Origin of the sequence: Neorhodopirellula pilleata, from assembly GCF_007859915.1 — a bacterium.
Classification (GTDB): Bacteria; Planctomycetota; Planctomycetia; order Pirellulales; family Pirellulaceae; genus Rhodopirellula; species Rhodopirellula pilleata.
Window position 1 is genome coordinate 1 of record NZ_SJPM01000010.1, and the last position, 57671, is coordinate 57671.

Consider the following 57671-nt stretch of genomic DNA (forward strand, 5'->3'; position numbering starts at 1 on the left):
CGGCAGCATCCGCACGCTTGGGGCGTCCCATGTCGCGTTTCCCTGGAAGGAGAAGGAAAGTTGAGGTGCGAGTCTAAGGGGAAATGCCTTCCGGGTCAACAAAAACGGTACCGGACACCTTTTCTTCGCCAAACGAGCAGGCAAACCTGAGTCGAGGACGCGACGAACTTGAGCAAGACCGAAGAACCTGGGACACAAGAGAACGCCGCGATCCAATCGTCGCCAACTCCATTCACACCACCGGGATGTTAATCGCGTGCGTCTTGCCGCTGGCGCTCGTCATGTTGTTGCTTTGGAACAATCGGAATGTGGAACATCGACTGGAGTTATCCGATGCGGTGCTCACCGAGTACCTGTTCGTCAACGATGCACCCAGACGAATGGAAGAAAAGGACTGTGACGTCCCGAAGCTCCCGGCACCAAAGTGACACCAGACATCTCGCTGTAAGACAAAAGATCACCCGAATCCCGACCGGATATAGCTCCGGTCGGGGTTTGGGCCTTTTGTTTATCTATCAGCCCAATGGTTGTGCGCTCGGTTTACGTCCCAACCGAACTCTAGCGAGTTCTATCGACTTATATCGGGATTGTGGTATAACATCGAATAAGTCGCTAATTCTCTAGGCAAAACGCATGGACCCATTGAAAAACCCCTATTCACCCGGCGCGGGAGCACCCCCGCCGGAGCTAGTGGGACGCGAACCTGTGATCGAGCAAGCTCGGATTCTGCTTGGTCGTGTTTGCCAGGGCCGGGCCGAAAAAAGCATGTTACTGACTGGATTGCGGGGGGTTGGTAAGACAGTTCTGCTTAACGAGATCGAACGCATCGCATTGGAGTTCGACTACAGCACAATCGTTGTCGAAGCACACGAAGGAAAGAGCCTCGGCGATCTGCTGGCGCCTCAATTTCGCAAGCTCCTGTTTGAGCTGGATCGCACAGCGAGAATGAATGCAGCGGTCAAACGGGGCCTCGCCGTGCTTCGGGCGTTCATCGGCTCGATCAAACTAACTTCCGGCGAGTACTCCATCGGACTGGACATCGAGCCTGAGAAGGGAACCGCCGACAGCGGTGACATGGAATTGGACTTACCCGACCTGTTCATTGTGATTGGCGAAGCCGCCAAGAACTGTGGGACTTCCATTGCGTTGTTGATCGACGAGCTTCAGTACTTCGATGAGAAGGAACTTGGTGCTTTGATCATGGCCATGCACAAGCTTCAACAAAAGCAACTTCCGTTCGTTTTGCTTGGCGCTGGCTTACCAATTTTGCCCCGTCTTGCTGGCGATTCCAAATCTTACGCAGAACGGCTGTTCAACTTCCCACAGATTGGTGCGCTCGATCGCGAAGACGCCGCGAAGGCATTGCAGCAACCCGCCGCCGATTCGGGTATCGCTTTCACGGAATCCGCCCTCGAAGAAGTCTTTCGTTTGACGCACGGCTATCCCTATTTCGTGCAAGAGTGGGGTTACCAATGCTGGAACTCAGCACAGACGTCCCCGATTGACACTGACATCGTTGAGACGGCTTCCGCAGTCGTCATGCCGCGATTGGATCAGAACTTTTTTCGAGTACGTTTCGATCGGCTCAAGCCGGGAGAGAAGAAGCTCCTTCGCGCGATGGCCGAACTTGGCGAGGGGCCATACCGAATGGGTGACGTTGCTGAAACGATGGAACTCAAAGTGACCAGTCTCGGACCACGACGAGCGAGTCTTATCAAAAAAGGAATGATTTACAGCCCCAACTACGGCGAGATCGCGTTTACGGTTCCCATGTTCGACGACTTCATGCGTCGCGCGATGCCGGACTTGGAGGGTTGAGTCGAACAGCAATGATACCTGAGGTAAACGAACTATTCGTGCTCACGAAATGCAATTTCTTCGCGACCAATCAAGTTTGGCCTCGTAAGACTCGCATGAACCCAGACGGCTGGCTCAAAAACTTTGACGCTGCCGATCGCCGCTTAGCGTGCCAACTGCTCAACAGTTTTCTTTACTACCCCACTGACATGATTGACCGCATGTTTGTCTCAGCGGTGCAGGGCTTGAGCCGAATCGTCACAAGCAAAACAACCTGTTTGGCCGATCGGCGGCGGCAGTGGGCGCGCTTTTTGGATTCTGCCGTGTTCACCTTCCCGACAGGTGAGCAGCCCTTCGCCGGAGACAGCGGGCATCTCTATGTGCGGCGAGCTCGGAACTTGATGTCGATCGACGAGGAGCAAATTGTTCCGCCCGAACAGGCGATCGAACAGTTGGTCAACGGCACAGCGAAACACGTCATCTTCGTAGATGACTTTGTTGGCACAGGCCAGCAGTTTTTCAAGACTTGGCACAGGAAGTATCAAAACGATCGTTCATTTCAGAGCGTCTCGAAAACCAACGAATTTACCGCCTACTACTGTCCGCTGTTTTGTACGAAGTTCGCAGTCGAGGACCAATTGCTTGATGTCACGGATCGTGTTCAGATCCAGCCGACGCATTGGCTGGATGAACGCCAAAGCCTGTTCTCAGCAGAGTCAATCTGGTGGCCGGAGACGATGAAGCCCGAGGTGCATGACTTCATTTTTCGATACAGTATGAGGATCGGTTTGCCTGATTCGGGCGGAACCCAGGTCCGCGACTGGCAGGGTTACAACCAACTTGGACTGACAATCGGATTTCCTGATTGTGTTCCGGACGCGACGATACCCCTGTTCGATACAACTATGAATGGTTGGCAACCGCTTTGGAGGCAGGGTGCATGACCGATGTCGATACCATCCGCCACGAATTGAGTCGTCTTTTTGCTTACAAAGCAGAATGGCTTAAAGGCAATCTTTTCGATTTATTCACTCGGCCAAAGTACCTCGCGAGGCTTTCGGATGATGTGCCTTGTGTTCTCGTTGGCGGGCGAGGAACAGGCAAGACTACCGTACTACGCGGTCTTTCCTATTCAGGTCAATTTGAACTGAGCGACAAATCGCCTGAAACTGTCAAAGACTGGAATCACTTTGGCATTTACCTAAGAATCAACACCAATCGCGTAACAGCCTTTGGTGGCCCGGAAGTTGCCGATGAACGCTGGCAGAAACTGTTTTCGCATTACATCAACCTCGTATTCTGCGATCTGCTGCTTGAGTTTCTTAGTTGGTATGAAAACCATGCCAAAACCGAACTCGTTGCCGATGCGGTTCAGGTCCGAAAATTCTGTGCAAGCCTCTGCGTCGAACCAGCATCGACGATCAGCGAATGTCGTGAGTCCGTGAACTTCGGCATCGTGAACTTTGAATCATACATTAACAACATTGACGACGAACCCCCGGTCAAGCTGTCGCTTTTGGGAGCGCCCGTCGACCTGCTTGTTGCAGCGATTAAAGGACTTCCTGGTTTTGTTGAACGTCGATTCAGCTTCTTGATCGACGAATACGAGAACCTCAATGAATCTCAGCAGCAAGTTGTCAATACGTTGATGAAGCACGCGAGTGATGCGTACACGTTTAAGATCGGCGTTCGCGAATTGGGTTGGCGATGCAAAACAACACTCAATCCCAATGAACAGCTTGTCAGCCCAGCTGACTATCGTTTGGTCAACATCACCGATGAACTGATACGCAACGATTTCGATCAATTTGCAGAAGAAGTCTGCAACGCGCGGCTTGCGATGCTTCGGAAGGATCATCCCGAAGTACCGAGTTCTATTGTGGAGATGTTCCCAACTCTTGGGCTACAGGAAGAGGCACTCAAACTTGGTGTCGCCTCACAAGTGAAAGGACTTGCATCGCTGTTAAAGAAGAACTCAGACGAGAACGAATTGTTCTTAGCTAAACTCGATCCACTTGAACAGTACTTCATCAAGTGCCGAGCTGAATCCTCAGGCAAGAGTCTTGATGACATCGTTGACGAAGCAAGGCAGGACAAAAATTGGCAGTCGAAGTATGACAACTATGCCTACTCGCTGCTGTTCAATCTGAAACAGGGAAAGCGAGGCATCCGGAAGTACTATTGTGGTTGGAAAACATTCTGCTTGCTTGCCAACGGCAATTTGCGATATCTGATTGAATTGGTGGACGCGAGCATTTCAGCTCACCTGATATTGGGAGCGAAGTTGTCAGCGTCGGTCTCTCCCGATACTCAAACGAAAGCCGCACAGGAAGTCGGCAAAAAGAACCTGGGTGAACTCGAAGGGCTTTCGATCCACGGTGCGAAACTCACGAAGCTTCTCTTGGGGCTTGGTCGTTTGTTCGGCATTATGGCGGGCGACGCCGTAGGTCATGCGCCGGAAGTCAACCAGTTTGAGATCGTTGGTGAATCGAGATCAAAGGAGCTTGACGACTTGCTCAATTACGGCGTGATGCACCTTGCTCTTGTCCGACTAACAGGAACAAAAATTTCGGGAATGGACACCAAGGATTACGATTACTCCGTGCATCCGATCTTTGCACCCTTTTTCGTTTTTGGGCATCGCAAAAAACGAAAGATGAAACTCTCGCCAGAAGAGTTTCTGGGTCTAATCGACGACACCTCCAGCTCATTGGAGAAGATACTCGCAAAGAGCCAACGTACGATCGACCAGCCACTTCCAGATCAGTTGACTCTTTTTGAGATTTACTTTGATGGAAATTCATAACGAGCCATTACCGTCGCTCGTCTACGAGGATCACGCTTCGTTTGAGCCTGAAGCCGACAGTCTTTACATCGGCTTCGAGGGCATCGAAGAACGAAGCGGTCATTTTCAAAATCTTGTTGCTTCCTCAAACTCAGTGAAGTTTCTTGAGGTGGTTCGGGAGGGAGAGACCGAATTTGAAACGAGATTGGTTGGAACTACGGGAACGACGACTCACCGTCTCAGGAGTCGCAAGCAACTCGCTGAACTCTGGACAGCCCATGAGTCAGCTTCCGTTTATTTGGATATCACGGGCCTGCGGCATCACGTCTGGATTCCGCTGCTGCGTTCTGCCCTTAGCCTGTCAAATCCGGTTCATGTCATTTACGTTGAACCCGAACAATACCGCCACAGTTTGACTCCCACCGAGAGTCAAATTTTTGACTTGAGTGAGCGCATCGAGGGCATCGCACCAATTCCCGGCTTCGCATCGCTGCGTCGAACAACGGATGAATTTATATTCCTTCCGCTACTTGGATTTGAAGGAACACGATTGGCTTACCTGCTCGAACAAGTGCAACCACTCAACGACAAAATTGTCCCGATCGTAGGCGTTCCGGGCTATTTACCCGAGCATCCGTTCAACAGTTTTCTGGGTAACCGTATCGCACTTCAGGAAACCGATGCGTGGCAGCGAGTGCGTTATGCAGACGCGAACTGCCCGTTTTCGTTGTTCTACTTGTTGGAACAGATCGAAAGGGAATTTCGACCTGAACATAGTAAAATTGCCGTGATCGGAACGAAGCCACATGCACTGGGCGGCGCACTGTTTGTACTGGGAGACCCGACTCGGCGGGAATTGATCTACGATCACCCGGTTCGCAAGACTGAACGGACCAGTGGAGTCGGACGATTGCTTCAATACGAAGTCAGCGAGTTTATGCGATGAGCAACGACTCGTTTTACACGCCTGACGAAATCGCCGCTTCGATGCTGGGGAAATGCACGCTCGATTCACCCGCCAGAATCGTCGATTTTGCGGCTGGGGATGGTGCTTTGCTGAGACGAGCAGTCGCTCAGTGGCCGACGGCAACCGTCTTCGCTACTGACATCAACCCTAAGGCAGTTCGGTCACTCCAGGCAGAATTTCCGTCTTGGAATATATCGAAGTGCGACTTTATGTCGGCGTCTTCGCGAGCGAAGGCGCAGGCCATTGAATCCCTTGCCGGACGCGGTGACGTAGTACTGTTGAACCCGCCTTTTTCGTACAGAGGTGCCGCTACTTTTCCCGTCAACGCATGGCAAGAAACATTCCATTGCAGCAAAGCGATGGCGTTTGTTTTGCTGTCTCTTGAGCATCTCACTGCGGGCGGGCAATTGATTGCGATCTTGCCGGAGAGTTCGCTTTTTGGCGACAAAGACGCAAGGGCTTGGGAAGCTGTTAAGCAACGATTTACCGTGACCCGTGGTGCGACGGCGGGCCGTGGAGTTTTCAGCGGCTGTGCAGCACGATGCACAATCGTGCGTCTTACCCAACGAAAGCGAAAGCAAGCTGCAAAGCTGGTGGTTGATCAACCAAACTTTACCCTAGAGGTCACGCTGGTGCGAGGTTCGGTTCCTCTCTACTTGGATACCGGCAGTGATCGCACCTTGGTCCATTCGACAGACTTACAGCAATCGTCAGTCATTTTGAATGGCCATGTCGCTTCGTCCGAGCGACCATCCGTTTGCGGACCTAGTGTGATGATTCATCGCGTAGGAATGCCGAGTATTGAAAAAGTAGCTCTGTACCTGCGTCGCAAGCGAGTCACGCTATCGGATTGCGTCATCGGCTTGCAATGCAATTCGTCAGGCGATGCCATTGCTCTACACAAATTGATCAAGGCCCACGAGACTGAGTACAAACAACTGTACGCTGGCACTTGCGCTCCGTACACCACGGTGCAGCGAGTCGTTGAGTTCCTCAATGGTATCGGTTGTCAAACGACTGTCCGGACTAAGAATAGAACACGTCCAGCAGTCGTTGACAAACGAGCAGGCAAACCTGAGTCGAGGACGCGACGAACTTGAGCAAGACCGACGAACGTGGGACACAAGAGAACGCCGCGATCCAATTGTCGCCAACTCCATTCACGCTACCGGAATGTTAATCGCGTGCGTCTTGCCGCTGGCGCTCGTCATGTTGTTGCTTTGGAACAATCGGAATGTGGAACATCGACTGGAGTTATCCGATGCGGCGCTCACTGAGTACCTGTTCGTCAACGATGCACCCAGACGAATGGAAGAAAAGGACTGTGACGTCCCGAAGCTCCCGGCACCAAAGTGACACCAGGCAGCTCGCTGTAAGACAAAAGATCGCCCAAATCCCGACCGGATATAGTTCTGGTCGGGGTTTGGGCTTTTTGTTTATCTATCAGCGGCTAACCCCGCAGCACCTGAATCGAAGTCGACGGCAACTCCCTAGTCGTATAGGCCCACCTCGTGAACAGTAATTTCCAAGTCGGTATTTGTTCGGTAGAGCACCCGCTACCGAATGACGCGATTGACTTTGTGTCACGTGAAGTTGTCTCAACACGGACTGCCATGCTAGGCGACCGGTGCGTCCGGATTCCGCCACCAGGCATCCTCGCGATATGCGGCGGGGATGTCGTCAGTGATCGCGAAGTCTATGCCCAACGAGTTGAGAGTGTCGTACCACAGATCACGTTTGGATTCCGGAAGTCGTTTGCCGCACCATGGACAGAATTGCATGCCGAGTGACGACGTACCACCATCGCGGATTGGCATGCCAAATTCGTCAATGTGCGGATAGTAGATCACGACGACGTCGGGGCAATCACGTAAGTTCGAGTGCTGGTCGCACTCGTAGCCGAGTTGGCGACCCATCGTGTCGCAGCAGATTCTATCGGGATTAACCAATTCGGTAGGTCGTCTAACGTAAGGTTTTACGACACCGCCCTGAATAAAGCGAGCGACGTTTAATTTACAAGAAATATACCAATGTGAGACCGCGTTGCCAAGCATGGAAAGTGTGTCGAAGGGCTAGCGCAAAAACAATCTTGGGCGACGCTACGCGCGGCTTTTGGCACAGTCGAGGAAGTCGCCGATCTGGTAGGAGTCAAACGTACGGGCACCGTATTCATGCACATCGAATCCGGCAACGTTGAAACGCAGTGTTGAATTGTTGGCAAGGACGACGACAACGAGTGTGTCGATACGCTCCGGGGTGAACTTGGCGTACGTCACGGACGAAATGTCACCGTAGTCGCAGGATTGCCAATCATCGCCCACGGCAATGTGGAACCGAGTGCCGGTGAAGACAAGAGCGTCAGTCAGGGAATTTGCAATATTCTCGTAGACGCCAAGGACGTTTTCGTGCTCACGCAGAGGAACGGGGGCGAGCGAGTACGGCAGATCAACAGACGTGACCAGTGGAAGACCGCGAGGCTTAAAGCGAACCAAACAGCCGAGCTTGCGCTCTGCGAATGATGTGATATCAGCGAGCACTGGGTCGCCCAACAGAAGGTTTTTACGGCACCGCCCTAAACGAAGCAAGCGATGTCTGAACTACGTGAAATTGTACCAAGGCTGTGGGCCATAGCCAAAGAGCCAAGGTGTGCCGAAGGCTTAGCGTAAAAACCATGTTGTGGGACGCGGTACATGACCAAGAAGGTGTCCATTTGAGAAGTCATGCAGGCCGACCGCGCATCATTCGATGATCTTGCCACACCAGAGAATTTCAGCGAATACTTTCCAGCTTGGCTCAGGAACAGGCTCGCCGTCCGGCACCGAGCCGAAGAACTCGCATGCGGCCTCAAGAAACGCAGGGATGTCACCGTTGGCCCAACCGTGCGCGCCGTCGAGCATGTAGCGTTGGGGATTGTCGGCCTCGATCTTGGCAGCCGCCTCACGTTCGGCGGCGAGCGCCATCACGAATGCAACGAACGTTTCGTGGTCGTGAACGGCTTCGAGGAGTTGAAACGTGTCAGGCAATTTCGGCTAGCGTCCGACAACGGAAGGTTTTTGCGACACCGCCCTGAACGAAGCGAGCGAGTCTGAACTACGAGGGATTGTACTAACGCCAGCGATCATTGCCAAACAAGCGAAGGTGTGCCGAGGGCCTAGCGTAAAAACAACGTTGTGCGACCGGCTACTCAAGGTCAGGGAAGGCATCACGACCGATCAGCAAGCGAATTGTCCGACCGCGTCCCGGTTCGCGCGAGATGAACCCGCGATCACAGAGAGTCACCACCATGTTGTGAACGGTAGGCGGTGTCGTGCCAAAGTACCGCTGCATGTCCGACTCAGCAGGTGGTAGCCCATTGAGTTTCGTGTAGTAGTAGATAAACGCGAGATATTGCCCCTGTAGGGCAGTTGGTTTGTTTGAAGCGTCCATCTCGTATGATTGAGTCGGCCAACGGAAGATTTTTAAGACACCGCCCCCAAAGAAGGAGTGGAGTTTGATCTATGGTAAATTGTACCAAGGTCAGCCTGCGTTGACAAAGATGGAAGGTGTGCCGAAGGCCCCAGCGTAAAAACCATGTTGCACGACCGGCAACTACGACGGAGGACGATGCACCGTTCCGGACTGCCAGTCGAACACCGTAATGCCGTGTTTGTGCGCGATCTCGGTCACCACTGGAAGCACCCTCTCGACAGCGGAAAACATGAAGCCGATTACAGCCTCGCGTTCACCGAAGTTGTTGATTAGGGGCCCGTCACTCCACACGCCGTCGTCAACGAGGTCGTCTGGCAGATCGCAAATGCAGGGAAAAATCGCGGTCAGCTCGGCGTGCACAGCCACGAAAGTTGGGTGCGGTTTCGCGTCGAGCGGGCTTGCGTCAGCGAGGGCGTTGAACTGCTCAAACGCGACCGCGTCATCTGCGGGTGGCGATTCAAGCAAAAGGCCAATTGTGTAACTCATACGGTAGGTCGTGCAACGGAAGGTTTTTACGTCACCGCCGTGAAGGAAGCGGTTGACTCTTTGTTACGAAAGATTGTACCAATGCGATCGCCCGTTGCCAAAGAGCGAAGGTGATCCCGAAGGGACTAGCGTAAAAACCATGTTAGGCGACGTCGGCATGTTGCTTTAAGTACAGCCTGGAGGTCGCCCAATGTCCTGAAGTTTCCGGGTTGGTCTGGGAGTCTTCAAGCAGCCATTTGACAGTTGGTAAGAACGAGCAATCGTGAGACTCCCGCTCTGACTCATCCATTGCGAAATACAAGACAGTCAAACTGCGTGCTGCTTGCATGCGGACGTTCCCATCTGTATCAGATAGGGCTTCAGCCAGGATGCCTGCGATTTGATCGAAGGGGCGATTGATTGAGCCGAGAACACAAAGCAACCTAACGCGAAAATCCCCAGATGCGTTTTCCAAACGATTCAAAAGATGGGGCAATGAAGATTTGCCAATGCGTCTCAACGCAATCATTGCGTAATCAACTAAAACGACATCGCCATGCTCAAGCAGCGAAATGATCTCGGATGTTGCAGGGCTGCACTCCGAACCCAAATCCGCGATTCGTCGCTTTGCTTTAATGCGTGTGATTGAGTCTTCAGATCGAAGCAACTCAAGTGTTTGCCACACATCTGACATTGTTGGTCACCTAACGGAAGGTTTTTACGACACCGCCCTAAACGAAGCGAGCGACGCCTGAAATATAAGAAATTGTACCAATGCCATGGCCCGTTGCAAAAGAGCCAAGGTGTGCCGAAGGCCTAGCGTAAAAACCATGTTATGTGCCCCGGTGCGCTACGGGAAAGTTCCAACCTGCGGGAAGATCAGCCCCGCACAGATCACAGACGAACCAACCATCCTTGACGACGTTGCGTTCGTTACAGTCCGGACACAGGCGAAACACAACACGTGTCGTGAAATCATCGGGTCGGCCAACAGGAATTGCGTCCAGCGCGGCGGCCACAGTCGGCCACGATTCGGGTTCAGGGCAGAATCCGGTGGATTGGTTGGAGATTTCGGAAACGTCTCCATCAGAGAAGAACGTGATTTCGCCAGCGGAGAGAACCGGCCCGCCACCAGCGCACGCGACGTGCTCCGAGCGGCGTGGGGCAACCAACAGTGTGCAGTCAACGTCAACGGTAAACGTTGCGATCAAAGAACCGTCCGGTTCCAAGTCGGACGACCGAGAGGCGAGCCAAGCCAAGAGGTCCGCGACGCAACGAATTGGTGCCCCAGCGGGCGACGAAGCGAACGCAGTGTCACGGATTTCGGTTGGCCCAACGTATTGGTATTGCCGTGGAGCCATTCGACTAGGGGCACATAACGGAAGGTTTTTACGACACCGCCCTGAACGAAGCGGGTAACTTTGAGTTACGAGAGATTGTACCAACGCGAACGCCCATTGCCAAAGAGCGAATGTGTTCGCGAAGCGACTAGCGTAAAAACCATGTTGCACGACCGCTGAACTACAAGACCGTGCTGATATCACAATTGTCGCATCCGTGATCGCGGATGACGGCGAGGGCTGCCGTAGATGCAACGAGGACGTTCTTAGCAGAGATGCCAAAATCGTCAAGGCATGGGGAACCTGTGACGTGCAGCCAGCGAAATGTAGGCAACACACAATCGGGATAAAGCTCTGCGAATTGCTCAGAGGTTTGAACCAGAACGTTACGCAAATCAAAGCCAGACAGATGCGTTGACGAGAGAGCATTGGCAAGCGCGTCGGTGACGAGGTAGCACGGGAAAGACTCAACGATGGCGTCACCGAGCCAGCCATCGAAAATATAGTGGAGCACAGAGACAACCGGAGGATGGACCGTCGTGTCAGCGACGGTGTTGTCGCCCCATCCGCCCGCAACCTCAGGTTCGAGTTCGTAAAAGGGTGACATCATGAAAGACTTAGGCCGTGCAACGGAAGGTTTTTACGACACCGCCCTGAACGAAGCGGTGGAGTCTGGATCACGAAAGATTGTACCAATGCCAGCACTGGTTGCCAAACAAGCGAAGGTGTGCCGAAGACCTAGCGAAAAAACCATGTTGTGCGACACTGAAGTGCGTTCAGGCGTTGCGTCGTGGGGCGAAGAAAAGGTGTCCGGTACCGTTTTTGTTGACCCGGAAGGCATTTCCCCTTAGACTCGCACCTCAACTTTCCTTCTCCTTCCAGGGAAACGCGACATGGGACGCCCCAAGCGTGCGGATGCTGCCGGACATTGCTATCACATGCTCAATCGGGCGAACCTCCGTGCCACTATCTTCGAAAAGGACGCGGACTACGAAGCATTCGAGAAGATTCTCGACGAGGCTTTAGAACGCCTTGACCTGGAACTCTTTTCGTATTGCTTAATGCCGAATCACTATCACCTTCTGGTCCGCCCAGGTGTTGATGGCGAGATGGGGCGATTTGGTCACTACATAGGACTGACTCACACGCAGCGGTACCATGCCCACTACAAGACGACGGGAATGGGGCATGTGTATCAGGGGCGATTCAAGTCGTTTCCCGTCCAAAGTGATGAGCACTTCTTGACCGTTGCACGCTATGTCGAACGGAATGCTTACGCTGCCGAACTGTGTCATCGACCCGAAGACTGGAAGTTTGGCAGCTTGTATCACTGGCATCAAAAGACGAAGGCGTTCTCGCAGCGAGTGTCGTCATGGCCGATTCGCCGCACTCCGAATTGGATTCAACTGGTTGCAACGGATTTCAGTGAGCAAGAGCGAAAGCAGCTCGATTGGAGTGTCAAACGGGGAGTCCCCTTTGGGAGTGAGACATGGGTGGAGCACATCACCAGAACATTCGACCTTGAGTCAACCATGCGACCCCGTGGGCGTCCAAAGAAAAAACCGGTCGAGAACTGAAAGGCCAAGCTGTAAACGGTACCGGACACCTTTTCTTCCCCCTCGCCTAACGACGGGACCGCTCGACGGCAAGATTGGAATGAGTTTTGCGCTGCAGTGGCGTTACAGCTTTAGATCATTGTTCAGCCAAAAAAAGAATAAAAAAAATAGTATTGCAGCTCGGAAACGATGAGATCGGTTATGCCTCTTTGGTGATTGGCCTGAGGTGCTTCGCACGGTAGATACTACACGCGAGCCTTGGCCACTGTGCGGCCAAGTCCGAGGAGTTATCAGTCAACGCGGTCTACGGTCGTGACGGATAATTACCAAAAATTTCACGTGGGGTAACTAACCCGGCCATTCTGTGCGACTGGCGTTTAACCATCTCGTTAAGTTGGTCTATATTGACGTCATGGTGCGAGCGGTGAATCGCAAAAAAACCGTTATCAGGTTTTCGACCATTTAGCCAGCTTGCTCGACCGGTCCAAACGCCTAACACATTGTCAATCGGATTTTCTTGACAGATTGCAGAGAAAGCGTATGTGTCTTCGTCAACTGGGAGCACGGCAAAATTCGATCCATGCCAAGACATTTGAATCACCTTCTTCTTTCTCGTGATCGAACCGATTACTTCATATTCCTGTGGCTCCTCGTCGGGTGGTGTGAAACGATGTGTTGCCCGAAATGATCCGCATGGCGAAATGGAACACTCAGTAAGTGCACCAGCAACCCATACATATTTATCTTTTCCGATTTTTGCCACATGCGTAGTTTTAAAGAAGTGATCCTGAAAAACCTTCCAGCCATCTTGTAGGTTCTCTACCGACAGTTCAGTAATTCGGTCACTAAAAGCTTGAAAAAGACCGTCGACTAAGGATTGGTGTTGATCAGTACGTTGACGATTAGGTGGTGAACGTAACACTCCTAGATTAAGCGATTCGTGCTGGTCGCCTTCCAGGCGGAGGGTCGCATAGCGGGTGCGCTGTTCGGGGGAAAATATCTGCGGATAAGCACAGCAAACAACATTGCTGCCAGCATCAACAACGGATAACGCCTCCATCCACTGATCATATTCCCAAACCATCTTCGCCGCATTAATCAATTCGGCGGATGCCCGCAATCGTGGTGAGCGAGTACCGCCTGGTGTGACGAGTACCTTGCCGCGTACAAGCTCCACTGGTGATTCTCGTTTGCTGTAGAAGTCACTTGAATGGCTTCGTGGAGCTATCAAATGCATGCTCATCGTCTTCACATGCAGTTCAGAATTATTTCGTTCTTTAATATCCCTTTTTGAGAATGATGTGATAACAAGATCGAATAAGCCCTTGTCACCATCTCGTCTCAGGTCCTGCGCCTGTCCAACTCGGATTTCGATTTCAAATTGGGGTAAATCAGATACTAACGGTTGAAAAGTCGAATTTAAATTCGACCGAAATCTTCGTATTACTTCTGGAACAAACCATGGTGCAAGAGCACGCCCACAGCCAATTCGAATTACAGGAGTATCGTTCGTGCCCCTGATTCGCAAGAAGTCTGCAATTAATACTTCGACGTTGCGAATTATTTCATCGTCGCTTGCGTTGCCTTCTATCGACTCCAACGAAGGCTTGCTGCTGTTTGCTTTTAATTTTATCAACGACAACCCAAAAAAAGTTTGCACTCGACGAAGCTTCGTCCTTAGTGCGCGACCGTCACGCTTTCCCGTTAGCTCTTCTGCTATGTCAGGTAAGCTACCGCTGAGTTCTGAGGACTGAAGGTAGCGGTACGTCGCTAACCAACAGATTAACGCAGAAAGGTCATCAGTGAAGTAACTCTTGCTTTTAGGTTGATCAGCTTCGGCTTTGGAATCTCGTGCGGCGATCGCTTGGTTGAATATCGATCGGTGAATGTGTTTCAATTCGCTAAAGTTCATGGCAGAAAAAGACCACGGAAAAGTGTAAGCGCCCACCGGCACGATAACGAAAAAGCGGCGATAGATGAACAAGAAGTAACCGCTGGCGAGCTTACGATACAACCTAAATGGGGGGAAGCCGAAAACTTGGCAACGCGGAAAAATTTTTTTTGCAGATTGGTACCCCGTATGTGCACTTTTCCGCGAATTGAGCTCTTCGTAGTCCATAAACCTGCACTTCCCTAAAGCAATTCTGTCGATTTCGCATTCTTGTGATCAAAAACCGAGGTTTGTGCCGGTTTTTACGACTTTTCCAATTTGCAGATTTGGTTTGACGAGCGAATTTTTAGGTGATTAACTGGTTCATGGGTTGGCTTTAAGAGGGCGGGGTAGTCCCGTCTCGAAAGCTACTTGAAACACCTTACCTGGAGCAAAGTGATGGACGAACCTGGGATTTTTCTTCGCGCTGAGAAGGGCGACCCGAATGAGAAACTATTTCATCTACCTCATCAGGGTAAAACCGCCGGAGATCGGTTTTCTCCGCTCGATCGAAGTCACAACAAGTCGATGCCAGTTAGAGTTTCGGGCTGGCAATCTGAACTAATCGAGGCCGTAGCAAGCCTGGACATCGCTCGAGTTAGGACGGCATTAGCAAACGGTGCCGACCCCGACACGAGTCGTAATAATTCCGCGTCTGCAGCCGTAGTCGCTCTGATGATGGAACTGGATTACATCGCCGAGGGCTTCATGGCCGAGGCAACAAAATCTCGCGAAATCATCTCGCTACTTTGGGCGCCAAAACAAATAAAGGAGGGCAGTTCGATAACAGATCAAAAACAAAAGAAGAGACTCGCTTAGCTTGGCAGGCACACGAGTCTCTTCAGTGTTAGGCAACGATTTCTACGCCGCCCCATCCAACGTAGCTTGGGGCGGTGCATTACACAACATCCATTTTGTGAGGTCCCCCCATGTTCAAAAAAATTAGTCCAGCCATTGTTGACCGATTGAGTCGCTTGCGACCACTATTGGCTAATAATCTCAGCAAGTCTGCGTTAAAGGCGGCAGTTTCCGAAATCTTTGCTAAGGCTCTCGGAAAAGGAATTGTCGTAGTTTTGTTTTTTTGCTTGGCCCTCGTCAGCATCCCGTCGGGTAACGTGATCGAACCGGCCTATGCCAAAAAACCTTGGTTCACGGAGAATAACGAGGCTACCCTTACAATTAACAAGGAAGGGCACTTCGTGATCGAGTGCACAGGCGTACACAGTGGTGTCGGCGATCAGACCCTATCGAGCATCATTATCAAACCGACTGTTCGCGATGCAATCGAATCCTGGGCGATCGTCGGGGATGCCTACTCAGTCCAGCACGGTCGGCGAATCGGATCAGCTTTGATTCGATTTGCCCCCAACGGTTCGGTTCGAGTCGAAATCATGTCGGATATCTCTTCCGAATTCAAATCTGACTTGGTTTTCCGATCGGATTGGGGTTCGGTTTCAATTGGCGAGCAAATATTTGCTGGAGAACAGATTAATAAGGAGTTGACCACAGTCAATTCAGACCAAAAGGCCAACTCCATATTAAGAGATGATTCTGAAGCACTCGATCGACCCTTCTATCGTTAATTATGGTGGAAGACGAAGCTCCTTACAGCAGTCTTGTGAGTGTGTCGGGGTCGCATTGGCGTTGGTCAATGCGACCTCTTTTCGCAATTTCGTGGATATGCTTCGCATGGGCGCAGCTTCACGCTTCGGGTTTCGCAACTAGTTGCTTCTTGCTCCAATTCATTCTGGAAGTCATCGCTGCGGTTTGACACTGGGTTCGGGATTGACGTAAGGCTGAATTCCGAATCCCTTGGCACGCCGCAAGCCAAACGTCGCCACTAGCCGTTCTCCTACAACACTTGCTCGGCCTGAGTCGCATTGCGATTTACGCCGCAAGACTTGTCGCCGGCAAAACGTCGAAAGTTCTCCCGCTTCGACCAAATGAGTTTGATCATCTTTGAAGACGCTTACGAGGCTATCGTCTCGCCGGACGTCGTTGACGCTGTTCAAGGCACGCTAGCGGCGCGAAGCGAAACCACCGACGTGGCGACGCGGATACGTACATGCTTAGCGGACTAATGCAATCCGTTCATTGCGGGAACCGAACGCACGGAGTCCACGGAGAAGAACGCGGCTGACTGAGACGCCGGTCTTCTATAAGTGTCGAAACGCTCCGTTGGGGTTGAGATCGACAACGGTGTGTCTTCGAAGATCGTGAACTGATCGTCGACGCCTGAAGCGAGCGCCGTGTCGCAGGTCAGCCGGAACCATGAGCCGCTGTCTGCGTCGTTATTGACAAGCCGCATGACGAGTGTCAGATCGTTAAGGCCCGCGAGCTGGGAAATGTCCAACTGCACGGTTCCCGCGTAGGTTTCAGCTCGCGAATCGGGCGGCATCGTGGTTTCGGAATCGGATTCGAATGTGGTCGATATCCCTTGCCGACTACCGACTGATTCGGTGAGATTGAAATAGCTGTCCCGTTGCAGATCGATCGTCGGCACGACGCTGAATCCGTCTGCACCGAGCAGAGCGACTTCGAAGGCGTCGTTAATTTGTTGCTGGGCCGTCGTATCAAAATGGACCTCGAACGAGAATGAAAGCGTCGACGGGTTGGCGGGGATCGTGACCGGTTGGGAGATCTCGATCAACAGGGAATCGCCCTCACTGGCGACCAGCTCATTGGTTCCGAGAGACACTTCACCGCGGCCGGTCGGCGACCCTCCGAACTCGTTGGTCGCCCACTGAGAAAGCGATTCTTCATTGCAACAGCAAACCGTGATTGAATTCGGTTCATCGAGCAAGTGATCGGGTGTGGATTCGAAGTCAACTTCGACGGCTGACGTTTGCATCAACAACGGTCCGATGAAATCACTCGGTCCCGTCCCAGGCGGGGCATGGCTGATGTCGACCGAGTCGTGGTCTACCTCATTTTCGGGATGGTCTTGGTTAACCGCCGATTGCGCCGGAGGAACGGTCGGCTCGCTTGAGTTCGAATCCGTCGAGGCATTTGGGGTGGATGCGGGTTCGTTGCCCGGCGCGGATGCTGAGTCCGTGCTAGAAGTTGAATTGTCCGGAGGGAGTGACTCGGAGTTGTTAGGCAAACCACCTTCGCGTTGCGTCGTGGGCGAACTCCCCATCACGGTGCCTTGGGCATCGGCGACGTCGGTCACGGTGAGTAGTTGTCCCCCGTGGCCGACCGGATCACCGATTGGGGTCGGCATGATGAAAGGCAACTCGTCTTTATCCGCTGTTGCCGGATCGGTTTGAGGCTCGGCATCCAAGTCGGCGTAGACGTCCGATTGGGAAACGGCACTCGTCAATGGATTGAAATGAGGATGCTTCCCCGGTGGTGGATCGGACGACTGGTCATTGAACGATGACGGGCCCGGGTCACTTTCATCTGGATTGACCTGCGTGTTGGGCGGATCGTTTTGGCCGGTCGTCGACTCCGTCGAAGTTGTTTCGGCAGCCTGATTACTTTGAGGCCCCTCGGCCGTGTCGAGGGAGGCTGCTTGGATCGGCTCGATGGCGTGTGGCAGCGATCGGTTTGGCAGCCGATCGATGGCGAACTTGACCAGATCACGTACAGGGCTCGGGGTTTGGTGTGCGGACGTTGCCAGGAGCGTCAGGCCGCTGGCTTCGGCTAGCGCGCCGGGATGATCGCGTCGCTCGAGGGTTTCGATCAGGAATTCGCGTCGTTGGTTTTTCTCCAACTGACGTCGGGCGATCGTTTTCCTCGCTCGGCGACGTGAAACCTTTCCCGTCGAAGGTGGCGTTTGCATCGTGATGGCTCTTGAAAAGAAAGGGACACCGAACGTTTTTTCTGATACACGTTCCGCAATCCGTCGCCGTCATTGCGACACCCACCTCGATCGGTAATGGCTGTCTAGTCCGCCGCAAAATCGCTTCAATCCGCCTGAAGCGAACACAGACCCTAACTGGGTGGTGTACGCTTGTCAAATTTCTATTGAGAGGGACGCTGATTGCGGGTTGACTGTGGTCGCGATGCTTGTGTGCGATTCGTGCACGAGCACGAGCACGAGTACGATTGAACCATCAATGATGCGATTTCGTGTTTTGGGCCGGCTTGGTTGGATCGATTGTTGACATGGACGGTCGGGCAATGCCTCGATGACATGCGATCCACCGGCGTTCCGCCGTCGCGTCAAGCTGGTTTTGGATCACGGTAATGAGTGTTGTGGGAGTTGGCTGAGGCAGGCAAACGCGGTCTATTGGATCGGCGTCCGGTGTTTTCGGTGAAGTGTCCGTATCGCGAGATCAATCTGTGTCGGTCTCGCGCGTCCCAAGTCCAATCTTGCAGGCTGCCGTGTGAAGAACATCAACGATCGCCAGTATGGGTTCTTTTCGAACGAGCCACTGTTTGATTGGATCGCGCAGCGGCGGATCGGGTTGGCCGATGGACGTGCTTTTGACCGAACGCCGCCGCGTGTCGATGCGTCCGGCTTGGTGCGTCAGGGGCGGTTGTCCGGCATGTTATGGGGCGTGGCGGTCGGTGATGCTCTCGGCCACAGCACCGAATGGAAACACGATCCCGCCTCCCGAAATCGCGATCACGGCACGATCGTTGATCATTTAACCGATGGCACGACGCGAGCAGGAAGGGTCTCCGATGACACGCAGTTCACGTTTTGGATGTTGCGTCGGTTGCTCGATGACGGGGCCTTTCAGTTCGACCACTTGATTGGTGATTGGGTGCAGCGTCGCGGCAGCATTGTCGGCGCGGGGCGGAACACGGTCGCGGCGCTCGATCGACATCAGCGGCGGTTGGCGGGCGAGCCGCTCGATTATATCGATTGCTTGGGCGACCTGGCGACGGAGGGACGTGGCAACGGCGCGTTGATGCGATTCGCGCCGATCGTTCTGCCGCATCTTGCCAACCCCTCGTCGCAATTGTACGTCGATGCGGTGATGGCGGCGTTGATCACGCATGGCAATCCGTTTGCCCTGTCATCGATCGTGGCGATGACGGATCTGTTGTGGCAAATGTTGTTGTGTGAAAAAGGTGAACCACCGACGGGCGAGTTTTACTTCAATCGTTACATCGAGATGGCGGCCGATTTGGAGGTCGCCTGCATTCCGTCACCGTACGGCAATGAACCCGTGCCACGTTGGTATCAAAATTTCCATGGCAACTTGAGTGACTTCATCGACGGTCCGGTCCGGCGAGCGTTTCGCAAAGGAGTCTCGTTTCGCGATGCTTGTTCGCTCGACGGATTCGGTTCACGGGCCGATGTTTTGCAAACAGTGCCCGCAGTGTTGTACTTGATGGCGTGTCATGCCGACAGCTTTGAGTCAACCATCATCGCAGCGGTCAATGACACCAAAGACAACGACACGATCGCAGCGATCGCGGGCGCGCTGGTGGGAGCCTGTCACGGTCGCTCCGCGATCCGGCGGCGATGGATCGACGGCATCACCAGCACGAGCATTTTTCCGCCGGAACCGGATGGTGCTAGCATCGAGTCGATGGTCGCCGCAGCCGAAGGATTTGTAATCGGTGCGGTTTCGTAGGCATTGTGGGAACAATAAGTGGTGGCGACTTTCAGTCGCCAAGTCTAGAAACGGCGACTGAAAGTCGCCGCCACTTGCAGAACGCGCCACCTGTTGATCTCGCAATGCGATGCGGGCGTAAAAAAAATTTTTGCCGCGTGACCAAACGTGTCCGAGGGCACGATATATTTCCGGCATGACCTCACACATCCCTCATCCACGTTTTTCGGGCAATCGGCCTTCGGCGACCGGATCGCTGTTGGTTGTGCGGCAATTGCTCGACCAAGCCGACGGTTCGTTTTTGGACGAACTTTGCCGGATCGAGGACGCGGACAAGCTCGGAAGCTTCGCTCGCGAGTTCTTGGACGATCGTCGTTCGCATGTTCGCGCCGGACTATTGGCGTACATCGACGTGGCCATGAGCCAGTATCGACATGAAGCCTTGGTGAAGCGATTGTTCAAATTGGCCGAAGCCGCCTCGGATGATGAGGTGATGGCGCGGTTCATGGTGGCGCTGGATCGGTCGGTGCGGCGTGAAGTTCGCACGCGTCGATCGTGGGACTGGGTTGCTCGCGAAGCGACCGAAGAGACCTATATCGACAAACGTGATCAATCCATGCCGCGCTCCGATCGCGAGGCGTCCGCAAAGGCTCGCAATCGCCGTGCGGTTAAGCAATCCCAGTGGCAACTCTTCAGTGCGAAAACTCGCGATTATCTGCGTCGACGTGCATGGCGATACTTCCGCACGCTCGCGAAAATCGATGCGACGCGTTATCGCACCGCGATGTCGGAGGCGTTAGTCCAATACACCGACGATGACACGGCCGACGGTTTGGCGTTGATCGATAACTGGTCGTTGATGCACGTGCTGTTCCACGGCTGCGACCAGATCGTCGCCGAGGCTCGCGGCTGGACACTTGCGGAGAACGGTTCGCTCGAGAAACTTTTGCCTGCTCCCTACCTGATCGACATTTGGAAATCGGATGCGGAGGCATTGTTGGACTTGGTCGGCACCGCCCGTGCCAGGGCGGTGCGGATGTGGTCGATGCAAATGTTGCAATCACATCACCAGGACGCGTTGGCTCAGTTGCCGTTAAAGCGCATCTTGGCATGGATACGCTGCGACGATGATGAGATCGCTTCGCTCGCCGCCGATTCGTTGAATCAACACGGCAGCGTAACGGTGTTCTCGGCGGAGCAGTGGATCGAAATTTTGGATCACGCCAATGCTTCGGTATTGGTAGGCGTTTGTGAAACGGCACGGCAAAAGGCGAATGTGTCGACCTGGACGACCGAGGAATGTCTCGCGGTGGCGATGCGCCGGCCGGATCCGATCGCTGCGCTGGCGATCGGTTTCTTGGCGGACCGCACGGTCGAGTCAGCGGCCCAAGCCGAACAATGGTTGTCGTTGGGCGACTCGGAATGCGTTGGACGACGTGGCGAACTCGTTGGTTTGGCGTTGCGGAAGGTTGCCGCGAGCGAGCATTTCGAACCGGTGATGCTCACCTTGATTGTTGATAGCACCGATGAAACGGTTCGCGCCGCCGGGCTGGCCTTTTTGACACAAGATGAGCGAACTGAAAATAACGTGACGCTGTGGCAGCGGTTATTGGAAAGTCCGCACGATGATGTGCAATTGACGATGACCGGGTTACTGCAAAAACAATCGCTTTCGTGGACCGAGTCCAAACATGTCAACGCCGCATCGTTGGATTCAATCACCTTAACTCGGTTATGGGCCACCGTATTATTGAACACACGGCGGGGCGGCAAAATCAAATTGCAGTTGATCGAACAAATCGGTCGTTTGATAACGAAACATCCCGATCGCAGCGACGTGTTGTTGCCGCTGTTGAAAACATCGCTGCGTTCGGTGCGGGCGACGGAGTTTCGTTGTGCGTTGACCACAGTCGTCGGATTGATGGACCAATCCGATGAGATTACCTCGTACTTCACCGCTGAAGTTCCTGAGCTCCTTATTTCATCCCCTTTCTCCATCAGTTAGGATCTTGCCACTGGATTCTATTCACTTCACTGTTTGCTTTGCCGATCGTTCGTGAAGCCCAACCGAGACCTGTTTGCTGCGGCGTTCCGCCGTGGTGCGAGTTTGCTTGGACATGCTTCCCCAAGGACGTTGTTCGTTTCGCCGATGACGGTATCTGTCCGGTGAACTGAGGCAACGTGGTTTCACCAGACAGATACCGTCATCGGCTTGGTGAACGCCCTTGGTCGATCCTTCGAAGTCGGTTGCGGTTTCGCGACGACCGGCATAGCAAGCAGTGAAGAATACCTTTGAGTCCGGTAGCGTGATCTTGATGTTACCACCCGAGCATTCGGATGTTTCTATCGACCGCTTATCGACGGCCCAGCGACGTGCGAAGAACGCCTGGCGGGTTGGCCATCGCACTTTCACCCAACTTGCGTCGCGACCGTGTCTCGTTCGACGGACGTTTGAAAGATCCGTTGGCGTTTCGCGAAGCCGTGAGTGCTTTGCACGATGTCGTGGTTTCGGATTTACGATACGTGCCCGCCGATAAATCAGCTTACGAGGCATACCAACGACAAATCATCGCTCGCGAGTCAACGTTGCGGGCTGGAGTGGCCGCCGAGAAACGTGCGGAGCTGCACGGCGAATCGAAAGACCCGTTGCCTGAGGGCTTGCTCGACGATTTTCACCAAGCCCGTGGCATGTATTGGTCGGCCCGCCAGCAATACTCCAATCATTTGATGCGTCACGATCCGCAGTTGTGGCGACGATTGGTGCCCTGCGATCCCGTCATCACGGTTGCCGAAGATGCGTTGCTGTTTGAATGTTTCAGCATGGACGAAAGTTCGTACGGTTGTCTGAGCGTGGCCTCGGATCGGTTCGACGACCAGCGGGACGTGGCCTTGGGCACGACCAATGTGGATTACAGTTGGAGCTTGTACGATCATTTTCAAAAGCTTCGCAGTTACCGAAGCACGCGTTTTAATCTGGATCCGAGTGGTTTTGAAGTCGCAACGTCGGATTCATCGCAATCGATCGGAGGCGATCAACATCGCGAAGAAAAGATCGACTTGCCCGATTCTTGGTTGCGAGGTTTCATGCAGTTGCAATCGGCGATGTCGATGCCGATGCGGCGGGTGCGTTTAGGTCGCAGTGCGATCTACAACTTGCTCGCCTTCTTAACCCGCCATCGCGCCAAACGCAGCCCGCGAGCGATCCGGTTTGAACTCGAACCGGGACGCGAACCGAACTTGGTGCTCGAACCGTGGCAGCGATCCATTGCCGGTGACGGTGGTGTTTACGAAGGTCGGGTCGCCCAGTCGATTCGTGTCTGGGGTCGGGATCGGTTGCACGTGCTACGGCGATTGCTACCGCTGATTGATTCCGTTGATGTGCATCTGATCGATTCGGGTCTGCCGAGTTTTTGGGTGGCGCGGATGGGCGGCATGCAGATGGTGCTAGGCTTATCAGGCTGGACGACGAACGACTGGTCGGCTGGTTCGGCTTTGACGCAGTTAATGCCGCCGGTGCATCTGCACGAGAACGAGTTATTGCAGATCGCGTCGGCGTTTCGCTCCTCACCGATCATGGGACTGGATCAGATTGCTCAAGCCGTGCCGATGTCGAAGCCCAAGATCGCAGTGGGACTCAATACGCTAGCGCATCTGGGGCAAGTGATTCATGATCTGCCGCAGCAAGCCTATCGTTGGCGTCAGGTGATGCCTGAACCGGTGACCCAAGCTCAACTTGGCAACGATGATCCCGAAACCGCCGCGGCGAGAGCGTTGATGACGCAAGGGCACGTGGAAGTCGATGGTGATCGGACGCTCGACAATGGCTTGCGATTGATCACCGGGGCCGCACAACGACGAGATCTGGAGTTGTTGATTGATGGCGATGGCCGGGTCTTGAAAGCCAAATGCACTTGCTCGCATCATTTCAAAAACGGATTACGAAAAGGTCCCTGTCGTCATTTGCAGGCGTTACGAAACGTCGCAACATCTTCTTCGGCAACGCCCGATTCGCTCGATCATTGGTATCAACAGTACTGGAATTGAAACCGTCATGGATAACAACGCTCGACAAATCGTGACCACGATCACTCGCCGCCGGGCTGCCGCCGGGGAGTCGTTCACGGCGTTTGACATCACGACGGAGGCTCGTGGCCAAGGTGCGTTTGTACCGCACGGCGAGGCCCGCGATTTAGTGCAGGCGTTGTTCCAAGGCGGTGAAATGGGCGCGGCTTATCGGCGGACCGTCATCGATCTGGGAGGCGGCGCGCGTCCGTTCGTGTACCACCGGTTTGACGTCGATGCACGAACGTATCAAACGCCAAGCGGCAGCCGACCGATAGTACCGACACCGACTCCCGCGGCACCGGTTCCCAACGCACCGACTGCGGATACCAGCTCATCATCACCGCCGACGAATCAAGGCGGCCTCATCCGCCGCGTGATGAACTTCTTGGGCGGGTCTGCCAGATCGGATGTGGCGGCGAACAACCCATCCGCATCGACCTTTGGCGGTGCCGCCGCGCCACCGAGTCGTCGCAAGACACTCAACCTCGATGCGTCCGCGTTCTTGCCGATCACGCGTGATGAGATGATGCGTGAAAGCCGAACTTCGTTGTTCTGGTCGGGTGCTTGGTTTGGAAGGCTCGATCTGATCCCACCGACGACGGATCGTCGCACGCTGTTGATCGATCGTGGGATGATGTCGGCGGGTTTGTTGTCGGCCGAACAATTGGCCGAGATTCACCGCATCGGTGAGCTGTATTCCAAGTACGCCAAAGACCTGCAGGTCATCCAACACGCCGGGCAAGTCGCCGGCCAGGCGGCCGTGGACGCCGATCGCAAGGCACGTGCGGAGGCTCGCCAAAAGAAGAAAGCCGAAGCACAAGAAAAGCGGGAAAAACGCCGCGCCGAGATCGAGCACCGCAAACGAAACGACATCGTGTTTTTGGGGCGGCGTGTCTCGGGCGGTTTGGCCGATCGAGAGAGCGACGTTGGGAAACTGCGTTCGCTGGAACTGCCCGTGCTTAGCACGCCAGCGGAGTTAGCCGCTGCGATGGATCTGGCGATCTCCGATCTGCGCTGGCTCGCGTACCATGCTGACGTGGCGACTCGCTCGCACTATGTCTCGTTTGATATTCAAAAGAAATCTGGCGGACTGCGACGTTTGTCGGCACCCCACAAGCGGCTCAAAGCGGCCCAGTCTTGGATACTTGAGAACGTCCTCGGCAGCGCCGTCGTGCATGATGCCGCTCACGGGTTCGTACCCGGACGATCGACCATCACGGGTGCGAAGGAACACATCGGCCAAGCAATCGTGTTGAATGCCGATCTCGAAAATTTCTTTCCGTCGATCCACTGGACGCGAGTGCGGAAGGTGTTTCAAACGCTGGGGTACAGTCCCGCCGTTGCAACGATCTTGGCACTCGTTTGTACGGAGTGTCCACGACGTGAAGTGCAGTTCAACGGTCAAGCGATGTATGTCGCCACCGGCCCGCGTGGATTGCCGCAGGGAGCCTGCACGTCACCGATGCTATCCAACATGGTGGCGTTGCGACTGGATCGTCGACTCGCCGGTTTGGCGAACAAGTTTGAAATGAAGTACACACGGTACGCCGATGACTTGACATTGTCCGGCGGCGATGAACTGGGTAGGCGATTGGGATACGTGATGGCGAGACTCCGCCACATTGCGGTCGATGAAGGGTTCGCCATCAACGAATCAAAGACACGAGTCCAACGTCGGCATCAAGCCCAGAGCGTGACGGGATTGATCGTTAATGATCGCGTGAGTGTGTCGCGGAGCGAGCTTCGCCGTCTGCGAGCGATCTTACATTCGGCGAAATCACAAGGGCTGGAGTCGCAAAACCGTGACGACCATCCCGACTACCGTGGCTACCTGACAGGGCTATTGGCCTACGTCGCGGCAACCCGACCGGCGCTAGCGGCGGAAATGAAACGCGAACTGGATTCGATCCGAAACTAAGCACGGTTGCATAAGTTTTTTGGCAAAAGTCGTTTAACGGCAAGCCGTAGGCGTCCGTGTTTTATTGAGTCGCCGACGCCTGCGGCTTGCCGTTAAACGAAGAAACTTCTGCATCAGTGCTTAACTAAATTCTTTTAGACAGGAGAAAACCGATTATGGGCGCAAAGCTCGCCAAGGACACGTTCCCCAATTCCGCGGCCGCTGATGAGTTCGAATGCTTCGGGCCGCCCGCGACCGTCGATGGAGATTTTGAAACCGTCAAAATTGCAGACCTCGGATGTTTCACTCAAGATGGCAAGGACACCAATAAGTATTACCACGGTGCGATCGTTCGTCACAAGAAGTCTCAGCAGTGGTATGCGTACTTCGAATGGGGGCGAACGGGTGCCGCCCGTCCGAGTTTTCAGTTTGTGCAGTGCGCCGACGAGTCCGACGCCCAGCGGACGTTTGCCTCGCAACTGCATTCCAAGAATGATCGGCGCGGGCAATGGGTGACTGTCGCGGGCATTCGAACCCTGCAAGCTCGAACAGGCAACGACTGTTATTTAGTTCGGCCCATGGCCACACGCAGCACGGGACTGCCCGACGCTCGCAGCATCAAAATGAACGACGGTGCCAAACCGAAGCCGGTACCCGCCAAGGTCATGGGCAAGACGCCGAAGAAGAAAGCCGGCAAGATCGACGAACCGACGCGAAAGCTACTGCATGATTTGTCGGTGGCCACGATCGCTTACACGCGAGGCAGCATGGCCGATGAAAGTTTGCCCACGCAAGCGGCGATCGACGAGGCTCGTACGATTCTCAGCGAAGCACAAAAACGTCTAACGAAGATTGGTGACGATGCTAAGAAACAAGCTCGCGATAAAGAGTTGACCGCGATGACCAACCTCATGTACGGTCGCATCCCCAAACGCAAAGCCTTACGCGCGAAACCAGAAGAATGGATGCTAACTAAAGACAACATTTTGGCTTGGCAGAATGACCTTGATGCTTTTGAAAGTGCTCTCGATGCGGTCGAAATGGATGACGTCGCCGATGTTGATCCGTTGGCCGAGTTGAATTTGGAGATGTCGTACATCGACCCGAAAACAGCACTGGGCAAAAAACTTTACGCGTGGTGGCCTGCCGCAACCGCCAATCGGCACAGCTACATCGGTGACCTGCAAATCCGAAATATCTGGCGGGTGAACCGCAAAGCCGATGCGGGCAAGATCGACAAAGTGCAAGCGAAGGTGACCAAGAGCAAAACGAAAATCACCGAGCAAGCATTGCATCAACCGGCCACCCGGTTTGATCTGACGCCCGCCCAGCGTAAAGTCTACACGGCCTCCAACACGGCGTTGTTGTTCCACGGAACCCGGAGCGTGAACGTGCGAGGGATCATGAAAGAGTCATTGCGGATGCCGAAAGAACTTGTCGGCGTCGTGATCACCGGTGCGATGTTTGGCCCCGGGTTGTATTTCGCCGACGATTGGAAAAAATCAGCGGGTTACACGAGTCTGCATAACAGTTACTGGAGTCGCGGCAGCGGCGGTGTGGCCAAGCGAGGCGCGTTCATGTTTGCGATGGACGTTTGCTTGGGTGTGCCCCATGTGGCGGAGTGTGCTCATGGATTCACGGCGCCGCCCAAAGGAAGGCACTGCGTATTCGGCAAAGCGGGCGAGAGCGGTGTGCAAAACAACGAATACATTATTTTTGACCCGGCCCAACAAGCCATGCGTTACTTACTCGAGTTTGAAGTTTGATCGAAGTCATCCAGGGTGATATCACCCGACTGAGCGTTGATGCGATCGTCAACGCGGCCAATGAACTGATGTTGGGCGGTGGTGGCGTTGATGGAGCGATCCATCGTGCCGCCGGTACCGAATTACTCGACGCTTGCCGCCAAGTTCCCGAAGTCAGGCCAGGCGTGCGTTGCCCCACGGGTACATGTCGAATCACACCTGCGTTCGACTTGCCGAGCCGGTTTGTGATTCACACGGTCGGTCCGATTTGGCACGGCGGCGGTCGTGGCGAAGCTGAATTGTTAGCATCGTGTTACCGCAACAGTTTGTGCTTGGCTGCGTCGCACGGTTTCGCATCGCTCGCATTCCCGGCAATCAGTTGCGGGATCTACGGCTACCCCAACGATCAAGCGGCGGAGATCGCCACACGCACGATTCGCAGTGTACTGTCACCTCAAATGTCGTTGCAACGAATTGTCTTGGTGGCGTTTGAAGCGCCGATGGTTGTGGTGTTGCAACGGGCTGTTTCATCGCAGCCCGATGCGCCGTCTTGAACGTTACGGTTTGTTCGAGAGTTTTTGATCGAAAGTTTCTTTCGTCATCGCCAGGCAGGCGACGTAGTCACCGCCGACGTGGATCAACAAAAAATTGACGAGTACAACGCGATGTTGGAGAAAGAGGCCAAAGAACGCGAGGAATGGAAGTAAGCATTAGCATCGCGGGATCATCAACTGACGCACTAATAAAGTGGCATAGGCTTCCAGCCTTTTTATACCCCACATCTTTTTTGACCCCCACGAGCTCGTCTCGTGGGTGAATAAGGTTCGCAAGCTAGACAACAACGCCCTCCCAACCTTCCGATTTTCACTTGTGCTCGCCGCTTCAAGCGGCGAGCACAAGTGAAAATCGGAAGGTTGGGCGAATCGCGGCTCGTGTCTAGCTTGCCAACCTCGGCTTCCTGCCAGACGAGCGGGCAGGGGAGCAATCCATGAGCACTTGTGGGGTATAAAAAGGCTGGAAGCCTATGCCATTTATTGTTCACGCGATGCTAAGCGATTAACTTTCAGAATCGCTGACGGCCGCAGAGGCACGCCCCCCCGTACGGATTGACGAAAGCGAAATCACCTTCGTGCCTGAGCTTGACGGTCGTGTTGAGGTGAGCGGGGAGTTGGTCGCGATATTCGTGACCGAACGGATCATTCACGATTGAGCCTGCGTGGGGTAGCTGGGTTTGATACCACTACTTCTGACCGAACCAATGCGAGATAGACCCGGCAATGATTCATGGCACAACGGGCCATCTCGGCGATAAGTACCACCGCACAGGCGAATCAGCAACACGCGTAGGCGAGTCTCTGCGTGACTCGCGGGATTCAACGTCTCGGAGAGACGCTGCTACGTGCGTTTTGCCCGGTAACTTATTTTGCGAGCTTAGATGAAGTGGCGATGGACGTGGGCCATCATTCGCTTCGGTCACGTCTTCTGCGCATGTCGGTTTCGGTTGAAAACCGCTAGACCCGCTCGTCATGACGACCGTCTCTACGGTCGCGATTGGACGTAATTGGACGCGAAACAGGACGTTTCAATTTTTTCTAGCGTCCTGGATACGTGCTTTTCGGGGGGAACTAAACTTATGTCCAATCCTCATTGACCCAAATTCCGATTGGAACATTCGAATCATGATTTTTCGCCGCGCCGCCAAGCTTCCGGGGTCTTCCAGCGGATCGTTTCAGCGCCGCGCCAACATGACCTACGCGAGTCGTCTTTCGATGTCCATTTCCAGCGCCGGCGGATATGTTCGACGACGAGCTTGGCTTTGGCCGATTCTCGGTTTTGGATTGCTGCTGATCATCGGCCTGCTGATTCACTCTTCAATCGAATCGACGATGAAGGCCAGTCTTGCGTCGCAGTTGCAGACGTTGCTCAATGTGGAATCCGACATGTTGAAAACGTGGCTGCAGGCACAGGAAAACAACGTCGAGTCGATCGCGAACAACGTCGAGGTCCGCGCTCTGGCGAATCAAATCCTTTCTGACGAACCGCCGCCGGAGGGCGCTGTTGTATCGATCGAAACATTGAGCGAGAACTTGGCCAAACAACTAGCGCCGTCGATGAGCTCGCACGACTACATCGGTTTTTTGTTAGCAGACCGTGATCAGAACGTTCTTGCGTCGAGCGAACCGGAACTGGTGGGGATGGAACAACCACCTGAATTCTCCAGTTGGATGGTCAAGTGTCTTGAAGGAACGCCGACGGTATCCAAGCCTTTTCTGAGTGTTGCTGCGCTTCGGGATCAACAGCGACGAGTCCACACCGAAGTGCCGACCATGTTTGTTGCTGCGCCGGTACGTGACTCCGACTTTCAGATTGTAGGCGTCTTGGCGCTGCGATTGCGGCCCGAACGCGAGTTCACTCGGATTCTTCAATTAGGACGAATCGGTGAATCGGGAGAGACGTATGCGTTTGATCGTGACGGTGTGATGTTGTCCAACAGTCGATTCGACCATGATTTGATTTTATTGGGCCTGCTTCCCGATCACGAGGGCGTTCATTCCATGTTGAAGTTATTGGTTCGCGATCCGCAGTCCAATCTGTTGAAAGGTGGAAGAGCGAACGTGCGTCGAAGTGAGTTGCCGCTGACAAGGATGGCTGAGGATGCAATAGCGGGAAACACGAATGTCGATGTGGAAGGTTACAACGACTATCGCGGGGTTCCAGTGGTTGGTGCGTGGACGTGGTTGCGGAATTATGACTTTGGGATCGCGACGGAGTCCGATGTCGAAGAGGCATTTCGACCATTGAATATTCTCAAGAGGGCATTTTGGGGATTGATGGCTTTATTGGCTTTGTGCTCATTGGGTCTATTGGCGTTTTCAATTGTCGTTGCTCGCTTGCAGCGGCAGGCTCGCGAGGCGGCGGTGGAAGCGAAACAGTTGGGCCAATATAAACTTGAACGCAAGATCGGTCAGGGCGCGATGGGAACGGTGTATAAGGGGCAACATGCGATGTTGCGCCGGCCGACCGCCATCAAACTGCTCGATACAGATAATGTGAATGAGACGACCATCACTCGATTTGAACGGGAAGTTCAGATCACCAGCCTTCTCAATCACCCCAATACAATCGCAGTTTATGATTTCGGCCGTACGCCAGAGGATGTCTTCTACTACGCGATGGAGTATCTTGAAGGGGTCAACTTGCAGACCTTAGTAGATGACTTTGGGCCGCAGCCCGCATCGCGTGTCATCCATATTTTGCGTCAAGCTTGTGGTTCGCTTTTTGAGGCTCATAGTAAAGGGTTGGTGCATCGTGATATTAAACCCGCCAATGTGATGCTCAACCGTCGCGGTGGCTTGTCCGATTTTGTGAAAGTGTTGGACTTCGGGCTTGTGAAAGCACTTGATGATGACAAGGCTGGCGAGAATCGGATGGCGGGAACCCCGCTGTACCTGTCGCCAGAAGCAATACAGATGCCAGGATCGGTAGATGCGTGCAGCGATTTGTACGCACTTGGCGGAATCGGCTATTTCATGTTGACGGGGTCGCCGGTGTTCAATGCCGAAACGCTCGTTGCTCTATGTCAAAAGCATATCACTGAAACACCGATTCCACCCAGCCGGATCGTTGCGGGCGTGCCTGAGGACCTTGAAAATGTGATCTTGTCCTGTTTGGAAAAGGAGCGGTCGCGACGGCCGCAGACAGCTCGAGATCTGCTTCAAAAGCTTCAGGCGTGCGCAGACGCCGGTCGATGGACCGATGAGGATGCCGATAGGTGGTGGAATCGACACGAGCGTGGCGTGCTGCCAAATCATTCGTTGCAGAAGAAAACGTCCGCATCCAACTCGACGCATACTATGGCGACAAGTCCGGTTGGTTCAACCGATACGCTCGGGGCAACGATGGACCCATCGTAGGCGCAGGATTCATTGGATGATGAACATACCTGTCAATATCGACAGTTTGCTCGGCGGGTCGGTTATCATGGAGGTCCCGTTTTCCCACCTCCCCTCTCGCCTTTGACCCAAACGGAAGGCCATCATGAGTATGCCAAACAACCCTACACTCATTTCGAACGAAGGCAACGATCGCCGTCGCTTTCTCAAGACCGCCGGAGCGGTCACCGCGACGGCCGCAGTCGGCCAAGCGGCCGTCGCCCCGGTACACGCCGGGGAGGACAACACGATTCGGCTTGCCCTGATCGGTTGCGGCAATCGCGGCAGCGGTGCGGTGCTCAACGCGTTCAACACCGCCGACCAGGGACCGATCGAGTTGTACGCGATCGCGGACTTGGATCCCAAACGGATCGAGTTGGCCGAGAGTGCTCTGGCGAGGAAATCGCCTGAACAGGTGAACGTACCTCAGGAACGCCGGTTTGTCGGCTTCCAGGCCTACAAAGACGCCATCGATATTTTGCGTCCCGGTGACATCGCGATGTGTACCACCCGCGCGTACATCCGGCCGATTCATGTCGAGTACGCGGTGAGCAAGGGCATCCATGTGTTCATGGAGAAACCTTTCGCGTGTGATCCGATGGGACTGCATCGCATGCGGGCGGCCGGTGAGGCGGCGGCGAAAACAGGTTCCAAGATCGCCGCCGGATTGCAGTGTCGTCACTCTCCGGCTCGGGCGGCATTGATCGAACAGATCCGTGAAGGTGCCCTGGGTGAACTGTCATACGTTCGTGCCAATCGCTTGGGCGGACGTCGCTGGATGGGATCGATGGGCGAGAAGTCCAATGTCATCGCCGAACAACTTATGTTTGGGCGGACGAGTTTGTTGTGGATCGGTTCAGGTCATATGGTCGACAACCTGATCCATCAGATCGACGAGTGCTGTTGGTTGATGGATGACTGGCCGGTCGAATGCCACGCAATGGGCGGTCGCGAAGTCGGCAGCACCGACCATGGTCAAGACCTCGACACGTACTCGATGGAATACACGTTTGCGGACGGCCGCAAAGCGTTCTGTGGTTTCCGGCGGGCCAAAGAAGGGCATGTCGATTTCGCCACGTATGTTCATGGCAGCAAGAAGGCCGCCCAGTTCAGCGGCAACATTCACAAGGCGATCGTCCACATGTACAAGGACTTGCGGATCGACAACGACCGTATCGATTGGTCACCAGAACCGGACGCAAAGAACCCATGGGATTATGAATGGGACCATTTCATTCATGCGATTCGCAACGACTTGCCATACAACGAGTGCGAGCGAGCGGTGATGGCGGACTATTGTGCGTTGATGGGACGCGCCGCGGCACACTCCAACACGATCGTGACGATGGGGGACATCGTGAGTTCGAAGTTCCAGTTTTGTGACTATCTCGACGAGCTCAATGAAGACAGCGTCCCGCCACCGCTCGCCACCGCAGACGAAGAAGGCTATTTCCCGGCACCCCACGCGGGCAAGTGGTCGGAAGTGTAGAGGTTCCGCTTGGAGCCTATCCGAAAAGGGGTCTGACCCTTTCGAGGCGAGTCAATTTTCGTTGCTTTTCTGGTTTCGCCGGAGAGGGTCAGACCCCTTTTCGGATAGGCACTTAGCGTCGCTTGCGAACTCGAAGCCGAACGCCGGTCGACGGTCCCATCGTGATGTTTCGCCGGACGGGCACAACTTCTCGTTGATCGAGTAGCTCGAGTTCGTGTGAATGGAGAATCGTTCCGAGCACGACGGCCAGCTCATAAGTTGCAAATGCCGCTCCGACACAGCGGCGATTGCCGCCGCCAAAGGGATAGTACTCCGACGGCGTGTAGGTCCGGTCTAGAAAACGTTGAGGATTGAATTCGTTCGGGGACTCATAAATGTCGGCATCGTAGTGTGTTAAGCAACTCGCGGCCGCCACACCGTGACCGACCGGGATGTCGTAGCCACCGAGTTCGAAGGGTTCTCGAACGATTCGTAAGACTTCGGTCACGATCGGATTCAATCGTAGAGTTTCCTGAACAATCGCCTTGAGTAACGGCATCGCCGCGTAGGTCTCCGCTTGCTGGTCACTCGCATCAAGCTCTTCCCTTAAGCGATTAAGCCAAACCGGGTGGCGGAGCAAGTGATAGAAGGCCCATGCGATGGAAACGGCGGTTGTTTCGTGCCCGGCAAACATCAACGTTCCGATCGAATCGGCGAGATCTTCGAAATCGGGGGCCGGAGCATCGTCCGTCGATCTGGCAAGGATCGACAGAAGGTCGTCGCGATGGTTGATCTGGTCGCCGCGACGGTTCAGTTCCGCTCGGAGTTTCTCTCGAAGTTGCTCTTGAGCACTTCTCAACCGATCGAGTGGACTGAGCCCCCAAAAGCCAAATTGTGTTTTGGGTGAAAAGAACAGGATCGGCCATGATCGCGAGAGGACTTTTCTCGTTAGGTGGCGAAACTCCGATAGCAACGGAGCGGTGTCGGCGCCGAGGATCGTTTTCAGAATCACATTGAGCGAGATGTCCGTTCCGATTTGCAAGCCGGTGAAGTTCGCCCCCGATTCATAATGAGCGATCGCGTTTTGCGCCGTTTCCTGCATCTCGTTCCCGTAGGTACGCATGCAACTGCCGTGCAGCGGTGGAGCGATGCGTTTTCGCTCGGCTCGGTGCCTCGTTCCTTCCATCAGCAACAGCGAACCGGCACCGAGCAAGGGAATCAACGCGTCTCTGGCAAAGACGCTAAACGTGTCCGGCGAAGCCCGGAAAATCTGTTCGACGAAGACTGGTTTGCCGGTCACGACGACCGGGCCATTCATCGCCCTCATCAAAAAAGGATCGCCGTAGCGAGAAACGGACTTTTCGAAAAAGCCTCTAGGGTCTCGAATAATCCCCCAAGTCGAACGGACCACTCCATCGGGACCTGGGGGCAGTGGCGTCATGAAAATCTCTCGAAAAATCTTCGTTTGTGAACGGACCTTTCGATCGACGATAATGACTCCGTGGACTTTCGTCCATCACGAATCTTTCGAGTCGGCCAGCGGCGTTTTCTGTTCGGTGATTACTTCGCACTTCTCCGCCATCTCCGCATTGAGATCTTTGTACGAAGCCCATTCTTCGGGCAAGTTGTCTTCGTGGAAGATCGCTTCGACAGGACATTCCGGAACGCATGCTTCGCAGTCGATGCATTCCTCCGGCTGGATGTACAGCATCTGTTCGCCTTCATAGAAGCACTCGACCGGGCAAACGACGACACAGTCGGTGTACTTGCAACCCGAGCACGGCTCGGCGACCACATGAGTCATTTCTATTCTCCTTTAAAGGATGTCTTCGGAAAGTTCATGACCAGAAAGTAAAATGGATTCAAGACGCCGCCGCACGGCCGGCAATTCGACCCCTTGAACGACATCATTGGCGAAGGCAAAGATCAAAATCTTGCGGGCCAAATCGCTGGGAATGCCTCGTGAACGCAGATAGTTCATCGCGACATCATCCAATTCACCAATGGTTGCACCGTGTGTGCATCGTACGTCGTCGGCGTAGATTTCGAGTTGTGGTTTGGTGTTCACGACCGCGTCGTCAGACAACAGCAATGCTTGGTTGCTTTGTTTCGCATCGGTCTTCTGTGCGTCTTGATGGACGAAGATTTTGCCGTTGAAAACACCCTTGGCACGGTCGTTCAAGATGCCTTTGTAGAGTTCGTAACTGTTGCAATGAGGCTTGGCGTGGTCGATCCGCGTCCGACAATCCATCAATTGTTCGCCCGTGGGCATGTACAGTCCGTTGAGGGTCGTTTCAATCTGCTCGCCATCGAGCATGCAGTTCACCTCATTGCGAGCGAGCGCGGCTCCGAACGAAAAATAGTGTGAACGGAAACGACTGCTGGACCGTTGATCGACCGCCGTTAGCGAGATGTGCAGCGCACCGAGCTGTTCGTGCTGGAGCTTGTGGTGATCCAGCTCCGCACCCTCGCCGAGTGTGATCTGCGTGATCGCGTTGGTGAAGTAGGATTCACCGTGTCCAAGGTAACTCTCGATCACGTGCGTCTTGCTGTGGTTGCCCACCCGAACCAGGTTGCGTGGGTGCGAGACGGTTTGACTTTCTCCGGTGGACAAGAACACCAAATGAACGGGACGCTCCAACGTGACTCCTTCGGGGATCTCGATTAGCGCGCCGTCATGAATGAAAGCCGTGTTCAGGGCGGCGAAGGCGGCATCGCTAAAGTCGAACTGGTTTTCGAGTGCGGGACGCAGGTCGTCGGGGCGTTCGGCCAGAGCGCCCGAGAGACTCTCGATGACAACCTGTTCCGGCAAATCATGCAGCCGTGACCATTGTCCGGAATATCGCCCGTCAATGAAAACCAATCGGTGAAACTGGTCGTCGAGTGTCGCTTGTTCGACGAGAGCCCTGATCTCGTCTTGCGTCGTTCCGATCGGTGAATCGGTCACGGCGGGCATGACGTACGGACGCTTGGCCAGCGGTGCGACGTTGGTGAACCGCCAATCTTCGAGCCGGCGGTCGGGTATCCCCAAACGTGTGTATTCGTCAAAGCCGCGTTGACGCAAATCGGCGAGCCACGCCGGCGAATCTTGACGCTGGAACGCGACGTGTTGCTCGTGGTAGGTTTCGTGTTCGGTGGCGATCATGATTGAATTGATAAGGAAGTTGAAAGTTATTGGAAAGCGAGCAGAGGGATTTGCGATCCGATGCGAAAGTGAGAGAAATGCCCCCAGTCCCTCACTTCCGCAACGGATCACGGATGCTCTGCGGTTGAGTCGCTTCAGGTTGCCGCGAGTTCTTGCAGAAAGCTGTAACCCTTCTCTTCCAATTCCAACGCCAGTGATTTATCGCCCGACCGAACGATCTTGCCACCGGCCAGCACGTGAACTTTGTCCGGCACGATGTAATCGAGCAATCGCTGATAGTGCGTCACGACGATCGTTGCTCGCTCAGGACTTCGTAACGCGTTGACGCCGTCGGCGACAATTTTGAGTGCGTCGATGTCCAATCCGGAATCGGTTTCATCGAGTACCGCGAGCTTGGGTTGCAACATCGCCATTTGCAAAATTTCATTGCGTTTCTTTTCGCCGCCCGAAAAGCCTTCGTTGACCGAGCGGTCCATCATGCTCTTGTCCATCCCGAGGCGGCTCAAGTTTTCCTTGAGCAAATCGAGAAACTCGGTTCGCTTGATCGGCGGTTGTTCGTGATATTTGCGGATCGAATTCATGGCCGTGCGGAGGAAGTACTTGTTGCTGACGCCCGCAATTTCGACCGGATACTGGTATGCCAAGAAGACGCCTTCGGCGGCCCGTTCTTCGATCTCCATCTCCAACAGGTCTTTGCCGTTGTAGAGAATTTGGCCTTCGGTGACTTCGTAGTCCTCGCGACCGGCGATCACGTGGGCGAGAGTGCTCTTGCCGGACCCGTTGGGGCCCATGATCGCGTGGACTTCTCCCGCAGCGATTTGCAAGTCGATGCCCCGGAGAATTTCCGTTTCCGTTTCGGTCGTTCGGGCGTGAAGATTCTTGATTTCTAACATGTTGATTTCGGTGTTGAATGAATGGCCTATATTCAAAGGGGTCTGACCCTTTGGAGGCGAGTCGATTTTGGTTGCGTTTTAAACTTAGCCGGAGAGGGTCAGACCCCTTTTCGGATAGGCTCTTCAATGTGGGATTGGGCGACGACTATCCGACGCTACCTTCGAGGCTGACGCTCAGTAGTTTTCTTGCTTCCAAAGCGAACTCCATCGGCAAAACGTCGTAAACCTCTTTGCAAAAACCGTTGACGATCAAATTGACCGCGTCTTCGGTCGAAAGGCCGCGTTGGCGAAGGTAGTAGATTTGATCTTCGCCCACCTTCGACGTGGAAGCTTCGTGTTCGACTTTGGCGGTCGTGTTTCGCACCTCGATGTAAGGGAACGTGTGGGCGCCGCAACGATCCCCGATCAACAGCGAGTCGCACTGCGAGAAGTTGCGTGCGTTCATGGCACCTTTCATCATCTTCACTTCACCGCGGTAGCTGTTCTGTCCGACGCCAGCGGAGATGCCTTTGGAGATGATCGTGCTTTTTGTGTTTTTGCCGATGTGAATCATTTTGGTGCCCGTGTCGGCTTGCTGATGATTGGCGGTGACGGCGACCGAGTAAAACTCGCCGACCGAGTTGTCACCTTGCAAAATCACGCTGGGGTACTTCCACGTGATCGCCGAACCCGTCTCGACCTGGGTCCAAGAAATCTTCGAGTTTTCCCCACGGCAGGCACCACGTTTGGTCACAAAGTTATAGATGCCGCCCTTGCCTTCGGCATCGCCGGGATACCAGTTCTGAACCGTCGAATATTTGATTTCCGCGTCGTCCATCGCAACCAGTTCCACGACGGCGGCGTGCAATTGATGCTCGTCACGTTTGGGTGCCGTGCAGCCCTCAAGGTAACTCACGTAAGCCCCCTCTTCGGCGACGATCAACGTTCGCTCGAACTGGCCGGTGTTTTGAGCGTTGATTCGAAAGTAAGTCGACAACTCCATCGGGCAACGAACACCCTTGGGGATGTAGCAAAACGATCCGTCGCTGAATACCGCCGAGTTGAGTGACGCGTAAAAGTTGTCCGCGTAGGGTACGACCGAACCGAGGTACTTTTTTACCAATTCCGGATGATCGTGAACCGCCTCGGAGAACGGGCGAAAGATCACGCCGTGCTTTTCAAGCGTCTCGCGATAAGTCGTGGCGATCGACACACTGTCGAACACCGCGTCGACCGCGACATTGGCGAGCATTTTTTGCTCGTGCAACGGAATGCCCAGTTTCTCGTACGTTTCCAGCAGTACCGGATCGACTTCATCGAGGCTGTTGAGTTGCGGCTTTTTCTTGGGTGCCGAATAGTAGACCGACGCCTGATAATCAATCGGCGGGTACTTCACGTTGTGCCAATCAGGTTCCTCGAGCGTCAGCCAGTGTCGATACGCTTTGAGACGCCACTCGAGCAACCACTCCGGTTCGTTCTTTTTGCTCGAGATCAACCTCACGACCTCTTCGCTCAGGCCGGCGGGAATCGCGTCCGCTTCGATATCCGTCACGAACCCGTGTTCGTACTCTCGGCGGGCGAACTCTTGGAGCAGTGCATTTTCAGAAGTCATGAATCAACGGCCGTGGTGTCTATATTGGCAAAAAAAGGTGGGAGCAGAGATGACGGGCGGTCCGCCCCGATGCAAATGGAATGCACAACGTGTGCCATTTGCCATCGATGCTTCGCACATGGATGCTTAAACACCCTAACACAAAAGACTTAAGCACGATACCGCGGGCTCAGCTGCCACTCCGAAAATGACGGTATTTCGTTATTGAGGATGGTCCTGGCCGCTGCGTCTTGATAAGCTAACTGTCATCCGAAACGGGAAATAGCGTTGTTTCAGGTGATTTATTCCGATCTCTGTCGGCCTGGCAACGAAATGCAGTCAAATGACGGAATATCGTTGAATCTTTCTGAAGACACCCCTGATCGATATGAGCGTTTGGTCGAGCGGATGCTCGAACAGATCAACATGGGGCAAGGTCTCGACGAACTTCTCGACTCGGTCTACGACCAACTCCAAGGGGTCGTTCCGTACAACCGCATCGCCGTCGCGCTGCTCGAGCAACCACTGAATCTGTTGCGTTTGATTTCGTGTCGATCCGACGGCGAGGTCGCCTTAAAGGTCGGGTACGCGGCGCGAATCGCCGGCTCGACCCTCGCACCGTTGCTGGAGACCGGGCAGCCGAGAATCATCGATGACTTACGACAATACTTGCTCGAGAAACCGCATTCGGCATCGACCGCTTTGATCGAACGGGAGGGGATGCGTTCGAGTCTAACGCTTCCGCTGTTAGCCGGCGGTACGCCGATCGGCGTGATCTTTTTCTCAAGCCGTTCGACGAATACCTACACCCGATCGCACGCGGCGTTGCTGAGACGGTTGGCCGGTCATATCGCGATCAGTTTAGAACGCAGCCGACTCGTCGACGAACTGCAACGTACCAATCAAGCATTGGCCGAAGCGAACGCGGTCAAAGACAAATTCCTGGAAACGCTTCAACAAGAAGTCGACAAACAGACCCAACAGCTCCGACAATCCGAAAGCCGATATCGCTCACTCGTGGAGCTGGGGCACATCGTCAACTCGAGCCTCGACCGGCGTGAAGTCTTCGAGCAAGCCGCCGAGCAGATCCATAAGCTGCTCGATTGTGACCACGTCAGCTTGATGCTCGGCTACGACGAGGAAAGGTCGCCTCACGGATTCGCGATCCGGTTTGATCGGTGCGATCGTGAATGGGTCGAAATGCCAATGGATTCATCATCCGATTCCGCCTTCGTTGCCGTTCGCCAAAGCGGGAAACCGATCGTCTTTGGCAACTTGAATCAGTCGCAACGATTCCCTGAACACCGACGATTGCTCGACGCGGGGTATGCTTCGGTCGTTCATTTGCCGTTGATGTCGCGAGATCAATACGTGGGCCTACTGAACATCGCCACGCGTCACGGCGAACGCTTGGATCAATGGGATTGGCAATTGCTCGAACAGTTCGCAGCTCAGCTCTCGATCGCATTGGACAACGCCGCAGCCTATGGCGAGATTGACCGATTGAAGGAAGAGCTGCAACAACAAAACGTCTACTTGCGAGACGAACTTCACACCGAGCATGACTTCGGAAACATCATCGGTGAAAGTCGCGCGATGCGCCAACTGCGAGTCGCGATCGAGCAAGTCGCACTCACCGATGCGACGGTGTTGATCCTGGGCGAGACCGGGACAGGCAAAGAGCTCATCGCCCGCGCGATCCACGACGCCAGCGCCCGACGGAAGAACCTGTTGGTGAAGGTTAACTGCGCATCGCTCGCGCCCAACTTAATCGCCAGCGAGTTGTTCGGCCATGAGAAGGGGGCTTTCACCGGCGCGACCCAACGTCGCCTCGGACGATTCGAGTTATCGCATCACGGTAGCATCTTCCTCGATGAAATATCGGAAGTCCCGGCCGAGACGCAGGTGATGCTATTACGAGTCTTGCAGGAACGCCTGATCGACCGCGTCGGCGGAAGCGAGCCGATCGAGATCGACACACGAATCATTGCCGCCACCAATCGTGATCTCAAGAGCTACTCCGAAGCCGGGAATTTTCGCGAGGACCTGTTTTATCGATTACACGTTTTCCCGATCCAAGTGCCGCCACTGCGGGAACGCCGAGAGGACATCCCTGCCCTGATGAATCACTTCATCGCCCGGTTTTCGGTCCGCATGAACAAAACCATCACCCGCGTCGACCGGCGATCGATGGACGGACTGATGCAATATGATTGGCCCGGCAACGTCCGTGAACTGGAAAACATCATCGAGCGATCGATGATCGTCAGCCACGGGGATACGCTTGCGATCGACGTTTCTTGGCTGGCGGGTGAGCCCGGTCAAGATGCTGACATCCCAGATGGACTCAGCACGAGTCACCAACTGCAACGCTCGTTCGCGGATGTGGAGCGTCAGGCCATTCTTGATGCGCTGAAGCGTTGTCACGGAAAAGTCTACGGACCTGATGGAGCGGCGGCGGCATTGCAACTCAAGCCGACAACGCTTTACAGCAAAATGAGCAAGCATCGCATCCAAGGCCGCCGACAACACCAAACATATTAGGAGCGGATCCGAAAGCAAGGGTCGAGAAAGCAGAGATGGTTGTTGTCTTCTCGATCACGCTGGGTGAGCGACGATCAATTGGTCTGGGCTTTGCCTCGCATCTCAATGTGAACCGAAAAAGCAGACAAACGATAGCAGCCCAAGTGCGAACGTTTACGCCGACGTGATCGCAGATCAATTCTCTAAAAGGGCGATTGGAGATCGCCACCGCTTGTCAGGTTTGGCATAGCCATTGCTTACCAGGGGGATTCTGATTTTAACACCAACTGGGTGTTAAGCAGGACAGACGTAATGCGGACTGACATCGGTCCCCACCATCCCCATTGAGGTAGACGAAATGAACAAACGATTTTTAGCCCCCTGTTTTGCGACTCTCATGATCGGTTCCACTGTTGTTGCCCAAGGAATTCCGGGCAACCCGGTGCAGCGAGTCGGCGGAGCAGTGCAAAGCGGTGTCAGGAACGTAACGCAAGGTACTCTTCAAACAGTCCAACAGGCATCGCAAGGAACCATGAGGGGTGTGCGACAGTTTGCCAATCCGCAATCAGGCGTCTACCAAGGCGGGACCCATCGAGGTGGTGTTTTGCACCAAGGCCAGCAATATCACAGCCAGCCTCAGTATCACGGTCATCAGCAATCGCATGGACAATGGCAATCTTTTACGTTCTGCACCGCGATCCTAGTGGACGTGAATTCATTTACTTGAACGGTCAGCAAATTTATTTCGACGAGCAGTCGCAAGCGAGTAATGATCAATCGCCAGCTAACACTGATCAGTCGCCGAATAATACCGACCAGTCGCGAAATACCGACCAATCGCAAAACACGAATGATCGGGCAGGCGGAAACGCCGATCAAGCAGAAAACACAAATCGTTACGAAGCGGGATACGGCAACCAGGATACGGAGATGCCCGCTCCACCGGCACCGGCGCCGTCGCAAGCACAAGCGGATCGCCAAGCCCCTTCATCGGATGCCCAGTCGGACCTCAGTCAAAACAGCAGCGAGAACTCCACCGCAGCCACGAACAACGATTCGCAAGCTAGTGAAGATTCGCAAACTAGTGACAATGATCGGGCGGCCAAGGCGACTTCTGACGCCGTGGATAACTAAGCTAAGTATCGCGAGAACATTAACGGCCGCATTTTAAAAGTTGCATAAGCTTCCAGCCTGTGTTTTTGTTTCCACAGGCTGGAAGCCTTTTTATACTCACAAGTCCTCATGTATTGCTCCCCTGCCAGCTCGTCTGGCAGGAAGCCGAGGTTAGCAAGCTAGACACGAGCCGCAATTTCCCCAACCTTCCGATTTTCACTTGTGCTCGCCGCTTGAAGCGGCGAGCACAAGTGAAAATCGGAAGGTTGGGAGGGCGTCGTTGTCTAGCTTGCGAACCTTATTCACCCACGAGACGAGCTCGTGGGGGTCAAAAAAGATGTAGGGTATAAAAAGGCTGGAAGCCTATGCCACTTATTGATTGCGCGATGTTAAGAAGGTTTAAGCAGATCAACAAGCAAACGCGTGTTCGAGATAGCTCTGGCTGAGAGTTGTACTGCAAGCGCAAGATTCACGACAGCCGCCGACACAAGATGATGGAAACGACGGGTACTGTTCGCCTTGGTTTTACTATTCGCCTTGGTTTTACTGGCTATCGCGGATGGCCGCCGCTCGGGAGGCGGCACTATCGGCTTCCATTTGCTCATATTCGGCTGGGCTAATCGTCGGGGCCGGTTGGACGCTATTAGAACCCGCATCACTGCAGCCCAACAACAACGCGCATCCGATCAAGCCGACGAACCAAAACTTATGATTACGATTCACAGGGGGCGTTTCCATTAATCAAGGAAAGAAATAACTTATATTTCGTCGATCGAACGAGGTTCTTTCGCGGCATTGCTGCCCAGCGCACCCCACAAACCGTAAGGACTCTCGGCACACGCCGGTGGCCCACCGTTGACGCCGACGGGACGTGAGCTGAGATTGCCGGAATCAATGCTATCAGTAACAAAGCGGACCGCGCCATCTCCCATCAGCACATGCGCGCCGCCTTGATGACGGCTGGCGACGGCGAAGATTCCTCCGGGACCGTTCGCATCGCCGTTGCCGCGAACGAAGTTAGGTCCGTTGGGAGGGAACGTGATCGTCACTGCGGACATCATCGGCTCGCCCTGGGCCCAAGTGCTACCTCGCCAACGATTGCCAGAAGCCGAAGTCTCAACGGCGAGCTCAACAGCAGGCGATGGACGGTAGAATCGGGGGCGTTGTGGGTCGGCACCAAAGTCCCAGCATTCGACTTTAGGATCGTCTCGCACCGTATTGTTGGTTTGGTTTCGAACCAGCACATCACCGACCAGTTCGCGTTGTCCGGCACTGCGCACGAGTTCACCCATCGCAACCGTGTTGCTCAATCCATCGAGTACATCACGAAACGCGGTGGTATGCAAATCTTTGAAGAAGCCGCGGTGCTGTCCAATGTTGGCTGGAGTTCCGGTCGAGACTGGCTCTCCTGCAGCCGGTGCGTTACGCGTGTTATTACAGTTCCAGAACGAATCTCCCAGACTGACCCCATAGTTGGTTACCGCGTTTGGGATCACCGCCGAGGGAGCCAAATCCGAGGGGCACAACAGCGTGGGGATTTGCGTTCGCCAAGGAATGTAGTTGAGGTTATAAGGAACCGGACCCATCGCAGCGTATTGCACATTGGGTGACACGGTGGTGTCATCGCTGGCGTTGAAGGTCAATTGCAATAGCTTGGCACCAATCAAGATGGTCCCGGCCGAAACTCTTGGTAAGTTTCGTCGCCGCGACCCTTATTTTTGATCAAGTAACCCGTTTGACGAAAAGCACTAGCCCGGCATTCCGTGTCGAGCTGCAAAGCGTCGTGTTACGAGATCCCGTGTTATGAAAGCCCTTCGAAAGCGGCTGCCAGAAGCTCGGCTTGCTCGAGTTTGTGGGCCGCCATACTACCGGTACTCGGGCTGGCCGATTCGGCTCGCGTGGCTTTGCTGAACTTGAAACGTTCGGCGAGTTGATCACCGAACTTCAATTTCATGTACGGCCATGCACCCATGTTCGCCGGCTCGTCTTGGACCCAGCGGATCTCGGTGCGGTCGGCGAGACCATCGAGAGCGCCCATGAGTTCTTCGAGCGCCAGCGGATACAACTGCTCGACGCGGAGGATCGGCACGTTTTCGATCTCCAGTTCACGACGTTGTTGCAGCAAGTCATAGTAGATCTTGCCGGTACACAACAACACTCGTTTGGCATTCTCGAGCGGTACTTTTCGGTCCGGAAGGATCTTCTGAAAACTTCCACCGGCGACAATCTCCAACGGACTGGTGACCTCGGGATGACGCAGCAAACTCTTGGGCGTCAGTGCGATGAGCGGCTTACGCCATTTGCGGATCACTTGACGGCGTAACAAATGAAAGAACTGCGCCGGCGTGGTCGGTTGGCAGATTTGGATGTTGTCTTCGGCCGCCATCGCCAAGAAACGTTCGACGCGGGCGCTGCAGTGTTCGGGGCCTTGGCCTTCGAAACCGTGTGGCAACAACATCGTCAATCCCGACAAACGATCCCATTTGTCTTCGGCGCTAGCGATGAACTGGTCCACGATCACTTGGGCCACGTTCCAGAAGTCCCCGAATTGGGCTTCCCACATGCACAAGCCGTTGGGGCAATCGAGCGAATAGCCGTATTCGAAACCCAGCACGCCGGCTTCGCTCAGTGGGCTGTTGTAGAGTTCCAATCGGGCTTGGCCTTCGCCGACGTTCTGCAGCGGCGTGTAAAGTGCGCCGTTCTTTACGTCGTGCAAGACCGCGTGCCGGTGGCTGAACGTGCCCCGCTGGACGTCTTGTCCGGTCAGTCGCACCGGGTGTCCTTCGTCGAGCAGTGAAGCGAACGCCGCTGCCTCCGCCGCCGCCCAATCGAGCGGCCGTTTGCCTTCGGCCATTTCGCGGCGCTGAGCCATCGGACGTTTCAGTTTCTTGTGCTGCGAGAATCCCTCAGGCAATCGGGTCAACGAATCGAGCAATCGGCTGAGCGTTTTGACTTCGACGGTCGTGTTGGTCGGTTCGCTCGGTTCGGGGCCGCCGAAGTAATCACTCCAGTTCGCCGCCAATGTTTGCGTATCCGGAACGAACCTTTCGTTCTTGCTGGCTTCGAATTCCGATTCGAGTTTTTCGGTCCGTTCCAAGCTGATTTGTTCGGCTTCCGCCTCGGTAATCTTGCCCAATTCGAGCAGTCGGTTGAGGTATTGTTGCCGCACGCCGGGCCGCCGATCGATCTCGGCATACATTTTAGGCTGGGTGAACCGAGGCTCATCGCCTTCGTTGTGTCCCCAACGACGATAGGCATACAAATCGATGACGACGTCGCGATTAAATTCCTTTCGGAAGTCCATCGCCAACGAAACCACCTGAGCGACCGCTTCGGGGTCTTCGCCGTTGACGTGGAAAATCGGGATTTGCAACATTTTGGCCACGTCGGTCGCGTACGTCGTGCTGCGTCCGTCCTGCGGTTCGGTGGTGAAACCGACTTGGTTGTTGATCACGACGTGCAACGTCCCGCCGGTTCGGTAGCCCGGCAATTCGCTGAGGTTCAGCGTTTCCTGCACGATGCCTTCGCCGGCGAACGCGGCGTCACCGTGGATCAGGATTGTCATGACTTCTTTGCGCGCCGCATCGCCCCGGTTGTCTTGTTTGCAACGACAGCGTCCTTGGGCGACCGTGTTGACGAACTCCAGGTGGCTCGGGTTGAAGCACAACGAGATGTGCAATTTGTCACCCGAAGCGGTTTTCCAATCGCTGCTGTAACCGAGGTGATAGCGAACGTCGCCGCCGCCGCGACTGAGTTCCGGCGTCGGATCGTCGAACGACCAGAAGATATTCATCGCTCGTTTCTTGAGGATGTTGGCCATCACGTTGAGCCGACCGCGGTGGGCCATCCCCATCACGACTTCCTGAACCTTGTGTTGGCCAGCCTTTTCGAGGGCCAAATCCAACAGCGGGATCAAGCTTTCGGCACCTTCAAGCGAAAACGTTTTCGCACCAACGAATTTGCGACGAACGAACTCCTCAAAAATGCTCGCGTCGGCCAATCGTGTGTAGATTCGACGTTGTCGTTCGTAGGACAGGTCGAGGCGGTTTTCGGTCGTTTCCATGCGTCGTTGCAACCAATCGCGGATGTTGCGATTGTCGATGTGCATGAATTGAGCCCCGATGCTGCGGCAGTAAGTCTGCTGCAGTTTCTTGAGGATCACGTCGAGCGTGCTGCCCGAGACGTTTTCGAGAATGCTGCTGTCGAACGGGCGGGCGAGGTCCTGGTCGCTCAGCCCGTGGCTTTGCGGCGACAGTTCGGGGCACCCGTTTTCGAACAGACCCAACGGGTCCAATTTAGCGACGAGGTGGCCGCGGACCCGGTATTCGCGAACTAATTGGTCGATACGGTCTTGGATCCGGGCCAACCAAAGGGCTTGGTCGACGTTTTGATCGCCGGTCGATCCCGATGGTGTCGGTCGAGCAGCGGCTCCATTGGTCGGTGATCCTTTGGAAGAGCCCGCCGATTGCGATGAAACGGGACCGTTTGGCATCCCGCCACCTCCCCCGACCGGACCGGCCGAACGGGTTCGGGAGGAACCTGCGGTGATTCCGGCGGTCCCGCTACCGGGTGCGGCGGTGGTTTGGATCGGCGCGCCTGCGCCGACCAAGAATTGTTCGAAATACTGACGCCAGGTTTCCGAAACGCTCGACGGATCACGCACGTATTGCACGTAAAGGTCGTCGATGTAGTCCAACGAATAACTATTCATGAGCGTGGCAGTGGCCAAACGGCAAGCTTGGGCCGCAAAAGTGCAGGGAGGGGCGACGGGGGGAGACGGCCATCTTTAGGCGAAAATGCTCCGCCTCATCGTCCTAGAAAGTCCGCATGCTTACTGTACGGAAACGGAGCCTAGGTGGGTAGATAAGACTGGGTGAACTTTTTCGTCTTTCTCGTTACGCTTTGGCATTCGTTGCAGTTTCCATTCCTCCATTCTTTCCCCAGATCTTTTCGAATCATGGCTGTTTTGATTCAGCTTCGTGACGCACACAAACGCTTCGGTGACCAAATCCTGCTCGACGGAGCCGACGTTAGCTTGGTCGATGACGTCAAAGTCGGCTTTGTCGGCCGCAACGGCGCGGGCAAATCGACCCTTCTGCGAGTCTTGCTAGGTGAAGAAGAAGTCGAAAAAGGCGAGGTCATTCATCACCCGACCCTTCGTATCGGTTACTTGCGGCAGCACGACCCGTTCAAGGAAGGCGAATCGGCGCTCGATTTCTTGATGCGAGACAGCGGCGCGCCCGATTGGCGATGCGGTCAAGTCGCCGGCCAATTCGAACTGAAGGGCAATTACCTCGAAGGTCCGGTCAAAGCCTTGTCCGGCGGTTGGCAAACGCGGGTCAAACTGGCCGCCTTGCTATTGCACGATCCGAACCTGCTGATGCTCGACGAACCGACAAACTTCTTGGACTTGCGGACACAGATCCTGCTCGAACACTTCCTGCGAGATTTCGGCAAGGCGGCTTTGATCGTCAGTCACGACCGGGCGTTTTTGAAAGCCACATGCAGCCAGACGTTGGAGTTGGCCAAAGGCAAACTGACGATGTTCCCCGGCAAGATTCACGATTTTTTGGAATTTCGCGAAGAACGCCGCGAGCATGATCGACGAGTCAACGCCACCGTGATCGCCAAACAAAAACAGCTCAAACAGTTCATCGACAAGAATCGAGCCAACGCGTCCACGGCCAGCCAAGCGCGCAGCAAAGCCAAACAGCTCGAGAAGCTGCAAACCGTCGAACTCGAAGTCGACGAACCGACCGTCAACATCCGCGCCCCGCGGGTCCAGCCTCGCCAGGGCACCGCCGTCCGCTGCGAAGAACTGGCGATCGGTTACCCCGGTCACGTCGTCGCCGAAGACATCAACCTGGAAATCGAACACGGGCAACGCGCCGCCATCGTCGGCGACAACGGTCAAGGCAAAACGACGATGCTCCGCACGTTGGTCCATTCGCTCGAGCCGCTCGAGGGAAGACTCAAATGGGGCCACGGGATCGAAATCGGCACCTACGCCCAGCACGTTTATTCGAGCCTCGACGAACGCCAAACGATCTTGGAACATCTGGAATTGGCGTCCGATCCCGCAACGACTCGCCAAGACATCTTGGCGATGGCCGGGGCGCTTCTCTTCCGCGACGAAGCGATTCAAAAGAAAGTCAAGGTCCTCAGCGGTGGTGAGCGGGCCCGCGTCTGCATGGCTAGCCTGCTGCTGGGTACCGCCAACGTGCTCGTCCTCGACGAACCGGGCAACCACTTGGACGTCGAAACGGTCGAGGCCCTCGCCGAAGCGCTGCGGCTTTACAAAGGAACCGTCATCTTCACCAGCCACGACCGACACTTCATGGCCCGCGTGGCGACCAACGTGATCGAAGTCCGCGACGGACGCGTGCGAAACTATTTCGGCAGTTACGACACGTATTGCGAAGCAGTGGAAAAGGAAGTCGACGAAGGCGAACGGATCCGCAACGCGGCCGCGGGGAAACCGGCCGGCAAACCGACCGCCGATGCCCCCGCCAACGATCGCCAGGAACACAAAGACCAACGCAAGACCGGCAAAGAACTCAAGACGCTCGAGCGAAAGATCGCCAAACTTGATGAGGAGAAACGTGAGCTCAATGAAAAGCTGTTGACCGAAACGAACCCCGGCGAAGCCATTCGCTTGCACGACCAAGTCAAAGCGATCGAAGTTGAACTCGCCGAAGCCGAAGAACGCTGGCTAGAACTAAGCGATTTCTAGCCTCAAGTAGGCTGGGTCGCAGCGATAGCGGAGACCCGGCAATGCGTAGGCTGGGTCGCAGCGATAGCGGAGACCCGGCAATGAGCGGGGTTTAAGTTTAGGTTTAGGAGATTTGCTCGCGAGCTAGCGACTGTCAGCCAATTACCAATTACCAATTACCAATTACCAATTACCAATTACCAATTACCAATTACCAATTACCAATTACCAATTACCAATTACCAACTACCAATCGACAATCGACAATCGACAATCGACAATCGACAATCAAGAATCGCCGGGTGTTCGTCGCAAAGCCTCCTTCACCCAGCCTACTTTAGTCCAAGAGCGGTAATTCATCGTCTTGGCGTTTTGCCATGCCTTCTTTGAAATGCAAGCGGCATACTGATACATAACGGTCGTTGCCGCCGATTTGCACTTGGCTGCCGTCCTTGATCGTTTTGCCTTTCGCGTCGATTCGCAACACCATCGTTGCCTTGCGGCCACAATGACAAATCGTTTTGATCTCCACCAAACTGTCCGCCCACGCCAAGAGCGCTTCACTGCCCTCGAAGAGATTCCCCTGGAAATCAGTCCGCAATCCGTACGCGAGCACGGGGATGTTTCGCTTGTCACAGATGTCACTGAGTTGACGAACCTGGCCTCGGGTTAAAAACTGAGCCTCGTCGACCAGCACACAATGGATCGATGAGCGGCCGTGATGGTCGTCGAACGTCATCAACAAATTGTCCGATTGATTGAAGGGCACCGATTCCGATTCGATCCCGATTCGCGACGCCACCTTGCCGACGCCGAATCGTGTATCGAGTTCCGGTGACAATATCAACGTGTTCATCCCCCGCTCCCGGTAGTTGTAACTGGATTGCAGCAGGATGGTGGATTTGCCCGCGTTCATCGCGGAATAGTAAAAGTAGAACTTGGCCACGAGCAAGTAATCAGTAAACAGGTAATGGATAGAAACCGAACCGGCGCGGACCCACGCGAACCGATCCCTTGGATCGCATGGTCGAGCCTGATGTCGATCGACGCGGTCTTGGTCGCGGTGGTTTGGCAAGCGTTGTTCACGCGAACGTTCTTGGATCGCTCCCCAACCTTCGCCCAAGCGTGGGCACTCGGTTCGACGGTTTGGTTAATCTACGTGGCCGATCGACTGCTCGACGCCTCGCGATTGGACCTGACCCGACCACACACGTTAAGGCATCGTTTCCATCACCGCCATGCGAGGACGTTTGCGATTGTTTGGGTGTTGGTATTGATCGTCGCCGTCACGGTGGTGGTCGTCGGTCTTTCGCCGGCACTCATTCGAGCGGGATTGATCCTCGCAACGGCGGTCTTGATGTACGGCGCGGGTGTCCATTTTGTGCCGCGAAACGGCGATGCCGAACGGGGACGGCGGCGGTTCGTTCCGAAAGAAATCCGGGTCGGCGTGCTCTTCGCATTCGGAGTCAGTCTGTCGGCTTGGACGCACGTTTCAGTCAGCGATCCAGACGCAATCGGAGCATTGTTCCTGGCCACCGTCGCAGCGGCGGTTTTGTTCAGCCTCAACTGTCTGCTCGTTTCTCGCTGGGAAGCGGGCTTGGATGAGGCCCAGTCGTTTTCGCAAAACGACATCGGCGGTAAGTCGTCGATGACGCGATGGCTGAGCACCGTCGGCCTCGTCCTGATCCCGGCCCTCGGAGTCTTCGTTCCAGGATCGGCCGCGTTTTGGCTCAGCGGCCTGATCGGACTGTTCGGGATGACGATAATCGCAAGTTTCCTCGCCGACGAAAATACCGGGTACGAGACACTCACGCGTTGGGAGCGACGGGGCCTCTACGCCGACTGGATGCTATGGATTCCGCCATCGCTAATCGCGATGATTGAAGTGATCCGCGATCTGCAGAACAGTTTATCATAGCGTTGTCCCTATCAAAGAAGTCCAAAATCAAGACTAGTGCTTTGTCCAACTTTAATTTTAGGATTAGCCGTTTTGGCGCTAGCGGCGTGTTGATTTAATCGTAACCCGAAGCGTGAGCCAGGGATTCATCACCATTAAATCCTTTGTATGTATCCCTCGCTCACGCTTTTTGAAGTTGCGATTTTTTCGTAACCCGCTGCGTAAGCGAGGGATAATTGATATTGACTCATCCCTCGCTTACGCTTCGGGTTACGATAAACCAATGCCACAGGCAAAAGCGCAACTTCAAAACTCACGCTTCGGGTTTCGATGAGGACTAAATCAACAGCCCGCTAGCCACGGTTTCGTCGCAAGAACCGGGGCTAGCGCCCAAACGGCTAATGTTGCCAACCCTAAAGTTGAATCTTGACAAAGCACTAGAACCTCATCAGTGAAACGACAGAACGAACATAGTTTTAACGTCAGAGGTTACGATCGCCTCGCCTCGTTTTATCAACCGATCGAACGATGTGTTTTTGGTGATCGCTTGCAACAAGCCCGCACGGCACTGCTCGATCAACTCCCGCAATGGGATCGCATGTTGGTCCTCGGGGATGGCGACGGCCGGCTATTGCACGCGATCGTCCATTCCGTGACGCAATCGCAGCCCTCATCCGCATCGCGAACCATTGTCAGTTTGGACCAAAGCTCCAAGATGCTCGATCGACAACGCGAGCGGCTCGCCGGGCACGGAACGAACGTATCGATCGAATTCATTCAAACCGACGCGTTAGAGTATCAACCACCGGCCGATTCATTCGACGTGATCGTCACGCCGTTTTTCCTGGACTGTTTTAATGAAGCCGAACTGCGAAAGGCCATGCGCGTTTGGGTTGCGGGTCTGACGGTTGGCGGCGTTTGGTATCACGTCGATTTCGTCTTGCCCGATCGGGGTTGGCGACGTTTCCGAGCCAAACTGCTCTTGCACGCCATGCATTTGTTTTTTCGCGTCACCACCGGCCTTCGCAACCGTACTCTGGTCGACGTGCAGGCGATCTTTGAAAACTTGAACATGCATCCGATCGCGAAACTTGATGGCGACCGTTCGATGATCACGACGACCATCTATCAAGGTCAATGCCTACAAGCCCAAAGTACGCGAGTTTCGCTACCCTAAGTTTGAAACGTGACAAAGGGCTAGTGGTCTGGGACAGCTAAAAGTTAAGGTAGTGGATCTTGTTAAAGATCCTGTAGCGGTCGGATCTTTAACAAGATCCACTACAGCCAACCCTAATTTTTGGCTGTAACAGACCACTAGGGATCTTGGGCAAATCGTTGTCGGTACTGCGTCGGAGTCATACCGGTCACCGAACGAAACTTCTTGGTGAAGTGACTTTGATCGTAAAACCCAACCGCCATCGCGATCTGAGCCATCGTTGCCTCGGTATGCGACAGCAATCGTCGTGCGTGTTCGACCCGTCGCGACAATAGGTACCGCGACGGCGACATTCGCAGCAGTTGGCGGAATCGTTGATTGAAATGCGTTCGCGATAGATTCGCCATCTCAGCCATCTGTTCCATCGAAACACTCGAGGTGTAGTTCGCATCGATGAATGTGATCACCGGGGTGAGTTCCCGAAAGCTCTGCTCCTGTTCCTCGGGCGTCGCGATCGGGTACATCACACCGGCCAATCCGATCACCTCGCCATCCGCATCGCGGAGCGGTGTCTTGGTCGATTTGTACCAGCATGGCGTGCCGCGGACATGGGGCACCAACCACACTTGATTCGGAATCGTCCGCCCGGATTCCATCACGCGAAGGTCTTCGGCGTGATACGCGGCCGCGAGTGCCGGCGGTTGAAAGTCCGAATCGGTTCGACCGAGCAAGTCTTCGATCCTGACGAGGTCAAAAACGTCCCGCAACACGGGCGGATTGGCTCCGATGTAGCGGTGATCGCGGTCTTTGGCATAGAAGTGGGCCGCCGGTAAATACCAAAACAACTCCATGACCGAAGCCGCCGAGGGATGCTTCTCAAAGAATTCAGCGGCAAAAGGGTGCTGCGAAACCGGCAAGTGCTCAAAAGGCGAAAGAAGCGACATCGTCAAAACATACCAAAAAACAATCGACGCCTACAAGACGTCGCCCGTCATCCCAAATAGCATAAATAACCCTCCTGTCCTCCTGTCCTCCTGTCCTCCTGTTTTCCTGTTTTCCTGTTTTCCTGTTTTCCTGTTTTTCTGCCCCCCCATGCTCCCCCGCCTTCCCTTCACCTTTCTTGTTTGCATGTCGATGTCCGGTCCGGTCTTCGCCGACATCGATTTCAATCGCGACGTTCGTCCGATTTTGTCCGACCGTTGTTTTAAATGTCACGGCCCCGATAGTTCCAATCAAGACTCCGACTTCCGTTTGGACAGTTTTGAAAACGCGACGACGGATTTGGGCGGATACGCGGGCGTCGTTCCCGGTGATTTGGACGCCAGCGTTCTGCATGCACGCATCCACGACGCCGACGATCCGATGCCGCCGGCGGATGACCTGAAGAAACTTTCCGAGGCCGACAAAGCGATCTTGGACGAATGGATCGCCAGCGGCGCGAAGTTCGAATCACACTGGGCGTTCGAGCCGCTGCCTCAAGAAGTCCCCGTACCCGATGCCGGACAAGGTTGGGCCGAAGGTCCCATCGACCGGTTCATCGCCGCGCGGTTAGCGGTCGCCGGGTTGTCGCCCAACGACGCGACGACGAAAGAAAAATGGTTGCGACGGGTCACGTTCGATCTGACAGGATTGCCACCCACGGCCGACGAGATCCGATCTTACCTTGAGGACGAATCGCCGTTGGCGAGACAGAAAGTGGTCGATCGATTGCTCGATACCAATGCCTGCGCCGAACGATTGACGAGCGAATGGCTCGATGTAGCGAGATATTCGGACACCTACGGTTACCAACGCGACGACGAACGATATGTGTGGCCCTATCGAGATTGGGTGATCGATGCGTTCCGTCAAAACATGCCTTACGATCAATTCATTCTTTGGCAACTCGCCGGCGATTTGCTTCCCAACGCCACGACGCAGCAACGACTCGCCACGACATTCAATCGGTTGCATTCACACAAGAAAGAAGGTGGTGTGGATGTCGAAGAGTTCCGTGTCGAAAACGTCGCCGACCGGGTCCATACGGTCGGTGCCGCGTTCATGGGTTTGACGATGGAATGTTGTCGTTGCCACGATCACAAGTTCGATCCACTGACTCAAAAGGATTACTACGGCCTCAGTGCGTTCTTTGACAACGTCGACGAATACGGATTGATCTCGTTCTTCACCTCGGCGGTTCCGACACCCGCGATGCCCTTGCCGACGGCGAAACAACAATCCGATTGGGACGAGGCCCGCGAAGCCCTGCGACTGGTCGATGAGGAATGCTCGGCCGATCGAGCCGGGGCATGTGTCGAGCGGTTCAATCAGTGGTTGGCGCAAGGTGCGTCGATCCAACCTGAGAAGGACGAACCCATCGCAGGCTTGCTCGCGCACTTGCCGCTCGACTCACTCGACCCGGTCACCGCGAAAGAAATCCACGACGACAGCGGCGCGAAACAAAAACCCGAAATGATGCGGTCGTTGTCCAACCTGGCCGGCGAACCGGCGATCACGAGTGATGCCAATCGGATCGCCGAAGGACGATTCGGCCAAGCGGTCGAATTGTCGGGTGACGACGCGGTTTTCCTACCCGGTCTTGGTCACTACGAACGGCACGACGCGTTCTCGATCTCGTTTTGGGCTTGGTCTGCTTCGGCGGATCAACGCAGCGTTCTGGTTCGTCGTTCGAGGGGATGGGGCGATGCGGGAAGCGTCGGTTATGAAATCACCCAAGACAACGGCGTCCTGATGGCTCGCATGTGTCACTTTTGGCCTGGCGATGCGATCGCGATCGAGACCGACCAAACGATCCCGACGAAAACATGGACGCACATCACGCTGACCTACGACGGCTCGAGCACCGCAGCCGGGTTGCGGTTGTTTCTCAACGGCGAACTCGCCAAAACGAGGATCGACAAAGACCATTTGACGCGAAGCATTTCGAATTGGAACGCGGGTTACAAAGATCTGGCCATCGGCTCGCGTTATCGCGACCGCGGTTTCGCCGGAGGACGCGTCGATGAGTTTCGTCTTTACGATCGCCAACTCTCGGCAGTCGAAGTGGCTCATCTGCACGACGGTGTCGCTTTGACGGTATTGCTTTCGAAGCCCGCCGAACAATTTGGCATCGCGGGAACCGTAAGTGGTGGCGACTTTCAGTCGCCAAGTCCTGAAACGGCGACTGAAAGTCGCCGCCACGTCGATCTCGCGATTCGTAGCGAGGACGAGCAGCGTCTGTTCGAATATTTCGTCCTCGCCGTCGATCCCGAGTCGGCACAATTACGGGCCCGGCGCAAAGCCGCTCGCGTCCGGCTCAACGGGGTGCTCGATTCCATGACATCGATCATGGTCATGCGAGAAACACCGACGCCCCGACAAACCTTTGTGCTCCAACGTGGTGTTTACGATCAGCGAGGCGAACCGGTCGGACCCCAAACGCCCGCGTTCTTGCCGCCGATGCCCGATGAACTCCCTCGAAACCGATTGGGCTTGGCGCGATGGTTGATTCAATCGAACCATCCGTTGACCGCTCGCGTCAGCGTCAATCGTTACTGGCAAATGATGTTCGGCAACGGGTTGGTTCGGACGCCGGAGGACTTCGGCAACCAAAGCGAAGTGCCGACCCATCCGGAGTTGCTCGATTGGTTGGCCCGAGACTTTGTCGCGTCGGGCTGGGACGTGCGTCGGTTGTTGCGTCAGATGGCGCTGTCGGCGACCTATGCTCAAAGCACCATCGTGGACGCACCGGCTCGAAACCGCGACCCGGAGAATCGGTTCTACTCACGCGGTACCGATCGACGTTTGACGGCGGAGATGATTCGAGACAATGCATTGATGACGAGCGGATTGTTGGTCGATCAAGTCGGCGGTCGGCCCGTCAAACCCTACGACGTCGCGTTGGCCTACAATCCTTTGCCGGTCGACCAAGGCGATAAACTTTATCGTCGCAGCCTGTATACGTTTTGGAAACGAACCTCACCCGCGCCGATCATGACCACGCTCAACGCATCGACCCGCGAGGTTTGTCGGCTCAAGCGTGAAATCACGAACACGCCGCTGCAAGCCCTCGTTTTGCTCAACAGCCCGCAGTTCATCGAAACGTCGCGAATGATGGCTGTCAACTTGATCGAACGATTCGGCGAAGACAAGGACCGGATCGTCGACGAAGCGTTCTTGCGATTAACCAGTCGACGGCCCAGAGAAGAAGAGCATCGCATTTTGCTAAACCTCTACGACGAGCAAGTCGGCGAGTTCCAAGCCGATGGCGATGCGACCAGCGAATTCTTGAAAGTCGGGCAAGCTCCCGTTCCCGCCGAAATCTCACCGCCGCGACTCGCCGCGGCTACCGTGTTGATCCAATCGATTATGAACCTCGATGAATGCTTGAGGCACCAATGAACCGCTCGACATCCCCATGTACCGGATTCGATCCGACGATCTCCTCTCGTCGCGAACTGCTGTCGCGGTTCGGCTACGGGATCGGTTCGATCGCCCTTTCGCAATTGTTAGCTCAAGAATCGGCTCAGGCTCTCTCGCCCGGCGTCATTGCCCGTCCGCACTCGACGCCCAAAGCCAAACGAATCATTTTTTTGTTGCAATCCGGTGCGCCGTCGCAAATGGATTTGTACGATTACAAACCGCTGCTCAACGAACTCAACGGCCAGGAATTACCCGATTCGGTGCGTCAAGGGCAACGCTTGACGGGGATGAGCGCGAACCAATCGAGTCTCCCCTTGGTCGGGTCGCCTTTTCAGTTTCAACAGCAAGGCGACAGTGGATTGTGGATGAGCGAATTGTTGCCGCACACCGCGAAAATCGCCGACGAACTTTGCGTAATCAAGTCGATGTACACCGAGGCGATCAACCACGGCCCCGGCGTCACGTTTTTGCAAACCGGTTCGCAGTTTCCCGGTCGGCCCAGCATGGGTTCTTGGGCGTGGTACGGGCTCGGCAGCGAGAACGAAGATTTGCCCGCGTTCGTCGTGATGGTGTCCAACGAACGCGGCGGCCAACCCTTGGGGGCGCATTTGTGGGGCAGCGGATTCTTGCCGGGCAGGTATGACGGCGTCGAGCTGCGGCGAGACAAAGACGCCGTTTTGTATCTCAACAACCCGCCCGGTGTGTCGCGCTCGTCACGTCGCAAATCGCTCGACCGGATTCAAGAATTGCATCAATTGCAATTGGAAGCGACCGGCGATCCGGCGATCGAAAACCGCATCGCCCAGTACGAGATGGCCTATCGGATGCAATCGTCGATTCCCGACGTGACCGATATCTCCGGCGAAACGCCCGAAACGCTCGCTCTGTACGGCGACGAAGTCAACACGCCCGGTTCCTACTCGGCGAACTGTTTACGCGCCCGGCGATTGGCCGAACGTGGCGTGCGGTTCATTCAGCTCTATCAACCCGGATGGGACCACCACGGCGGATTACCCGGCGGACTGCGTCGTCAATGTCAAATGACCGACCAAGCCACCGCCGGATTGATCACGGATCTGAAGAATCGCGGAATGCTCGACGACACGCTCGTCATTTGGGGCGGCGAGTTCGGACGCACAAGCTACAGCCAAGGCAAGATCGAAAACGGCAACTTCGGACGTGACCACCATCCACGATGCTTCACGCTATGGATGGCCGGAGGAGGCAGTAAACCCGGACACCATCACGGTCAAACCGACGACTTCAGTTACAACATCACCGAAGGCGGCGTTCACATCCACGACCTGCACGCGACGATCCTGCATCTGATGGG

Annotated in this window: 50 protein-coding genes (1 of these 50 running past the window's edge); 30 read left to right on the forward strand and 20 right to left on the reverse strand. The window is 54.9% G+C overall.

Annotated elements, in window-relative coordinates; translation table 11 throughout:
* The first annotated feature begins 83 nt into the window (after positions 1 to 83).
* From Pla100_RS31785 to Pla100_RS20445, 7 genes are all read left to right on the forward strand, one after another.
* The gene (locus Pla100_RS31785; protein WP_146579638.1) at positions 84 to 428 is read left to right on the forward strand and encodes a membrane or secreted protein; all 345 of its coding nucleotides are present in this window, start codon (positions 84 to 86) and stop codon (positions 426 to 428) included.
* A gap of 205 nt (positions 429 to 633) precedes the next feature.
* The gene (locus tag Pla100_RS20420) at positions 634 to 1818 is read left to right on the forward strand and encodes an ATP-binding protein (RefSeq protein WP_146409868.1); all 1185 of its coding nucleotides are present in this window, start codon (positions 634 to 636) and stop codon (positions 1816 to 1818) included.
* 38 nt (positions 1819 to 1856) lie between these two features.
* A complete protein-coding gene (locus Pla100_RS20425; RefSeq protein ID WP_146579639.1) occupies positions 1857 to 2741 on the forward strand; it encodes a phosphoribosyltransferase-like protein in 885 nt (294 codons plus the stop codon).
* Positions 2738 to 4603: an ORC-CDC6 family AAA ATPase gene (locus Pla100_RS20430; RefSeq protein ID WP_146579641.1), complete on the forward strand. Its 1866-nt coding sequence runs from the start codon at positions 2738 to 2740 to the stop codon at positions 4601 to 4603. Before Pla100_RS20425 ends, Pla100_RS20430 begins: the two co-directional genes overlap by 4 nt.
* Complete coding sequence (locus Pla100_RS20435; RefSeq protein ID WP_146579643.1) at positions 4590 to 5528, forward strand: hypothetical protein; 939 nt, start codon at positions 4590 to 4592, stop codon at positions 5526 to 5528. The genes Pla100_RS20430 and Pla100_RS20435 overlap by 14 nt, the downstream gene beginning before the upstream one ends.
* A complete protein-coding gene (locus tag Pla100_RS20440) occupies positions 5525 to 6649 on the forward strand; it encodes a methyltransferase (RefSeq protein WP_146579645.1) in 1125 nt (374 codons plus the stop codon). Before Pla100_RS20435 ends, Pla100_RS20440 begins: the two co-directional genes overlap by 4 nt.
* 73 nt (positions 6650 to 6722) lie before the next feature.
* Positions 6723 to 6905 (forward strand): hypothetical protein, encoded by a 183-nt coding sequence (locus Pla100_RS20445; protein ID WP_146579647.1) that lies wholly within the window; start codon positions 6723 to 6725, stop codon positions 6903 to 6905.
* 260 nt (positions 6906 to 7165) lie between these two features.
* On the opposite strand, the gene Pla100_RS20450 is transcribed toward Pla100_RS20445, so the two are convergent.
* The 8 genes from Pla100_RS20450 to Pla100_RS20485 form a co-directional block, all read right to left on the reverse strand.
* Positions 7166 to 7603, reverse strand: coding sequence for a DUF6980 family protein (locus Pla100_RS20450; protein ID WP_390620632.1), 438 nt, complete (start codon positions 7601 to 7603; stop codon positions 7166 to 7168).
* Positions 7604 to 7648: 45 nt separating this feature from the next.
* A complete protein-coding gene (locus Pla100_RS20455; RefSeq protein ID WP_197168103.1) occupies positions 7649 to 8086 on the reverse strand; it encodes a hypothetical protein in 438 nt (145 codons plus the stop codon).
* Between the two features lie 201 nt (positions 8087 to 8287).
* On the reverse strand, positions 8288 to 8572 hold the full coding sequence (locus tag Pla100_RS20460; protein WP_146579653.1) for a DUF7660 family protein: 285 nt from the start codon (positions 8570 to 8572) through the stop codon (positions 8288 to 8290).
* Between the two features lie 157 nt (positions 8573 to 8729).
* Positions 8730 to 8975 carry a LexA family protein gene (locus tag Pla100_RS20465; protein ID WP_146579655.1) on the reverse strand — a complete coding sequence of 82 codons (246 nt, stop codon included), beginning with the start codon at positions 8973 to 8975 and terminating at the stop codon, positions 8730 to 8732.
* Between the two features lie 162 nt (positions 8976 to 9137).
* Positions 9138 to 9503, reverse strand: coding sequence for a hypothetical protein (locus tag Pla100_RS30970; protein WP_197168104.1), 366 nt, complete (start codon positions 9501 to 9503; stop codon positions 9138 to 9140).
* Positions 9504 to 9645: 142 nt separating this feature from the next.
* Positions 9646 to 10176: a HEAT repeat domain-containing protein gene (locus Pla100_RS20475; protein WP_146579659.1), complete on the reverse strand. Its 531-nt coding sequence runs from the start codon at positions 10174 to 10176 to the stop codon at positions 9646 to 9648.
* A 139-nt stretch (positions 10177 to 10315) separates the two neighbouring features.
* Complete coding sequence (locus tag Pla100_RS20480; RefSeq protein WP_146579661.1) at positions 10316 to 10843, reverse strand: hypothetical protein; 528 nt, start codon at positions 10841 to 10843, stop codon at positions 10316 to 10318.
* A gap of 160 nt (positions 10844 to 11003) precedes the next feature.
* Complete coding sequence (locus tag Pla100_RS20485) at positions 11004 to 11432, reverse strand: hypothetical protein (protein WP_197168105.1); 429 nt, start codon at positions 11430 to 11432, stop codon at positions 11004 to 11006.
* Here Pla100_RS20485 and Pla100_RS30975 point away from each other — a divergent pair.
* Positions 11431 to 11673: a hypothetical protein gene (locus Pla100_RS30975; protein WP_197168136.1), complete on the forward strand. Its 243-nt coding sequence runs from the start codon at positions 11431 to 11433 to the stop codon at positions 11671 to 11673. The genes Pla100_RS20485 and Pla100_RS30975 overlap by 2 nt on opposite strands.
* Positions 11674 to 11715: 42 nt before the next feature.
* Positions 11716 to 12399: a transposase gene (locus Pla100_RS20490; RefSeq protein ID WP_146579663.1), complete on the forward strand. Its 684-nt coding sequence runs from the start codon at positions 11716 to 11718 to the stop codon at positions 12397 to 12399.
* A 283-nt stretch (positions 12400 to 12682) separates the two neighbouring features.
* Here the strand turns inward: Pla100_RS20490 and Pla100_RS20500 are convergent, their stop codons facing one another.
* A complete protein-coding gene (locus tag Pla100_RS20500) occupies positions 12683 to 14497 on the reverse strand; it encodes a LysR family transcriptional regulator (protein ID WP_146579667.1) in 1815 nt (604 codons plus the stop codon).
* Between the two features lie 183 nt (positions 14498 to 14680).
* Here Pla100_RS20500 and Pla100_RS20505 point away from each other — a divergent pair, with 183 nt between their 5' ends.
* From Pla100_RS20505 to Pla100_RS30980, 3 genes are all read left to right on the forward strand, one after another.
* The gene (locus Pla100_RS20505) at positions 14681 to 15127 is read left to right on the forward strand and encodes a hypothetical protein (protein WP_146579669.1); all 447 of its coding nucleotides are present in this window, start codon (positions 14681 to 14683) and stop codon (positions 15125 to 15127) included.
* 110 nt (positions 15128 to 15237) lie between these two features.
* Entirely contained in the window at positions 15238 to 15891 is a 654-nt protein-coding gene (locus Pla100_RS20510) for a hypothetical protein (protein ID WP_146579671.1), read from the forward strand.
* Positions 15892 to 16251: 360 nt separating this feature from the next.
* On the forward strand, positions 16252 to 16389 hold the full coding sequence (locus tag Pla100_RS30980; protein WP_197168106.1) for a hypothetical protein: 138 nt from the start codon (positions 16252 to 16254) through the stop codon (positions 16387 to 16389).
* Here Pla100_RS30980 and Pla100_RS20515 read toward each other — a convergent pair.
* Positions 16386 to 18092 carry a hypothetical protein gene (locus Pla100_RS20515; RefSeq protein ID WP_146579673.1) on the reverse strand — a complete coding sequence of 569 codons (1707 nt, stop codon included), beginning with the start codon at positions 18090 to 18092 and terminating at the stop codon, positions 16386 to 16388. The genes Pla100_RS30980 and Pla100_RS20515 overlap by 4 nt on opposite strands.
* Before the next feature lie 547 nt (positions 18093 to 18639).
* Here Pla100_RS20515 and Pla100_RS20520 point away from each other — a divergent pair.
* From Pla100_RS20520 to Pla100_RS20555, 9 genes are all read left to right on the forward strand, one after another.
* Positions 18640 to 19842 carry an ADP-ribosylglycohydrolase family protein gene (locus tag Pla100_RS20520; RefSeq protein ID WP_146579675.1) on the forward strand — a complete coding sequence of 401 codons (1203 nt, stop codon included), beginning with the start codon at positions 18640 to 18642 and terminating at the stop codon, positions 19840 to 19842.
* Positions 19843 to 20017: 175 nt separating this feature from the next.
* Positions 20018 to 21826, forward strand: coding sequence for a hypothetical protein (locus tag Pla100_RS20525; protein WP_146579677.1), 1809 nt, complete (start codon positions 20018 to 20020; stop codon positions 21824 to 21826).
* A gap of 332 nt (positions 21827 to 22158) precedes the next feature.
* A complete protein-coding gene (locus tag Pla100_RS20530) occupies positions 22159 to 23865 on the forward strand; it encodes a hypothetical protein (protein ID WP_146579679.1) in 1707 nt (568 codons plus the stop codon).
* A 7-nt stretch (positions 23866 to 23872) separates the two neighbouring features.
* On the forward strand, positions 23873 to 25804 hold the full coding sequence (locus Pla100_RS20535) for a reverse transcriptase domain-containing protein (protein ID WP_146579681.1): 1932 nt from the start codon (positions 23873 to 23875) through the stop codon (positions 25802 to 25804).
* 155 nt (positions 25805 to 25959) lie between these two features.
* Positions 25960 to 27549, forward strand: a complete 1590-nt coding sequence (locus Pla100_RS20540) for a WGR domain-containing protein (protein ID WP_146579683.1) — start codon at positions 25960 to 25962, stop codon at positions 27547 to 27549.
* On the forward strand, positions 27546 to 28082 hold the full coding sequence (locus Pla100_RS20545; RefSeq protein ID WP_146579685.1) for an O-acetyl-ADP-ribose deacetylase: 537 nt from the start codon (positions 27546 to 27548) through the stop codon (positions 28080 to 28082). The genes Pla100_RS20540 and Pla100_RS20545 overlap by 4 nt, the downstream gene beginning before the upstream one ends.
* Before the next feature lie 24 nt (positions 28083 to 28106).
* Positions 28107 to 28235, forward strand: coding sequence for a hypothetical protein (locus Pla100_RS32215; protein ID WP_261344813.1), 129 nt, complete (start codon positions 28107 to 28109; stop codon positions 28233 to 28235).
* A 972-nt stretch (positions 28236 to 29207) separates the two neighbouring features.
* Positions 29208 to 31442 carry a serine/threonine protein kinase gene (locus Pla100_RS20550; protein ID WP_197168107.1) on the forward strand — a complete coding sequence of 745 codons (2235 nt, stop codon included), beginning with the start codon at positions 29208 to 29210 and terminating at the stop codon, positions 31440 to 31442.
* Positions 31443 to 31566: 124 nt separating this feature from the next.
* The gene (locus Pla100_RS20555) at positions 31567 to 32949 is read left to right on the forward strand and encodes a Gfo/Idh/MocA family protein (RefSeq protein ID WP_146579689.1); all 1383 of its coding nucleotides are present in this window, start codon (positions 31567 to 31569) and stop codon (positions 32947 to 32949) included.
* A 112-nt stretch (positions 32950 to 33061) separates the two neighbouring features.
* Here Pla100_RS20555 and Pla100_RS20560 read toward each other — a convergent pair whose 3' ends face one another.
* From Pla100_RS20560 to sufB, 5 genes are all read right to left on the reverse strand, one after another.
* Positions 33062 to 34369 (reverse strand): cytochrome P450, encoded by a 1308-nt coding sequence (locus Pla100_RS20560; protein WP_146579691.1) that lies wholly within the window; start codon positions 34367 to 34369, stop codon positions 33062 to 33064.
* A 75-nt stretch (positions 34370 to 34444) separates the two neighbouring features.
* The gene (locus tag Pla100_RS20565; RefSeq protein ID WP_146579693.1) at positions 34445 to 34732 is read right to left on the reverse strand and encodes a ferredoxin family protein; all 288 of its coding nucleotides are present in this window, start codon (positions 34730 to 34732) and stop codon (positions 34445 to 34447) included.
* Between the two features lie 12 nt (positions 34733 to 34744).
* Positions 34745 to 36073 carry a Fe-S cluster assembly protein SufD gene (gene sufD / locus Pla100_RS20570; protein WP_146579695.1) on the reverse strand — a complete coding sequence of 443 codons (1329 nt, stop codon included), beginning with the start codon at positions 36071 to 36073 and terminating at the stop codon, positions 34745 to 34747.
* 134 nt (positions 36074 to 36207) lie between these two features.
* A complete protein-coding gene (sufC, locus tag Pla100_RS20575) occupies positions 36208 to 36966 on the reverse strand; it encodes a Fe-S cluster assembly ATPase SufC (protein ID WP_146579697.1) in 759 nt (252 codons plus the stop codon).
* Positions 36967 to 37111: 145 nt separating this feature from the next.
* The gene (gene sufB / locus Pla100_RS20580) at positions 37112 to 38557 is read right to left on the reverse strand and encodes a Fe-S cluster assembly protein SufB (RefSeq protein ID WP_146579699.1); all 1446 of its coding nucleotides are present in this window, start codon (positions 38555 to 38557) and stop codon (positions 37112 to 37114) included.
* Between the two features lie 336 nt (positions 38558 to 38893).
* Between sufB and Pla100_RS20585 the strand changes: the two genes are divergently transcribed.
* From Pla100_RS20585 to Pla100_RS20595, 3 genes are all read left to right on the forward strand, one after another.
* Entirely contained in the window at positions 38894 to 41080 is a 2187-nt protein-coding gene (locus Pla100_RS20585) for a sigma 54-interacting transcriptional regulator (protein ID WP_231603290.1), read from the forward strand.
* Between the two features lie 376 nt (positions 41081 to 41456).
* Positions 41457 to 41786, forward strand: coding sequence for a hypothetical protein (locus tag Pla100_RS20590; RefSeq protein WP_146579703.1), 330 nt, complete (start codon positions 41457 to 41459; stop codon positions 41784 to 41786).
* Positions 41783 to 42193, forward strand: coding sequence for a hypothetical protein (locus Pla100_RS20595; protein WP_146579705.1), 411 nt, complete (start codon positions 41783 to 41785; stop codon positions 42191 to 42193). Before Pla100_RS20590 ends, Pla100_RS20595 begins: the two co-directional genes overlap by 4 nt.
* 522 nt (positions 42194 to 42715) lie before the next feature.
* Here Pla100_RS20595 and Pla100_RS20600 read toward each other — a convergent pair.
* The 3 genes from Pla100_RS20600 to Pla100_RS20610 form a co-directional block, all read right to left on the reverse strand.
* A complete protein-coding gene (locus Pla100_RS20600; RefSeq protein ID WP_146579707.1) occupies positions 42716 to 42895 on the reverse strand; it encodes a hypothetical protein in 180 nt (59 codons plus the stop codon).
* 35 nt (positions 42896 to 42930) lie between these two features.
* Complete coding sequence (locus Pla100_RS20605) at positions 42931 to 43839, reverse strand: DUF1559 family PulG-like putative transporter (RefSeq protein WP_231603291.1); 909 nt, start codon at positions 43837 to 43839, stop codon at positions 42931 to 42933.
* A 134-nt stretch (positions 43840 to 43973) separates the two neighbouring features.
* Positions 43974 to 46883, reverse strand: coding sequence for a 2-oxoglutarate dehydrogenase E1 component (locus Pla100_RS20610; RefSeq protein WP_146579709.1), 2910 nt, complete (start codon positions 46881 to 46883; stop codon positions 43974 to 43976).
* A 246-nt stretch (positions 46884 to 47129) separates the two neighbouring features.
* On the opposite strand from Pla100_RS20610, the gene Pla100_RS20615 reads away from it, so the two are divergent.
* Both Pla100_RS20615 and Pla100_RS32470 read left to right on the forward strand, forming a co-directional pair.
* On the forward strand, positions 47130 to 48905 hold the full coding sequence (locus Pla100_RS20615; RefSeq protein WP_146579711.1) for an ABC-F family ATP-binding cassette domain-containing protein: 1776 nt from the start codon (positions 47130 to 47132) through the stop codon (positions 48903 to 48905).
* Positions 48906 to 49015: 110 nt separating this feature from the next.
* A complete protein-coding gene (locus Pla100_RS32470; protein ID WP_390620634.1) occupies positions 49016 to 49225 on the forward strand; it encodes a hypothetical protein in 210 nt (69 codons plus the stop codon).
* Here Pla100_RS32470 and Pla100_RS20620 read toward each other — a convergent pair.
* A complete protein-coding gene (locus tag Pla100_RS20620; protein WP_146579713.1) occupies positions 49222 to 49830 on the reverse strand; it encodes a thymidine kinase in 609 nt (202 codons plus the stop codon). The two genes, Pla100_RS32470 and Pla100_RS20620, sit on opposite strands and share 4 nt — an antisense overlap.
* 24 nt (positions 49831 to 49854) lie before the next feature.
* Here Pla100_RS20620 and Pla100_RS20625 point away from each other — a divergent pair, with 24 nt between their 5' ends.
* Together Pla100_RS20625 and Pla100_RS20630 are read left to right on the forward strand one after the other, a co-directional pair.
* Positions 49855 to 50802: a hypothetical protein gene (locus Pla100_RS20625; RefSeq protein WP_146579716.1), complete on the forward strand. Its 948-nt coding sequence runs from the start codon at positions 49855 to 49857 to the stop codon at positions 50800 to 50802.
* Positions 50803 to 51232: 430 nt separating this feature from the next.
* Positions 51233 to 51958, forward strand: a complete 726-nt coding sequence (locus Pla100_RS20630) for a class I SAM-dependent methyltransferase (RefSeq protein WP_146579717.1) — start codon at positions 51233 to 51235, stop codon at positions 51956 to 51958.
* 137 nt (positions 51959 to 52095) lie between these two features.
* On the opposite strand, the gene Pla100_RS20635 is transcribed toward Pla100_RS20630, so the two are convergent.
* Positions 52096 to 52881 (reverse strand): AraC family transcriptional regulator, encoded by a 786-nt coding sequence (locus Pla100_RS20635; RefSeq protein WP_146579719.1) that lies wholly within the window; start codon positions 52879 to 52881, stop codon positions 52096 to 52098.
* Between the two features lie 190 nt (positions 52882 to 53071).
* On the opposite strand from Pla100_RS20635, the gene Pla100_RS20640 reads away from it, so the two are divergent.
* Both Pla100_RS20640 and Pla100_RS20645 read left to right on the forward strand, forming a co-directional pair.
* A complete protein-coding gene (locus tag Pla100_RS20640) occupies positions 53072 to 56317 on the forward strand; it encodes a DUF1553 domain-containing protein (RefSeq protein WP_231603292.1) in 3246 nt (1081 codons plus the stop codon).
* A protein-coding gene (locus tag Pla100_RS20645; protein WP_146579723.1) for a DUF1501 domain-containing protein crosses the window boundary here: on the forward strand, positions 56314 to 57671 show its 5' portion. It continues 94 nt past the right edge of the window; only the first 1358 of its 1452 coding nucleotides appear in the window; the start codon lies at positions 56314 to 56316; its stop codon lies off the right edge, out of view. The genes Pla100_RS20640 and Pla100_RS20645 overlap by 4 nt, the downstream gene beginning before the upstream one ends.

What these genes read in the sequence shown, in the direction of transcription:
- Pla100_RS31785 (WP_146579638.1), top strand. Translation starts at nt 84, where the DNA reads ATGCCTTCCGGGTCAACAAAAACGGTACCGGACACCTTTTCTTCGCCA.
- Pla100_RS20420 (WP_146409868.1), top strand. Translation starts at nt 634, where the DNA reads ATGGACCCATTGAAAAACCCCTATTCACCCGGCGCGGGAGCACCCCCG.
- Pla100_RS20430 (WP_146579641.1), top strand. Translation starts at nt 2,738, where the DNA reads ATGACCGATGTCGATACCATCCGCCACGAATTGAGTCGTCTTTTTGCT.
- Pla100_RS20435 (WP_146579643.1), top strand. Translation starts at nt 4,590, where the DNA reads ATGGAAATTCATAACGAGCCATTACCGTCGCTCGTCTACGAGGATCAC.
- Pla100_RS20440 (WP_146579645.1), top strand. Translation starts at nt 5,525, where the DNA reads ATGAGCAACGACTCGTTTTACACGCCTGACGAAATCGCCGCTTCGATG.
- Pla100_RS20445 (WP_146579647.1), top strand. Translation starts at nt 6,723, where the DNA reads ATGTTAATCGCGTGCGTCTTGCCGCTGGCGCTCGTCATGTTGTTGCTT.
- Pla100_RS20450 (WP_390620632.1), bottom strand. Translation starts at nt 7,603, where the DNA reads ATGCTTGGCAACGCGGTCTCACATTGGTATATTTCTTGTAAATTAAAC.
- Pla100_RS20465 (WP_146579655.1), bottom strand. Translation starts at nt 8,975, where the DNA reads ATGGACGCTTCAAACAAACCAACTGCCCTACAGGGGCAATATCTCGCG.
- Pla100_RS30970 (WP_197168104.1), bottom strand. Translation starts at nt 9,503, where the DNA reads ATGAGTTACACAATTGGCCTTTTGCTTGAATCGCCACCCGCAGATGAC.
- Pla100_RS20475 (WP_146579659.1), bottom strand. Translation starts at nt 10,176, where the DNA reads ATGTCAGATGTGTGGCAAACACTTGAGTTGCTTCGATCTGAAGACTCA.
- Pla100_RS20480 (WP_146579661.1), bottom strand. Translation starts at nt 10,843, where the DNA reads ATGGCTCCACGGCAATACCAATACGTTGGGCCAACCGAAATCCGTGAC.
- Pla100_RS30975 (WP_197168136.1), top strand. Translation starts at nt 11,431, where the DNA reads ATGAAAGACTTAGGCCGTGCAACGGAAGGTTTTTACGACACCGCCCTG.
- Pla100_RS20485 (WP_197168105.1), bottom strand. Translation starts at nt 11,432, where the DNA reads ATGATGTCACCCTTTTACGAACTCGAACCTGAGGTTGCGGGCGGATGG.
- Pla100_RS20490 (WP_146579663.1), top strand. Translation starts at nt 11,716, where the DNA reads ATGGGACGCCCCAAGCGTGCGGATGCTGCCGGACATTGCTATCACATG.
- Pla100_RS20500 (WP_146579667.1), bottom strand. Translation starts at nt 14,497, where the DNA reads ATGGACTACGAAGAGCTCAATTCGCGGAAAAGTGCACATACGGGGTAC.
- Pla100_RS20510 (WP_146579671.1), top strand. Translation starts at nt 15,238, where the DNA reads ATGTTCAAAAAAATTAGTCCAGCCATTGTTGACCGATTGAGTCGCTTG.
- Pla100_RS30980 (WP_197168106.1), top strand. Translation starts at nt 16,252, where the DNA reads ATGAGTTTGATCATCTTTGAAGACGCTTACGAGGCTATCGTCTCGCCG.
- Pla100_RS20515 (WP_146579673.1), bottom strand. Translation starts at nt 18,092, where the DNA reads ATGCAAACGCCACCTTCGACGGGAAAGGTTTCACGTCGCCGAGCGAGG.
- Pla100_RS20525 (WP_146579677.1), top strand. Translation starts at nt 20,018, where the DNA reads ATGACCTCACACATCCCTCATCCACGTTTTTCGGGCAATCGGCCTTCG.
- Pla100_RS20530 (WP_146579679.1), top strand. Translation starts at nt 22,159, where the DNA reads ATGTTTCTATCGACCGCTTATCGACGGCCCAGCGACGTGCGAAGAACG.
- Pla100_RS20535 (WP_146579681.1), top strand. Translation starts at nt 23,873, where the DNA reads ATGGATAACAACGCTCGACAAATCGTGACCACGATCACTCGCCGCCGG.
- Pla100_RS20540 (WP_146579683.1), top strand. Translation starts at nt 25,960, where the DNA reads ATGGGCGCAAAGCTCGCCAAGGACACGTTCCCCAATTCCGCGGCCGCT.
- Pla100_RS20550 (WP_197168107.1), top strand. Translation starts at nt 29,208, where the DNA reads ATGATTTTTCGCCGCGCCGCCAAGCTTCCGGGGTCTTCCAGCGGATCG.
- Pla100_RS20555 (WP_146579689.1), top strand. Translation starts at nt 31,567, where the DNA reads ATGAGTATGCCAAACAACCCTACACTCATTTCGAACGAAGGCAACGAT.
- Pla100_RS20560 (WP_146579691.1), bottom strand. Translation starts at nt 34,369, where the DNA reads ATGACGCCACTGCCCCCAGGTCCCGATGGAGTGGTCCGTTCGACTTGG.
- Pla100_RS20565 (WP_146579693.1), bottom strand. Translation starts at nt 34,732, where the DNA reads ATGACTCATGTGGTCGCCGAGCCGTGCTCGGGTTGCAAGTACACCGAC.
- sufD (WP_146579695.1), bottom strand. Translation starts at nt 36,073, where the DNA reads ATGATCGCCACCGAACACGAAACCTACCACGAGCAACACGTCGCGTTC.
- sufC (WP_146579697.1), bottom strand. Translation starts at nt 36,966, where the DNA reads ATGTTAGAAATCAAGAATCTTCACGCCCGAACGACCGAAACGGAAACG.
- sufB (WP_146579699.1), bottom strand. Translation starts at nt 38,557, where the DNA reads ATGACTTCTGAAAATGCACTGCTCCAAGAGTTCGCCCGCCGAGAGTAC.
- Pla100_RS20590 (WP_146579703.1), top strand. Translation starts at nt 41,457, where the DNA reads ATGATCGGTTCCACTGTTGTTGCCCAAGGAATTCCGGGCAACCCGGTG.
- Pla100_RS20610 (WP_146579709.1), bottom strand. Translation starts at nt 46,883, where the DNA reads ATGAATAGTTATTCGTTGGACTACATCGACGACCTTTACGTGCAATAC.
- Pla100_RS20615 (WP_146579711.1), top strand. Translation starts at nt 47,130, where the DNA reads ATGGCTGTTTTGATTCAGCTTCGTGACGCACACAAACGCTTCGGTGAC.
- Pla100_RS20625 (WP_146579716.1), top strand. Translation starts at nt 49,855, where the DNA reads ATGGATAGAAACCGAACCGGCGCGGACCCACGCGAACCGATCCCTTGG.
- Pla100_RS20635 (WP_146579719.1), bottom strand. Translation starts at nt 52,881, where the DNA reads ATGTCGCTTCTTTCGCCTTTTGAGCACTTGCCGGTTTCGCAGCACCCT.
- Pla100_RS20640 (WP_231603292.1), top strand. Translation starts at nt 53,072, where the DNA reads ATGTCCGGTCCGGTCTTCGCCGACATCGATTTCAATCGCGACGTTCGT.